The organism is Rhodanobacter spathiphylli B39 (assembly GCF_000264295.1).
Lineage (GTDB): Bacteria > Pseudomonadota > Gammaproteobacteria > Xanthomonadales > Rhodanobacteraceae > Rhodanobacter > Rhodanobacter spathiphylli.
Genome location: NZ_AJXT01000015.1, coordinates 1 through 57,671, shown reverse-complemented (window position 1 = coordinate 57,671; position 57,671 = coordinate 1). Strand labels below are relative to the sequence as shown.

52 protein-coding genes and 1 tRNA gene (1 of these 53 running past the window's edge) are annotated in these 57,671 nt (G+C 61.2%); 17 read left to right on the top strand and 36 right to left on the bottom strand.

All coding sequences use genetic code 11. From position 1 onward, the window contains the following. Both UU7_RS07705 and UU7_RS07700 read right to left on the bottom strand, forming a co-directional pair. Positions 1–688: the 5' portion of a COG4648 family protein gene (locus tag UU7_RS07705; RefSeq protein ID WP_007807034.1), read on the bottom strand. The gene continues 29 nt to the left of window position 1, outside the view; only the first 688 of its 717 coding nucleotides appear in the window; it begins with the start codon at positions 686–688; its stop codon lies off the left edge, out of view. Positions 689–797: 109 nt separating this feature from the next. Continuing rightward, positions 798–1,067 carry a phosphopantetheine-binding protein gene (locus UU7_RS07700; protein ID WP_007807032.1) on the bottom strand — a complete coding sequence of 90 codons (270 nt, stop codon included), beginning with the start codon at positions 1,065–1,067 and terminating at the stop codon, positions 798–800. Positions 1,068–1,159: 92 nt separating this feature from the next. Here UU7_RS07700 and UU7_RS07695 point away from each other — a divergent pair, with 92 nt between their 5' ends. Beyond that, positions 1,160–2,152 (top strand): chorismate transformation FkbO/Hyg5 family protein, encoded by a 993-nt coding sequence (locus UU7_RS07695; protein ID WP_007807031.1) that lies wholly within the window; start codon positions 1,160–1,162, stop codon positions 2,150–2,152. Between the two features lie 39 nt (positions 2,153–2,191). Here the strand turns inward: UU7_RS07695 and glmU are convergent, their stop codons facing one another. The 13 genes from glmU to queD all read right to left on the bottom strand — a co-directional run bounded on the left by glmU (position 2,192) and on the right by queD (position 13,070). Next, a complete protein-coding gene (gene glmU / locus UU7_RS07690; RefSeq protein WP_007807029.1) occupies positions 2,192–3,559 on the bottom strand; it encodes a bifunctional UDP-N-acetylglucosamine diphosphorylase/glucosamine-1-phosphate N-acetyltransferase GlmU in 1,368 nt (455 codons plus the stop codon). A gap of 71 nt (positions 3,560–3,630) precedes the next feature. Continuing rightward, a complete protein-coding gene (locus UU7_RS07685) occupies positions 3,631–4,167 on the bottom strand; it encodes an energy transducer TonB (protein WP_007807028.1) in 537 nt (178 codons plus the stop codon). Positions 4,168–4,339: 172 nt separating this feature from the next. Beyond that, the gene (locus tag UU7_RS07680; protein ID WP_007807027.1) at positions 4,340–4,765 is read right to left on the bottom strand and encodes a F0F1 ATP synthase subunit epsilon; all 426 of its coding nucleotides are present in this window, start codon (positions 4,763–4,765) and stop codon (positions 4,340–4,342) included. A gap of 124 nt (positions 4,766–4,889) precedes the next feature. Continuing rightward, positions 4,890–6,302, bottom strand: coding sequence for a F0F1 ATP synthase subunit beta (gene atpD, locus UU7_RS07675; protein ID WP_007807026.1), 1,413 nt, complete (start codon positions 6,300–6,302; stop codon positions 4,890–4,892). Positions 6,303–6,385: 83 nt separating this feature from the next. Further along, on the bottom strand, positions 6,386–7,303 hold the full coding sequence (atpG, locus tag UU7_RS07670; protein WP_007807025.1) for a F0F1 ATP synthase subunit gamma: 918 nt from the start codon (positions 7,301–7,303) through the stop codon (positions 6,386–6,388). A gap of 134 nt (positions 7,304–7,437) precedes the next feature. Further along, positions 7,438–8,988: a F0F1 ATP synthase subunit alpha gene (atpA, locus tag UU7_RS07665; protein ID WP_007807021.1), complete on the bottom strand. Its 1,551-nt coding sequence runs from the start codon at positions 8,986–8,988 to the stop codon at positions 7,438–7,440. 149 nt (positions 8,989–9,137) lie between these two features. Further along, positions 9,138–9,671: a F0F1 ATP synthase subunit delta gene (locus UU7_RS07660; RefSeq protein WP_007807020.1), complete on the bottom strand. Its 534-nt coding sequence runs from the start codon at positions 9,669–9,671 to the stop codon at positions 9,138–9,140. 3 nt (positions 9,672–9,674) lie between these two features. Continuing rightward, a complete protein-coding gene (locus tag UU7_RS07655) occupies positions 9,675–10,145 on the bottom strand; it encodes a F0F1 ATP synthase subunit B (RefSeq protein WP_007807018.1) in 471 nt (156 codons plus the stop codon). A 104-nt stretch (positions 10,146–10,249) separates the two neighbouring features. Continuing rightward, positions 10,250–10,543, bottom strand: a complete 294-nt coding sequence (gene atpE / locus UU7_RS07650; RefSeq protein WP_007807016.1) for a F0F1 ATP synthase subunit C — start codon at positions 10,541–10,543, stop codon at positions 10,250–10,252. A gap of 68 nt (positions 10,544–10,611) precedes the next feature. Further along, positions 10,612–11,430, bottom strand: coding sequence for a F0F1 ATP synthase subunit A (gene atpB / locus UU7_RS07645; RefSeq protein WP_007807013.1), 819 nt, complete (start codon positions 11,428–11,430; stop codon positions 10,612–10,614). A 3-nt stretch (positions 11,431–11,433) separates the two neighbouring features. Further along, entirely contained in the window at positions 11,434–11,799 is a 366-nt protein-coding gene (locus tag UU7_RS07640) for an ATP synthase subunit I (protein ID WP_007807012.1), read from the bottom strand. Positions 11,800–12,059: 260 nt separating this feature from the next. Beyond that, positions 12,060–12,446: a phasin family protein gene (locus UU7_RS07635; RefSeq protein ID WP_007807009.1), complete on the bottom strand. Its 387-nt coding sequence runs from the start codon at positions 12,444–12,446 to the stop codon at positions 12,060–12,062. 267 nt (positions 12,447–12,713) lie between these two features. Beyond that, the gene (gene queD / locus UU7_RS07630) at positions 12,714–13,070 is read right to left on the bottom strand and encodes a 6-carboxytetrahydropterin synthase QueD (protein ID WP_007807007.1); all 357 of its coding nucleotides are present in this window, start codon (positions 13,068–13,070) and stop codon (positions 12,714–12,716) included. Positions 13,071–13,887: 817 nt separating this feature from the next. Between queD and UU7_RS07625 the strand changes: the two genes are divergently transcribed. The 5 genes from UU7_RS07625 to UU7_RS07605 all read left to right on the top strand — a co-directional run bounded on the left by UU7_RS07625 (position 13,888) and on the right by UU7_RS07605 (position 18,301). Next, entirely contained in the window at positions 13,888–14,187 is a 300-nt protein-coding gene (locus UU7_RS07625; protein WP_007807005.1) for a hypothetical protein, read from the top strand. A 5-nt stretch (positions 14,188–14,192) separates the two neighbouring features. Further along, positions 14,193–14,606 (top strand): hypothetical protein, encoded by a 414-nt coding sequence (locus UU7_RS18295; protein ID WP_157582015.1) that lies wholly within the window; start codon positions 14,193–14,195, stop codon positions 14,604–14,606. After that, positions 14,599–14,922: a hypothetical protein gene (locus UU7_RS07615; protein ID WP_007807002.1), complete on the top strand. Its 324-nt coding sequence runs from the start codon at positions 14,599–14,601 to the stop codon at positions 14,920–14,922. Before UU7_RS18295 ends, UU7_RS07615 begins: the two co-directional genes overlap by 8 nt. Then, positions 14,919–16,427, top strand: a complete 1,509-nt coding sequence (locus UU7_RS07610; RefSeq protein WP_007807001.1) for a DUF3987 domain-containing protein — start codon at positions 14,919–14,921, stop codon at positions 16,425–16,427. Before UU7_RS07615 ends, UU7_RS07610 begins: the two co-directional genes overlap by 4 nt. Before the next feature lie 506 nt (positions 16,428–16,933). Then, complete coding sequence (locus UU7_RS07605; protein ID WP_007806999.1) at positions 16,934–18,301, top strand: YagK/YfjJ domain-containing protein; 1,368 nt, start codon at positions 16,934–16,936, stop codon at positions 18,299–18,301. Here the strand turns inward: UU7_RS07605 and UU7_RS19155 are convergent. From UU7_RS19155 to UU7_RS07565, 9 genes are all read right to left on the bottom strand, one after another. Beyond that, positions 18,280–18,333, bottom strand: coding sequence for a DUF4113 domain-containing protein (locus UU7_RS19155; RefSeq protein WP_083845961.1), 54 nt, complete (start codon positions 18,331–18,333; stop codon positions 18,280–18,282). The genes UU7_RS07605 and UU7_RS19155 overlap by 22 nt on opposite strands. Positions 18,334–18,865: 532 nt before the next feature. Then, positions 18,866–19,765, bottom strand: a complete 900-nt coding sequence (locus UU7_RS07600) for a recombination directionality factor (RefSeq protein WP_007806994.1) — start codon at positions 19,763–19,765, stop codon at positions 18,866–18,868. Next, on the bottom strand, positions 19,759–20,754 hold the full coding sequence (locus UU7_RS07595; RefSeq protein WP_007806992.1) for a YqaJ viral recombinase family nuclease: 996 nt from the start codon (positions 20,752–20,754) through the stop codon (positions 19,759–19,761). The genes UU7_RS07600 and UU7_RS07595 overlap by 7 nt, the downstream gene beginning before the upstream one ends. Before the next feature lie 86 nt (positions 20,755–20,840). Continuing rightward, positions 20,841–21,293, bottom strand: a complete 453-nt coding sequence (locus UU7_RS07590; RefSeq protein ID WP_157582012.1) for a hypothetical protein — start codon at positions 21,291–21,293, stop codon at positions 20,841–20,843. A 12-nt stretch (positions 21,294–21,305) separates the two neighbouring features. Then, positions 21,306–22,262 carry a DUF932 domain-containing protein gene (locus UU7_RS07585; protein ID WP_007806988.1) on the bottom strand — a complete coding sequence of 319 codons (957 nt, stop codon included), beginning with the start codon at positions 22,260–22,262 and terminating at the stop codon, positions 21,306–21,308. Between the two features lie 344 nt (positions 22,263–22,606). Beyond that, entirely contained in the window at positions 22,607–23,092 is a 486-nt protein-coding gene (locus tag UU7_RS07580; protein WP_007806986.1) for a JAB domain-containing protein, read from the bottom strand. A gap of 376 nt (positions 23,093–23,468) precedes the next feature. After that, positions 23,469–25,178, bottom strand: a complete 1,710-nt coding sequence (locus tag UU7_RS17645) for a nuclease-related domain-containing DEAD/DEAH box helicase (RefSeq protein WP_040673059.1) — start codon at positions 25,176–25,178, stop codon at positions 23,469–23,471. Next, the gene (locus UU7_RS07570) at positions 25,175–29,947 is read right to left on the bottom strand and encodes a protein NO VEIN domain-containing protein (RefSeq protein ID WP_007806980.1); all 4,773 of its coding nucleotides are present in this window, start codon (positions 29,945–29,947) and stop codon (positions 25,175–25,177) included. Before UU7_RS07570 ends, UU7_RS17645 begins: the two co-directional genes overlap by 4 nt. A gap of 290 nt (positions 29,948–30,237) precedes the next feature. Next, entirely contained in the window at positions 30,238–32,415 is a 2,178-nt protein-coding gene (locus tag UU7_RS07565; RefSeq protein WP_040673072.1) for a UvrD-helicase domain-containing protein, read from the bottom strand. Between the two features lie 133 nt (positions 32,416–32,548). Between UU7_RS07565 and UU7_RS07560 the strand changes: the two genes are divergently transcribed. Together UU7_RS07560 and UU7_RS07555 are read left to right on the top strand one after the other, a co-directional pair. Continuing rightward, positions 32,549–33,232: a MerR family transcriptional regulator gene (locus UU7_RS07560; protein WP_007806977.1), complete on the top strand. Its 684-nt coding sequence runs from the start codon at positions 32,549–32,551 to the stop codon at positions 33,230–33,232. Beyond that, a complete protein-coding gene (locus tag UU7_RS07555; protein WP_007806975.1) occupies positions 33,229–33,642 on the top strand; it encodes a DUF5615 family PIN-like protein in 414 nt (137 codons plus the stop codon). The genes UU7_RS07560 and UU7_RS07555 overlap by 4 nt, the downstream gene beginning before the upstream one ends. A gap of 53 nt (positions 33,643–33,695) precedes the next feature. On the opposite strand, the gene UU7_RS07550 is transcribed toward UU7_RS07555, so the two are convergent. The 10 genes from UU7_RS07550 to UU7_RS07510 form a co-directional block, all read right to left on the bottom strand. Continuing rightward, positions 33,696–35,462 carry an ATP-binding protein gene (locus tag UU7_RS07550; RefSeq protein WP_007806973.1) on the bottom strand — a complete coding sequence of 589 codons (1,767 nt, stop codon included), beginning with the start codon at positions 35,460–35,462 and terminating at the stop codon, positions 33,696–33,698. Then, complete coding sequence (locus UU7_RS17640) at positions 35,459–36,502, bottom strand: SIR2 family protein (protein ID WP_083845958.1); 1,044 nt, start codon at positions 36,500–36,502, stop codon at positions 35,459–35,461. Before UU7_RS17640 ends, UU7_RS07550 begins: the two co-directional genes overlap by 4 nt. A 74-nt stretch (positions 36,503–36,576) precedes the next feature. After that, positions 36,577–37,158: a GIY-YIG nuclease family protein gene (locus UU7_RS18290; RefSeq protein WP_157582006.1), complete on the bottom strand. Its 582-nt coding sequence runs from the start codon at positions 37,156–37,158 to the stop codon at positions 36,577–36,579. A 12-nt stretch (positions 37,159–37,170) separates the two neighbouring features. Beyond that, positions 37,171–40,017 (bottom strand): site-specific DNA-methyltransferase, encoded by a 2,847-nt coding sequence (locus tag UU7_RS07540; RefSeq protein ID WP_007806969.1) that lies wholly within the window; start codon positions 40,015–40,017, stop codon positions 37,171–37,173. Beyond that, on the bottom strand, positions 40,017–41,879 hold the full coding sequence (locus UU7_RS07535) for a GmrSD restriction endonuclease domain-containing protein (RefSeq protein WP_007806967.1): 1,863 nt from the start codon (positions 41,877–41,879) through the stop codon (positions 40,017–40,019). The genes UU7_RS07540 and UU7_RS07535 overlap by 1 nt, the downstream gene beginning before the upstream one ends. Then, positions 41,872–44,973, bottom strand: a complete 3,102-nt coding sequence (locus UU7_RS07530) for a BPTD_3080 family restriction endonuclease (protein ID WP_007806965.1) — start codon at positions 44,971–44,973, stop codon at positions 41,872–41,874. Before UU7_RS07530 ends, UU7_RS07535 begins: the two co-directional genes overlap by 8 nt. A 199-nt stretch (positions 44,974–45,172) precedes the next feature. After that, the gene (locus UU7_RS07525) at positions 45,173–45,472 is read right to left on the bottom strand and encodes a type II toxin-antitoxin system RelE/ParE family toxin (protein ID WP_007806962.1); all 300 of its coding nucleotides are present in this window, start codon (positions 45,470–45,472) and stop codon (positions 45,173–45,175) included. Further along, positions 45,469–45,744 (bottom strand): YlcI/YnfO family protein, encoded by a 276-nt coding sequence (locus UU7_RS07520; protein WP_040673057.1) that lies wholly within the window; start codon positions 45,742–45,744, stop codon positions 45,469–45,471. The genes UU7_RS07525 and UU7_RS07520 overlap by 4 nt, the downstream gene beginning before the upstream one ends. Positions 45,745–45,814: 70 nt before the next feature. Beyond that, entirely contained in the window at positions 45,815–47,038 is a 1,224-nt protein-coding gene (locus UU7_RS07515; RefSeq protein WP_040673055.1) for a tyrosine-type recombinase/integrase, read from the bottom strand. A 173-nt stretch (positions 47,039–47,211) separates the two neighbouring features. Next, positions 47,212–47,288, bottom strand: a tRNA-Met gene (locus UU7_RS07510). Between the two features lie 179 nt (positions 47,289–47,467). Here UU7_RS07510 and UU7_RS07505 point away from each other — a divergent pair. From UU7_RS07505 to UU7_RS07465, 9 genes are all read left to right on the top strand, one after another. Next, the gene (locus UU7_RS07505; RefSeq protein WP_007806954.1) at positions 47,468–48,025 is read left to right on the top strand and encodes an RNA pyrophosphohydrolase; all 558 of its coding nucleotides are present in this window, start codon (positions 47,468–47,470) and stop codon (positions 48,023–48,025) included. A 101-nt stretch (positions 48,026–48,126) separates the two neighbouring features. Then, a complete protein-coding gene (locus tag UU7_RS07500; protein ID WP_007806952.1) occupies positions 48,127–48,312 on the top strand; it encodes a (2Fe-2S)-binding protein in 186 nt (61 codons plus the stop codon). Between the two features lie 132 nt (positions 48,313–48,444). Continuing rightward, positions 48,445–48,915: a bacterioferritin gene (gene bfr, locus UU7_RS07495; RefSeq protein WP_007806950.1), complete on the top strand. Its 471-nt coding sequence runs from the start codon at positions 48,445–48,447 to the stop codon at positions 48,913–48,915. Between the two features lie 101 nt (positions 48,916–49,016). Then, on the top strand, positions 49,017–49,772 hold the full coding sequence (locus UU7_RS07490) for a DUF6776 family protein (protein WP_007806948.1): 756 nt from the start codon (positions 49,017–49,019) through the stop codon (positions 49,770–49,772). Next, a complete protein-coding gene (locus UU7_RS07485; RefSeq protein WP_007806946.1) occupies positions 49,759–50,196 on the top strand; it encodes a bactofilin family protein in 438 nt (145 codons plus the stop codon). Before UU7_RS07490 ends, UU7_RS07485 begins: the two co-directional genes overlap by 14 nt. Before the next feature lie 46 nt (positions 50,197–50,242). Next, entirely contained in the window at positions 50,243–50,611 is a 369-nt protein-coding gene (gene erpA, locus UU7_RS07480; protein ID WP_007806944.1) for an iron-sulfur cluster insertion protein ErpA, read from the top strand. Between the two features lie 10 nt (positions 50,612–50,621). Next, positions 50,622–51,596: an NAD(+) diphosphatase gene (gene nudC / locus UU7_RS07475; RefSeq protein WP_007806942.1), complete on the top strand. Its 975-nt coding sequence runs from the start codon at positions 50,622–50,624 to the stop codon at positions 51,594–51,596. 66 nt (positions 51,597–51,662) lie between these two features. Beyond that, positions 51,663–52,355 carry a hypothetical protein gene (locus UU7_RS17635; RefSeq protein WP_083845957.1) on the top strand — a complete coding sequence of 231 codons (693 nt, stop codon included), beginning with the start codon at positions 51,663–51,665 and terminating at the stop codon, positions 52,353–52,355. Between the two features lie 72 nt (positions 52,356–52,427). Further along, positions 52,428–53,297: a regulatory signaling modulator protein AmpE gene (locus UU7_RS07465; protein WP_007806938.1), complete on the top strand. Its 870-nt coding sequence runs from the start codon at positions 52,428–52,430 to the stop codon at positions 53,295–53,297. 9 nt (positions 53,298–53,306) lie between these two features. On the opposite strand, the gene UU7_RS07460 is transcribed toward UU7_RS07465, so the two are convergent. Then, positions 53,307–55,181 (bottom strand): MFS transporter, encoded by a 1,875-nt coding sequence (locus UU7_RS07460; protein ID WP_007806936.1) that lies wholly within the window; start codon positions 55,179–55,181, stop codon positions 53,307–53,309. Between the two features lie 193 nt (positions 55,182–55,374). After that, a partial coding sequence (locus UU7_RS07455) for a TonB-dependent receptor (protein ID WP_007806935.1) occupies positions 55,375–57,671 on the bottom strand: 2,297 nt, incomplete at its 5' end.

Genomic DNA, 57,671 nt, shown 5'->3' with positions numbered 1-57,671 from the left:
CCAGCTGCGGCCAGTGCAGCGCCAGTTGCAACAGCATGTCGTGCAGGCCCGGATGGCTGAGATGGCGCAGGCGCCAGCGTCGATACCCATATTCCAGCAGGAAGGCCAAAGCCAGCAACGCGTAGCAGCCCAGATGCAACCATGCAGCCGCCCAGCGCTCGGGGACTTGCAGCGGGGAGGCCACGCCGAAACGCTGCAGCAGGCCGCTGTGATCGGCGCACAACAGCAGCACGGTCAGCAGCAGCGCCTGCGCGCCAAGCAACACGGTCCAGAACCAGGTGAGCTGCCGCGCATAGGCGGCGACGCCCGGCTGCTGCAGACGCTCGGCCCCTTCGATGGCGATGATGAAGCGTTCCACCAGCGGCTCGGCGGTGGCCAGGGTGCGGCCGAACCAGATCGCCAGCAGTGCATTGATCAGCACCGGTACCGCCTCCAGCAGCAGCCCGGCGAATCCGCCCATCCACACCAGCAGCAGGCCGGCCAGCACCGCGCACCACAACAGCCACGCCGCGCCGCGCCGCGCCAGCATGGGCGGCAGCAGCAGGACGGTCAGCAGCAGGGCGAGCGCCAGCAGGGCGAAAATCTGTCGATGGCTCAGCGCACCGGCGATCGCCAGCAGTGGATACACCGGCAACAGGCACAGCGCAAAACGCCGCGCATGGTCGGGCGATGGAGAGGATGCCGTCATGCAAGATTCCGCGCGGGCCCCATCCGGGAGCTTACCCTGCCATTCCCGCGGGAAGACGGCGTGACGACGCGACAGCGGGCACCGGTGCGAACACGGAGGGTTGCCGACTTCAGCTGGCGCGATGCTGTTCGATGTGATCGGACAAGGTACGCAGGCTGGTGAAGATCTGCCGGTTGTCCGGATTGTCCGAACGCAACTGAAAGCCGTAGTGCTTGGACACTGCCAGGGCGATTTCCAGCGCGTCGATCGAATCCAGGCCCAGCTCGCCGCCGAACAAGGGTGCATCCGGTTCGATCTGATCCGCTGCGACCGACTCGAGGTTCAGGCATTCCACCACCAGGGTGGCCAATTCGTGCTGCGCTGCGGTCTGCTCTGCCATGCTCGATTCCGTACGTTGTTTTCATTGCCTCCCCCCGGTGGCAGTGGGCGCGGAGTGTAACATAGCGCCCTTGTCGTCCCCGGTTGTCGAGAATGGTTCAGGGAAGTGAAAATCCGCAGGTCGACTCGCTGGCGCGCCCCGCGCCGCGGGTTTCCTATCGCATGGCCGAACCCGCCGCAGCGCTGGCCGAGTCCGGCACGCTGGCGGCGTTCGGCTTCGGCAAGCACGCCCCGCGCAGCGGCGACCCGCGTCATCTGCAGGTGCCGCTGGAAGCGTTCGAGGGTCCGGCACCGCTGGAACTGTGGCAGGTCGATGCGCCGGTCAGCAGCGGCAGCGACGGTGCGATGCACTGGGCGGCCGGCGGCGGCTGGCTGTTTGCCTCGATCGAGCTGGACGAACGCGAACACGGCGGCGCCACGGCCACCGCGGAGCTGGCCTATCGTCAGTTGCACCAGCTGGTATCCGCGCGGGCGGAGCATCACGTGCAGCGCGTGTGGAACTACCTCGGCGCCATCAACCACGGTGATGGCGATGCCGAGCACTACAAGCACTTCTGCGATGGTCGTGCCAGCGGCATGGGCGATTTCTTCAGCGAAGGTTTCCCGGCCGCCACCGCGATCGGCCACCACGGCGACGCGCATCACTTGCAGGTCTACCTGCTGGCCTGCGACCGTCCCGGCCGGAAAGTCGAGAACCCGCGCCAGATCAGCGCCTGGCGCTACCCTCGCCAGTACGGCCGGACCCCGCCCAGTTTCGCCCGCGCGATGATCCTGCCGGCTGGCGACGTGCTGGCCATTTCCGGCACCGCCGCCGTGGTCGGCCATGCTTCGGCGCACCAGCACGACCTGGACGCCCAGCTCGCCGAAACCATGGTCAACCTCGACGCCTTGCTGGCCAACGCCGGCATGGCCAGCGGGTTCGACAGCCACTCGCCGCTGAAGGCGTACGTGCGCCATCGTGGCGACGCTGCCCGCGTGCGCGAGTTTCTCGGCCGCCGGCTGCCCGGCGTGCCGGTGCTGCTGTTGCACGGCGACATCTGCCGCAGCGAACTGCTGTTCGAGATCGACGGCTGGCGGTACGTCTGAGGAACGGGGGAACGGTTAGAGCATCCCCGTTCCGACCGACTACCGCTTCACCGGCCGCTTCCAGCCCTCGTAAGTCTGCTGCTTGCCGCGCGCCACGGTCAGCTCGCCATCGGGTGCGTCGCGGGTGATCACCGAGCCGGCGCCGATGGTGGCCTGGGCGCCGATCGACACCGGCGCGACCAGCGAGCTGTTCGAGCCGATGAAGGCGCCGTCGCCGATCCGCGTGAGATGCTTGTTCACGCCGTCGTAGTTGCAGGTGATGGTGCCGGCGCCGATGTTGACGCCACGGCCCACCTCGGTGTCGCCGAGATAGGTGAGGTGGTTGGCCTTGCTGCCTTCGCCCAGACGGGCCTTCTTGGTCTCGACGAAATTGCCCACATGCACGCCGGCATCCAGTTCAGTGCCTGGACGCAGCCGCGCAAACGGGCCGATCGTGCAGGGGCCATGGGTGACCACCCCGTCGAGGTCGCAGTGCGATTGCACCACGGTGCCGGCCGCCAGCTGCACATTGCGCAAGCGGGTGAAGGCACCGATGCGCACGTCATCGCCCAGCACCACGGAGCCTTCCAGGATCACGTCGATGTCCAGCTCCACGTCGCGCCCGGCGGTGACCGCGCCACGCACATCGATGCGCAGCGGATCGGCCAGGCGCACGCCGTCGGCAAGCAGGGCGTGCGCGGCGCGCCAGCGGAAGGCAGCCTCCAGTTCGGTCAGCTGCAGCGGATTGTTGGCGCCGGCGGCCTCGACCGGATCGGCGCACTCCACGCTCAACGCGGGATGGTTTTCCTCGGCCGCCATGCGGAAGATGTCGGTAAGGTAATACTCGCCCTGCGCGTTGTTGCGGTCGAGCCGCCCGATCCAGCCACGCAGGACTCCGGCACCGGCGATCAGGATGCCGGTGTTGACCAGGTTCACCGCACGCTGCACGTCGTCGGCGTCCTTTTCCTCGACCACGGCCCGCACGTGGGCATTGCCGTCGCACAGCACCCGGCCGTAGCCGCGCGGCTCCGCCAGTCGCATGGTCAGCAGGCTGAAGCCGCCCTCGGCTTCCACCAGTTGCCGCAGCGTCTCGACGCGGGTCATCGGCACGTCGCCATACAGCACCAGCACGCGCGCGTCGTCCGGCACCTCGCCCAGCGCCTGCTCCACCGCGTGGCCAGTGCCCAGGCGCTCGGCCTGCAGCGCCCAGCGCAGGTCGGCCTGGTCGGTGAACGCCGCCTGCACCTGCTCGCCGCAATGACCGTAGACGATGTGCAGCGCCGCCGGCTGCAACGCCCGCGCGGCGTCGATCACGTGCGCCAGCAACGGCCGGCCCGCCAGCGGCATCAGCACCTTGGGGCGGCTGGACTTCATCCGCGTGCCGGCGCCGGCCGCGAGGATGATGACGTGGAGTGGTGCGTGGTTCATGGTGTCGGCCCTGACGTGTTTCGATCGAAAAGCATAGCAGCCGTTTCGGCGCCGTTGCCGGCAAAGCTGACTCAGCCCTGCGCTGCCGCGGCCGAAACCGAGGGCTTGCCCAAGTGGCATTCGAAGCGGAAGACATAGGTGAGGCTGAATGGCCGCGTGCCGCTGTCGACCACGTGGCTGTTGCCGTCGGCGTCGGCAGCCCAGCGACTGATGAGCAGGGGCTGGAACCGCCACTGCCTGGCGGCGGCGCGCACCGCATCGATGAAGGCGTGCCGGCTCGCGTCGGCCTGCTGCTCGCCGGCCACCCGCACCTCGGCTACCGCGCCCTGGTCATCGACGATGACCAGCGCCGGCACCTCCTGCGGTGACGGGCAAGCGTCCAGCAGGCCCGGCGGATACACCGGCTTCACCCGCCGGAATGGTGTCGCGCCGCTGGATACCTCACCCATCGCCAGCTGGTAACTCACCGTGCCCGGCGGCATCTCGATCCGCCATGAGGCGTCGCCGGTGGCGTTCGGCTTGTTCGGTGCCGGTGACGTGACGCAGCCACCCAGCAACAGGAACAGCAGGCTTGCCGCCGCATGTCCCAGGTTCGTCCGCTTTCCCATGTCCCGCCCTTTCCGGTCATCCGAGGCCGGATCGTGCCGACATGAAAACGCCGGCACAAGGCCGGCGTTCGCAGTTCGCAATGTCCATCGAAGCAACCGCTTCATCCGCGGGTGCGACCGCGGATGGCCGCTTCCTGATCTTGGCTCTGCGCTCATGAACGAGCGCACAAACTCAGTGCTTCAGATTCTTGCGCAGACGCTCCAGCGCCTGCAGCTGGGTCATCGCTTCGGCCAGCTTGGCCTGCGCCTCGGCAATCTCCATCGCGTCGGTGCGGTTGGCCAGGGCAGTTTCGGCCTCCTGCTTGGCGCGCTGCGCCGAGGCCTCGTCCAGGTCGGCGGCGCGGGCCGCGCTGTCGGCCAGTACCGTGACCACCTGCGGCTGCACTTCCAGAATGCCGCCGGATACCCAGAACTGCTGGCGCTCGCCGCCGTCCAGCAGCACGTCGACATGGCCGGGCTTGAGGCGGGTGATCAGCGGTGCGTGGCGCGGCGTGATGCCGAGCTCACCGAGCTCGCCGGTGGCAACGACCATCGTCGCGTCGCCGGAGAAGATCTCGGCTTCGGCACTGACGATGTCGACGCGAATGGTTTGGGTCATGGCTTTTCTCGCTACGCTCGAAGGGAATGGGGGATCGGGAATGGGGAATGGTCAGGGGCGGAAGGAACCGGCGCTCTTGCTTTGCCGATTCCCCATTCTCTGTTCCCGATTCCCGAAAGCCGCCTCAGGCGGCTTTCTTGGCGCCCATGTCCTCGGCCTTCTTGATCGCCTCGTCGATGCCGCCGACCATGTAGAACGCCTGCTCCGGCAGGTGGTCGACGTCGCCGTCGACGATCATCTTGAAGCCACGGATGGTTTCCTTCAGCGACACGTACTTGCCCGGCGAGCCGGTGAACACTTCGGCCACGTGGAACGGCTGCGAGAAGAAGCGCTCGCACTTGCGGGCGCGCGACACGGCCTGCTTGTCCTCTTCGCTCAGCTCGTCCATGCCGAGAATCGCGATGATGTCCTTCAGTTCCTTGTAGCGCTGCAGCGTACCCTGCACGCGGCGGGCGACGTTGTAATGCTCTTCACCGATCACCAGCGGGTCGAGCTGGCGGCTGGTCGAGGCCAGCGGGTCAACCGCCGGGTAGATGCCCAGGCTGGCGATGTCACGCGACAGCGCCACGGTGGAGTCCAGATGCACGAAGGTGGTGGCCGGCGACGGATCGGTGTAGTCATCGGCGGGCACGTAGACGGCCTGGATCGAGGTGATCGAGCCGGTCTTGGTCGAGGTGATGCGCTCCTGCAGCACGCCCATTTCCTCGGCCAGGGTCGGCTGGTAACCCACGGCGGACGGCATGCGGCCCAGCAGCGCCGACACTTCGGTACCGGCCAGCGTGTAGCGGTAGATGTTGTCGACGAACAGCAGCACGTCCTTGCCCTTGCCCGACGCGTCCTTCTCGTCGCGGAAGTATTCGGCCATGGTCAGACCGGTCAGCGCGACGCGCAGGCGGTTGCCCGGCGGCTCGTTCATCTGGCCGTATACCATCGCGACCTTGTCCAGGACGTTGGAGTCCTTCATCTCGTGGTAGAAGTCGTTGCCCTCGCGGGTACGCTCGCCCACGCCGGCGAACACGGACAGACCCGAGTGCGCCTTGGCGATGTTGTTGATCAGCTCCATCATGTTCACGGTCTTGCCGACGCCGGCGCCGCCGAACAGGCCGACCTTGCCGCCCTTGGCGAACGGGCAGACCAGGTCGATGACCTTGATGCCGGTTTCCAGCAGGTCGGTCGCGGCCGCCTGCTCGTCATAGCTGGGCGCTTCGCGGTGGATGACCCACTGGTCCTGCTCGCCGATCGGGCCGGCTTCGTCGATCGGGTTGCCGAGCACGTCCATGATGCGGCCCAGCGTCGCCTTGCCGACCGGCACCTTGATGCCTTCGCCGGTGTTGCGCGCCTGCAGGCCGCGCTTCAGGCCTTCAGTGGAACCGAGCGCGATCGTGCGCACGACGCCGTCGCCGAGCTGCTGCTGGACTTCCAGCGTGATCTCGGTGCCGTCGATCTTCAGTGCGTCATACACCTGCGGCACCTGATCGCGGGGGAATTCCACGTCGACGACCGCGCCGATGATCTGAACAACTTTGCCCTGGCTCATGCTGATAGCTCCGGATGAATCTCTTTAGGTCTATTGCGGCGCCGCTTCGCGTCGCCATGAATTTTTTTCAAGAGCTGCCGCGGTTACACCGCAGCCGCTCCTCCCACGATTTCGGAAATTTCCTGGGTGATCGCGGCCTGGCGGGCCTTGTTGTAGACCAGCGTCAATTCGCCGATCACCTTGTTCGCGTTGTCCGACGCGCTCTTCATCGCGACCATGCGCGCGGCGTGCTCGCTGGCCAGGTTCTCCAGGGCCGCCTGGTACACCACGGACTCGATGTAGCGACCCAGCACGTGCTCCAGCACGGTCTGCGCGTCGGGCTCGTAGATGTAGTCCCAGTCGTGGCTCGCTTCCAGCTTCACGCCGGCGTAAGCCGACTCGCCGGCCGCCTGGTGGGCTTCCATTTCCGTGGCCACCAGCGGTAACGGCAGCAGCGCGTCGATGGTCGGCTTCTGCGTCATGGTGTTGACGAAGTCGTTGTAGGCGAGGAACACGCGATCCAGACCGTTGGACGTATAGGCGTCCATCATCACCTTGATCACGCCGACCAGCTGCTCCAGCCTGGGCTTCTCGCCCAGATGGGTGACGCTGCCGATCAGGTTGACGCCCTTGAGCCGACGGAAGAACGCCACCGCCTTCTGGCCCACCGCGACCACGTCGACCTGCACGCCCTGCTTCTGCCACTCGACGATGGCCGGCAGCAGGCGACGGAACAGGTTGGAGTTGAGGCCACCGCACAGGCCGCGGTCGGTCGACACCACGATGAAACCGACCCGCGCCACGTTGTCGCGCTGGGTCAGGAACGGATGGCTGAAATCCGTGCTGGCCTGGGCCACGTGCGCGATCACCTTGCGCATCGAGCGGGCGTACGGACGCGAAGCCTTCATCAGGTCCTGCGCACGACGGATCTTCGCGGCAGAGACCATTTCGAGCGCGCGCGTCACCTTGCGCATGTTCTGCGTGCTCTTGATCTTGGTTTTGATTTCGCGTCCGCTGGCCATGCTTTACTCGCTCGCTTTGCTCACTCGGGGGAATCGGGAATGGGGAATGGGGAATGGTTCAAAGCGGAGCGCGATGCGCCGTGGCTCTTCCTATTCCCGATTCCCGATTCTCTATTCCCTGTTCCCGGCTCCTCTTACCAGCTACCGGTCTTCTTGTACTCGTCCAGCGAGGCCTTGAAGGTCGCTTCGATGTCGCCATTCCAGTCACCGGTGGCCACGATCTTCTTCATCAGCTCTTCGTGGTTCTGGTGCATGAAGGCGTGCAGGCCCTTCTCGAACGCCAGCACCTTGTTCACCGGCAGATCGTCGAGGTAGCCCTTCTCGGCCGCGTACACCGACAGCGCCAGCTCGGCGATGGAAAGCGGCGCGTACTGCGCCTGCTTCATCAGCTCGGTCACGCGCTGACCACGGTCCAGCTGGGCGCGGGTGGCCGGGTCCAGATCCGAGGCGAACTGCGCAAACGCGGCCAGCTCGCGGAACTGCGCCAGCGCCAGCTTCACGCCGCCGGACAGCTTCTTGACGATCTTGGTCTGCGCGGCGCCGCCGACGCGGGACACCGAGATACCGGCGTTCACGGCCGGACGGATGCCGGCGTTGAACAGGTCGGTTTCCAGGAAGATCTGGCCGTCGGTGATCGAGATCACGTTGGTCGGCACGAACGCCGAAACGTCGCCGCCCTGCGTCTCGATGATCGGCAGCGCGGTCAGCGAACCGGTCTTGCCCTTCACTTCGCCATTGGTGAACTTCTCGACGTATTCCTCGGACACGCGCGATGCGCGCTCGAGCAGACGGGAGTGGAGATAGAACACGTCGCCCGGATACGCTTCGCGGCCCGGCGGACGCTTCAGCAGCAGCGAGATCTGGCGATACGCCACGGCCTGCTTGGAAAGATCGTCGTACACGATCAGTGCGTCTTCGCCGCGATCGCGGAAGTATTCACCCATCGCGCAACCCGAATACGGCGCCACGTACTGCAGCGCAGCCGACTCGGAGGCCGAGGCGACCACCACGATGGTGTGCGCCAGCGCGCCGTGCGCTTCCAGCTTGCGCACCACGTTGGCCACCGACGAGCGCTTCTGGCCGATCGCCACGTAGATGCACTTAATGCCCGAACCCTTCTGCGCGATGATCGCGTCGATCGCCAGCGCGGTCTTGCCGGTCTGGCGGTCGCCGATGATCAGCTCGCGCTGGCCACGACCGACCGGGATCATCGCGTCGACCGACTTGTAGCCGGTCTGCAGCGGCTGATCGACCGACTTGCGCCAGATCACGCCCGGCGCGACCTTCTCGACTTCGGCGTTGAGCTTGGCGTTGATCGGACCCTTGCCGTCGATCGGGTTGCCCAGCGCGTCGACGACGCGGCCGAGCAGTTCCGGGCCAACCGGCACTTCGAGGATGCGGCCGGTGGTCTTGGCAGTGTCGCCTTCGCGCAGGTGCTGGTATTCACCCAGCACCACCGCGCCGACCGAGTCGCGCTCGAGGTTCAGCGCCAGCGCAAACGCGTTGCCCGGCAGTTCGATCATTTCGCCCTGCATCACGTCGGCCAGGCCGTGGATGCGCACGATGCCGTCGGACACGCTGATGATCGTGCCCTCGTTGCGCGCTTCCGCGCCGAGCTTGAACTGCTCGATGCGGCTCTTGATCAGTTCGCTGATCTCGGACGGATTCAGTGTGCTGCTGGACATGGTTGTTATCCCAAAATCGAAAGCTTTGTTGAAGAGTCCGGCCATGGATGGCCGGTTTTGCCCTTCGCGAAATGGACTTCGCGTTTAATCAATTTGTCCGGCCATGGATGGCCGGTTTTGCTTTTCGCGAAACGGACTTCGCGTGAAACTTATTGGCTCAACGCACCGGCCAGCTGCGCGAGACGTCCGCGCGCCGAACCGTCGATCACTTCCGTGCCGGTATCGATCACCACGCCGGCCAGCAGCGAGGCATCGACCGAGGTCTCCAGTTCGATCTCGCGCTTGAAACGGCGCTTCAGCGAAGCCTTGAGCTGTTCGGACTGCGCTGCGTCCAGGCTCATCGCGCTGGTCACCTTGACCAGCAGCTGCGACTCGGACTCACGCTTGAGCGTCTCGAACAACTCGGCCACTTCGGGCAGCAACACCAGCCGACGCTGTTCGGCCATCTCGCTCAGGAACTGACCGAACGGCGCATCGACCGCCATGCCGGCTGGCAGATGCAGCGCCACCAGCTGAGCCGGCAGCACCCGCGGATCGTTGCCGAGGCCGGCCACCAGCGGGTCGCCGGCCACCGCCGCCGCAAACGCCAGCGACTGCGACCACGAAGCCAGCGTGCCGGACGCGTGCGCCACTTCAAACGCGGCGCGGGCGTACGGACGGGCGAGAGTGATTGCCTGAGCCATCGATCAGATCTCGGCCGCAAGCTGGTCGAGCAGGGCCTTGTGCGTCGAGGCGTCCACCTCGCGCTGCACGATCTTGCTGGCACCCTGCACCGCGAGCGCACCGACCTGCTCACGCAGCTGGTCGCGCGCACGCTGCGCCATAGACGCGATGTCGTCCTGCGCCGCGGCCTTCAGACGGTTGATCTCGCTGATCGCTTCGCCACGGGCCTTTTCGATGATCTGATTGGCCTGCTGCTGGGCCTTGTCGATGATCTCCGACGCCTGCAGGCGCGCCTGCTTGATCTCGCCAGCCACCTTCACGTCCGCGCTCTTCAGCTCGGCGTGGGCGCGCTCGGCGGCATTCAGGCCTTCGGCGATCTTGACCTGGCGATCTTCGATGGCCTTGTTGATGTGCGGCCAGATGAAGTGGACGCTGAACCAGATCAGGATGGCGAACGAAATCATTTCGCCAATCAAGGTCGCGTTGAAATCCATCGCTGCGTTACCTGTAAATACGGAACAAGACAAACGCGGGAATCAGGGAAACCCGCGCCAGATACGCGATGACGCCTCGACGGGCGCCATCGCGAGCGTGCTTCTTACTGACCCGCGCCAGCGGCGGACAGCACCTTGCCCAGCAGCGGGTTGGCCACGGCGAAGTACATCGCCAGCGCCACGCCGATCAGGAACGCGGCGTCGATCAGACCAGCCAGCAGGAACATGCGGCCCTGCAGCAGCGGCACCAGCTCCGGCTGACGCGCGGCGGCTTCAAGGAACTTCGAACCCATGATGCCGATACCGATACAGGCGCCGAGCGCACCAAAACCGATGATCAGGCCGAGCGCGATGGCGGTGAAGCCCTGGATTTGTGCAAACTGGACGAGATGTTCCACGGTAGTCTCCTGAGAAATTCAAACTGGAATAGACAAAGCGGTTGCAGCAGATGATTCGAAGATGCCGATCAGTGGTGATCGTGCGCCATCGAGATGTACACGATCGTCAGCACCATGAAGATGAACGCCTGGATCGAGATGATCAGGATGTGGAAGATGCCCCACACCGTGTAGCCGATGATGCCCGCACCATACAGCGCCCAGCCCGCCAGGCCGGCACCGGCGCTGAACAGGCCGGCGATCAGCATGAACACCAGCTCGCCTGCATACATGTTGCCGAACAGTCGCATCGCCAGGCTCACCGGCTTGGAGGCAAGCTCGACCAGGTTCAGCGCGAAATTGGGGATCCACAGCAGCGGATGCTTGCCGAACGGCGCGGTGAACAGCTCGCTCATGTAGCCGCCGGCGCCCTTGGCCTTGAAGCTGTAGAAGATGATCAGCACGAACACCGTCAGTGACATCGCGAACGTCATGTTGATGTCGGCGGTGGGCACGGCGCGGAAATGACCCACGCCGAACTTCTCGGTGATCCACGGCAGCAGGTCGACCGGCAGCAGGTCCATCGCATTCATCAGGAACACCCAGACGAACACGGTCAGCGCCAGCGGCCCCAGCACGCGGCGATCACCGTGGAACACGTCCTTGACCTGGCCATCGACGAACTCGAGGATGATCTCGACGAACGCCTGACCCTTGCCCGGCACGCCGGCCGTGGCCTTGCGCGCCTTCAGCCAGAACCACAGGCAGAACAGCACGCCCAGCACCAGCGACACGGTGACCGAGTCGACGTGCACCGCCCAGAACCCGCCCTCGCTGGCATGCGGAGTCAGGTGCTTGAGATGGTGCTGGATGTATTCGGTAAGACCGCCAGTCGGCTCGCTTGCCATGGATCAACCCTTGAATCTGAACGCCAGCAGATAAACCGCGTAAGCCGCCGCCAACCCCGTGATGGCGGCCAGCGGTGGCAACTTGAGTTGGAACAGGATCACGATCAGCCCTCCGACGATCACGATCCATTTCAGGAGCACGCCCGTCAGCAAACGGCCCAACGCCTGACCCGCGCCCGTCACGCCGCTGAAGAATCGCGCCGACATCAGCGCGGTACCCAGCGCCACCATCGTCGCGCCCGCAGCAGCCGAAACCGCTTCACGCGGTCCCGATGCGAGAAACACGAGGCCGACCAGCAACGCCACCAGCAACTGCAGCAGGACAATGCGCAGCGCGATGCGTCGACCGGAGGCAAGACTGTTGAGCAACGTAGCTTCTCCGCGCGGCCTGCAGCAGGCGGCACCGATACAGCTGCGGGCCACTATCCAATCCGTAAAAGTATAGCAGTTGAAAAGTTGCCGGGACAAGCCGTGAAAGCTGCGACATTGTCTCCCGCGGCACGCTTAACGCATTGAATTGTGAACCCCGCGGAGCCCTGCCACAGGATCTTTCGAGGCCACACGCAAACAGGGCCGGAACGAAGTCCGGCCCTGTTCGGGTCACGCAGAGCGCAACTGATCCCGCCTGATTACTTGGCGGAAGCCTTCTTGGCGGCCACCGGCGCGGCGACCGCGTCATTGGCAGCCTGACGCTGCTCCTGCACGAGGGCATTCAGCGACTCGGCGGTCTTCTGGGTCACGGCGATCACTTCCTGCGAAACGGCCACGGCGCGCTCCGCATTCTCGCGGCTCAGGCTGCTGCCCTTTTCCCACAGGCTGCGCAGGCCGTCCATGTCGCGGGTTTCCATCGCCTCGGCGACGAACTGGGCGGAGACCCTGGACTGCTCCTCGAGCGCCTTGAGCTGCAGCTCGGCGACCGTCTCCAGGCCCTTCAAGGCCAGCGACTGCGCCTTGAAAGCGCTGTCGGTGAACTGCTTGGTGAAAGCGAAAAGCTGGTTGTTGAACTGCTGCGTCATGGCTTGGTCCTCGTTGAGGATGGGGTAGTGGCAGCCATTCTAGCGAAAGATTTTGTGCAGTGCAATATATATTTCCGGGCGACAACCAGACCATCGGGGAAATATTCAGGAAAAACGATCTGTTGGAGTCGCCATGGGCCACATCGCGCCGCGTCAAAGCGCTCATCCCGAAACCAGTCAACCCCGCCCTCGACCGAAGACTGCAGAGCCGGGCACGGTCAGGTGGGTTGGCCAGGAAAGGGGCCCGGCGAAAGTCAGGCGTCCGGGTCACATGCCCCGGTATCGACATCCCGACGTGCAGGTTTCATGCACCACCACTTCGGAAAGCAGCGGCAGCGCGGGCTTCAGCCGATCCCAGATCCACACCGCCAACCGCTCGCTGGTCGGATTCTCCAATCCCTGGATGTCATTGAGATAGTGATGATCGAGCTGTTCGTAGAGCGGCTGAAACACCGCTTTGACATCGCCGAAATCCATCACCCAGCCCGACTCCGCGCCCACATCGCCAGTCAAATGCAACTCGACCCGGAACGAATGCCCATGCAGCCGCGCGCATTTGTGGCCCTCCGGCACGTTGGGCAGGCGGTGGGCTGCTTCGAGAGTGAATACTTTGAAGATGTTCATCGGTCGATTGTACAGCCCGCCGGAAAGCCGCTCGGCATCGGTAGAAAGAGGACACTCCCAGCCAGCCTGCGCCGCAATGACCTCACGAACAGAGGCCAGCTTCCACCTGAGGACGTGGCTGACGGAACACAGGAAGAAATCGCAGGCGCCAAGAAAGTCGGGCACCTTGGTTATGCAAGGCCTGCGATCGACTTCCGCGATTTGCAAAGAGGCGTTTGGTGGTATGGGTGGACTCGAAAAATATCAGTAAATTAGCAATTTCACTAGCCTTTTCCCGAAGACGAAACAGCACCTGCCCCCAAAACTGCCCCCAGTCGTTATCGCCAATGAAACAACAATCACATGTGGCCCCATAGGTCGACGAGCTGGACGTCCGGCTGACTTATCACACCGTACCAAACCGTCTATATCTGTCCAAGCCAAATCTACACGGGGCATCTGGAGCTGCTATCCAGTGATGGATGATGACGAGGAAATAGCTGCACCGCCACCTTGCGCAGGCGCAAGAATTCTGCTCAAAATACGGCGTGGGCGAGATCGCTGGAACTTCTCGCATCCATAGCCCGCGCATCGCAACGGGCCAGCCGCATCAAACCCCTTAGGGACCTGACAAGCGGCTTCTACAACGCCAGACGGCGGAAAGGTAACCCGCGAAATTAATCCTCGGCGCGCAATGACGACGCTCAGGTCGATGCGAGGCGTCGCATCGGGCTCCGGCCATATCCCCTGCATAGCGACACCATCCTGTTTCGCGCGAGTGAACAGGCTCAGTGGATTCACGCCGGTCGTTCATTAGCCCTTTCGCGGAGTACAAGACATGCCCATTACGCGCGTGCCTTCTGCGGGCCAAGCAGGCCCCTTCAACTCGTTGCACGCGGCGTTCAACGCCGCTGGGATCAATGATCCCCATGCCGACATCAGCTTCAAGGACGGCTGTATTCGCATGCGCTTCTTCCACCGCCTGAACTACAAGATCGCACTCAAACGCCAGCAGGACATGGATGCCTTCGAGGTCGTTGTGGGCCCCCGCCTTCCGGAGGCGTACTGGAAAGACGGCCGCCAGTGGTTCAACGTGGGTGAAGTCGACGCCTACGCGGCAGCTTCGCAGAGCGAGTAGCCGCCATGACGAAGCACCTCCTAAGCACTTTCGGCAACGAAGGTGGCGGCAGCGTTCGTCCAAGCCGTGCGCGTCGAAGCACACCTCAAGAAGTTGAGGATTTCCCGGTATCAGGAAATGTCGGGCTCCACCAATGCCTGACGTTCGCAGGCCTTTCCAATTCGAAGGCTTATCAGGATGGCCTCGTCCCGATGTACGACGACAAGCGCAACCGCATTGATCCCGGCAAGGAGGCACCATTCCCGTGGCTACCCATGCCGGACTCGATCGTCCGTGAACCTGGCCAACGGAAGCTCTTCCTCGCCGAAGAGATCCGGGCCTGGCGGGATGCCATTACCCATCGCTCGCGTCAGATCGACGGCATCACCCTCAACAGCCCCAACGCGCTGTACGCGCGCGGAGACAACCATCATGGGTAACAACACCATCACGAAGGAAGTCGTCTCCATTGACGATGACCTTATCGACCAAGCCATCGTGGCCATCGAGTCAACGGAGCCGACGCCTGAGGAGCACGAAGCCGAGCAGCTCGCCAGGCTGATTCCTTCGATCCGCGCGGCGATGGACCGCGGCGAATCCCACGACAAGATCCGCAAGAAGGTGAAGTCCGCTATTCCGGCTCTTCACTACACGAAAGTGAATGCACTCCTCGCGACTGCAGCAAAGCTTGGTTGCGACCAGCCCGAACATGCTGATCCGGGCGACCGGATGCCCGACAAGGAGGGCGCACCATGAGCTTCGGATTTAATGGGGGATGGCATCACAAGGCCGCCCTCCCTGACTTCACGCCCATCCTTCGCAGCTTTCCGATTGAGGCGCTGCCTCCCGCTTTGCGGGAGGCAGCGCTGTATGTCGCCAAAAGCAAGCGCATCAACACCATCATCGCGGGCATGACCGCCAATGGCGTGCTGGGTCTGCTAACGCAGAACCTCGCTCGCTTTAAGATGCCCGGTGAAAAGGCTGAGACGCGACCTGCATCGGTCTATTCCCACGTGATCGCTCCCTCTACGGCAGGAAAGACCAGGGCTCTGAAGGCGTTCATCCCGGTGGTTGAGGCCTACGACCAAGCGATGATTGCGTTGCACGAGCACGCCGTGCACCAGTTCAATCTGGCGCATGGCGATTGGGTGGACGACCGTAAGGGACTTCAAAGGGAGAAGAGGAAGCTCCGGGCCAATAACAAGCCTTGGCAACACCTTCAGGCCGCACTCGACGAGCTGGGCGGGAAGGAGCCCGTTGCCCCGGTCGAAGCGCGACTGCTAGTTAGCGACATCACGACCCGCCGCTTCATCGACCAGCTCAAGGGATCGGGTCGCTCGATCGCTTTGGTGAGCGACGAAGCGGACATCGTTTACGAAAACCTCCCCCGCCTGTGTCGTCATCTCAACCGCGGCTTTGACGGCAGCCACATCACGCTCGATCGTGCAGGCGGCGAAAGCGTCATCGGCCATGATCCACGCGTCAGCGTGTTCCTGATGGTTCAAAACGAAATCATTGATGACTTCGAACGTACCCATGGCATGAAGATGCGCTCGATCGGCTTTTGGGGACGGAACCTATTCGGCACGGCTGGCAAAGTCGTGGACGATCGTTATCTCGCCGACGTCCTCGTTTCCTCGCAGGCGCTGGATGCGTATCACGATACTCTTCGCCGTATGGCCGTTGAGATTGATCGTCGCAGGTCCCAGGGCATCACCGCCCTTGACGAGATTGAGCTCGATGACGAAGCGCTCAAGTATTGGCTCGACTTCGAGCAGGAAATCTTTCGCCGCGCGAATAGCGAAGGAGACATCCGCGAGGCCGGCGATCTGGCGGATGTCAGTGACTTCGCGTTTCGTGCGGCTGAGCATGCGGGCCGCCTGGCCACTATCTGGACGGTCGCTCTCGGGGAGAAGAGGATTTCCTTGGAGACGATCCAAGGTGCCATCGAGGTCATTCGATTCCACCTCGCGGAGTTCCAGGACCGCTATTCGCTCTTCAATATGGTACCTACGGTTGTCTTGCAAGCGTATGACCTCGACAAGTACCTTCGACGCCTTTGGAGCAGGGGCCACCGATCCGTACCGAAGGGCTTCATCGAACGGAACGCCAAGGATGATCTTCGTGACATACCCAATCTCGACGCCGCCCTGGAGCTGCTGCGACTGATGTCGCGAGTCCAGCTTCTTCCAGGGCAAGGTAGGGGGCAGCGGATCGTTCACGTACCACAGCCCGGAATACCGTTCCGGTTTAGTCGATAACCACCTGCCGGCCAGCCTTCGAGCTGGCCGGTTTTTTTTGCACGGCCGCCGCTCGTTCTTTCACGAAATTTGATGGTACCCCTCAAAACCGTGCGACTTATGCGACTACCGCATGATCGCTCGCATTCATAGGGACACCCCGCCTGCCCTATATGGCCCCACCAGGGGACGCGCGGCGCCCTGCTATGCCGCCCCTGACGCCAACGCGAGCATCTCGCGTTGGCGCGGCCACTCAGGCGCAGGTGCTTCTCGTCCACCTGCCTAGACCACTCGCAGCACATTGAACCTCACGAGCAATAGCCGCTACTCGCTGCCCGGACGCCGGCCATACGGACGTATGTGGCGCATACCCTCAGGTCACTAAGTCAACAATGGTATGGGAACCATGAATTGCCGGCATTCGCCCGACTTCGAATCACCATGCCCGGGGCATGGCGCCATTATTGACTCGCCACCATTCCGGTTCTCTATCTAATGGGAATGGGATTGAAGACGGGATAGAAACAATGGATGAGTTGGGTATGGAAATGTCAGGCAATCAGTCATGGACTGCACAAATCCAACCCTACGAGATGATGACGATGGACATTCAATGCGACAGCTACCAAGCCATGGACACAACGTTCGACGCACTCGATGAGGAGTTGGAAAGGCAAGCCATCGAAAGCGAGATGACCTATCAGGCCATGTCGAAGCACCTCATCTACAACAGCGACGGTACAACGGCCATCTCCGATGAACCCGAATGCTTGTACTGGATACGCAAAGCCGACCGTCTGGCCAGGCGTATCAGCAGCAACAACCACCGCCTGGTCACGGCCGATCGCGATCAGCGGTGGAGGCTAAAACTTCCCGGCCAGCAGTACCGCCTTACATCCCTTGGTGAGGCCGTTTGGAATCTGTGTCGCTCGGGTATACCCATGATCGAGCGAGCCTGCCCCAGCAGCCGTTACAGAGGGCGCTACGCATGGCCAACTCTACCCCGGAACAAGCCAGAGGCATTGGCTCAGACCGAAAGCATGACCACACGTTTCAACCCATTCATCACCGTCATGATCCGCGCATGTCAAGTCGCCATGCCCGCCATCAGGCATGCCGATGGATTCGGCAAGGATCTGAGCAACGCGAAGCTTCGCAGTCGTATTGAATGGATCACACGCTTCGTGCGTCGATGCTGTCGTTCTTCGCGCTTTCGACGCATCGAGGCAAATCGCGTCAAGCTGGAGAAGAAAGACTTACGTTCCTGCTGTCAGTATATGGTCGAAGGCTTCCAGCAACATTCGAAGCTGCTCGTGCTGCGTGTTGATCTGTACATCAAACCGACGCACAAAACACATGAAGATGTCCGCATCGCCGAGAAGTGCATGAAGCACTACCTGCGCGCGCTCTCTGAAGACCGCATTGTCCCTGACGTGCAGCGATGGATTTGGAAGAGAGAGTGCGGCTTCGACCGCGGCATCCACTACCACCTCCTGGTCGCTCTTGATGGCCACAAGCACCAAAACGCCTGTGATCTATCAATCATGCTCGGCGAAGCGTGGCTGAAGCGGTGCGGCCATCTGCGGGCCAGCTATTTCAATTGCTGGGTGCGACGCCTCGAATACGAGTACAACGCGATCGGTTCAGTCCATATCAGCGACCGGTCGATGCTGATGGGTATCCGGGAAGCCATCCGCTACATCGTCAAAGGCGACGGCTTCGTGATGACTGGTCACAAGAGGAACCTTCGGCGCGGCAACATGAAAGCACGTGGTGGACTGCTCAAGCGTGGTGCGCCACGTAAGGATGGACATGACATGTCTCCGGTCTATGAAATCCTGGGCGACCCGAGCAACATGAAGAGGGCCGAACATCAGTGGACTTCACGCAACTGATGCCAGTCGGTCGTGTAGCACGGGCTCAGCATGCCCCGTTGCACCGTCCAGGCTCACCGTGACCACGCGCAGGAACAGTTCCAGCGGGTAGCGGGGTTGTGCATGGTTTCGGTGGCCCAGTCGGCATACGTCCAGACCTGGCTCTAGAGATCGCGGTAGGTGGCCTCGCTTCGCAAGTAGGCGAGCGTGAGTTCCTCGAAGTAGTTGCCCTTTTTCCGCTCGGTGACGGCGGCCTGACGGTAGGTGTTCAGCAAGGCACTCATTGGTTCTCCTTGTGCGCATCGCGGGCGCAAGCGGGGAGTCTATCGCAGGCACGGGCGCCGCTCAGGCTGGAGGCGCAACGTGAAGGCCTATTCGCCCACGCCAAGCGGCAAAGCAGGCAAAAGAAAGATGGCTCACCCAAAGTACGGGAGGGGGCGCAAGCCCCCTCCCGTCTATGCCGCCGACTGGCCTACGCATCGGGGCCGCCGTTCCTGTCTTGCAGGAACCGCGCCAGCCCGTACAAGGCAAAGCCGTACACCACCACACCACCCACGATTGCGAACATTGCCGTTTCCCCCGTGGCTATCCACCGTGGCCGGCTGCCGCCACACGCGCTTCGAGGCGACCTTTCAGGCCGGAGCCCGTGGACACGCGTGCTTCCGCGCGCTGCTCGCCACCACCATCAGGGTAGAACTCCTCCACCACCGCGGGCACGTCCTCTTCCAGCTCCTCGAACGCCCCATTGGCGAAGCCCCTGCGCGCAGACTCGTCCAGTGCCGCCTGGTCAAATCCGCAGACTCGCCGCTGCTCATCCCGCTCCCGTGCCTGGGCGATGGCCTCTTCCAGCGTCAACGCGTCGCGCACCACCAGATCCACGTAGTAGATCGGCGCACGGTGGCTTTGCGTGGTGGACTTGCCGCGCAGCTTCAGTTCCAGCGGCAGGCAGGCCAGCAGCCCGCCCGACACCGCGCTGAAATACTCCAGCCGTGCCGCCAGCGTACGGATAGTGTTGAAGGACGTGGTGCGCAGCACGAACGAACCCAATGCATCCCCTTCGCCATCGCCCACGAGCACATTCAGACGCGCGTAGGCCTTGCACTCGCCATTGGCGAAGCCGCACTGGTCTGGCCCCACACAGGGAAGGGCATCGACGCCGCCCTTACCCGCGCGACGACAGGTCTCGCCATTGCCCACACACACTGGCCGGCCCGAGGTGCGATCGAACAGCGAGTAGTCGGCCCGCAGGTTGAGCGCCGGGTCGTTGAACAGCATTCGTACCGGGATGGATCGCAGCTTGCCGCCAGCTTCTTTGCGCAAGGCTTCGTCCAGCGGATGCAAGATCCAACCATCGCGACTCTGCACTTGGGTAGTCAGGGTGAACTGGTCGTCCTTCTCCGGTAGGCGCTTGCCGTTGCGTTCGACCACACGCCCGATGGAAATCCGCCCGATCACGGGCGGGGTGATAGCCAGGCCTTTCAACATGGGGAAACTCCTTCGGTGGCATCGGGTGAGAGAGACAGCACGAACCGGCGCGAACCGGGGCGAGGTACGGTGTACTGCGCAGCCAGCGCGGGGTAATCGGCTGCTAGCCGTTTGGTGTCGATGCTGGCGCCATCTTTGGATCGCTTGTAGGTCACCTCGCCGCGAGCAAACAACGCCTTGCTGGCGTCGCCCATCGCTTGCTGGATCGCCTGCTTGAGCTGCTCGGCGACGTGCGCCTTCTCATCCAGCTCGGTCTTCAGCGCCGACAGCGAGGTGAAGGTCTGGCAAAGGGCCTCGTCGTCCGTGAAATCGAGCGACGTATCGTTACCGGGGTAGAGCTGGCGCAGGGCTCGCGCGGATGACTCGCTGCCATCGGAAGGTGGATCGATGTCGTGCTGCACGTACTCCCAAAACTTCGTCTCCAGCACGATCAGACGGGCGATCACCTCGTCGTCCCGTTTGATGCGATGGATCTCCAACTGTTGCCCACACAGCAGCACTGCGACATCCGCCGCCTGCTGGCCAGTCACGGCGAGCTGGTGCTGCACCTGCAACTGCACGTACTCCGGCACGCCGTCCTTCCACAGCCGCGCGCCGAACTCGCCAGCCGTCTTGCATTCCAGAATTTGCACGTCCGGGCAGCCCACGACCTCCCGGTCGATGTTGGCCAGCATGAAGTTGAAGGTAGGGTGTTGGAGCACGGCGTTGACACGCCTAACCTTGCGCCCGGTCTTCTCTTGGTAGGCCGTAGCCACGAAAGGTTCGAGCAGCGTGCCCCAGTAGCGGGGATCCTCCATGCCTGGACTTTCCGCGTGCGCGACGACACGCCCGGTTTTCTCCGCCCACAGCTCCAGCGGGCTCTTGTAAGGGTTCAAGCCGACCGCGGTGGCGGCATCGGAGCTGCCGATACCGCCCTGGCGCACTTCCAGCCATTGGCCCCGGTCGAGTGTGCGTGTATCGACCAACCGCAAGGCAGATCGCTTTTTCATCGTGGTTCTCCCAAAAGAAAAAACCCGGCCAGAGGGCCGGGCGCTATGTCGCTTGCATCAAGATCAATCCCCCGCGTGTGCTGACCTCACCAGCTGGCGCGGTAGGTGATGTCCCAGCCTTGCTCCTGTAATCGCTTGGCGTGATGAAGGACTTTCAGTGTGTAGTCGACATCGCTTTCCTCCAGCGTTTCATCCTCATCGGCGGTGAAATACTCACTGGCACTCGCCGGATCATCGCCAACCTGTTCGAGCTGTGCCTCCAACTCCATCAAGGCGTCTACCGAAACGAAGGCGGGACAGTCGTCATCGTGTCCTCCCTGAACGTTGCCCACGAACCATTGATGCAAGGCCGTGAACTTGCGCCAGTAGCCGACGCGCACCGTGACGCCACAGACCTCCAGCAAAGAGGCGTCGTTTCCCGGCTTGTCCTTCGGTGGCACATAGTCGATGGCCGCGCCAATCGCACGGCGCATCGGTTCTGTCTGCGAGTCGCAGGGGGCTACGTGCCGCTTGGCTTCCAGATACATATCCAGTCCCACGGCATCCCTCCTTCAGGCCACGAGCTTCATGGCTTCGTCCCAGGCTCGCTGCTTGATCTGCGCCCCTTGGCCGAACCAGGCCGCGTCGCGACGGTGATCGTCGCTGCGCGCCCGACGGTGGTGATCGACGAACTCGGTCACGCTGTTGAGTAAGCCCCATGCCGTACCCCGACTGGAGGTCATCAGTGCGCCGCGGCCACCGCCCTCGTACAGCGAGCGCACCGTGGCCAAGGCCTGTTCGTTGACCACCGGTGACTTGCCGTCCGGTGCTGCGTAGGTCAGCACCCGGCGTAGCAGGCCTTCGACCGAATCGGGATCGACCGGACGATCGACGAGTGCCTTCATTCGGACCACGAAGCCATCCCACGACGACACGGTGATCCCCAACTGGCGCTTGACTGCTTCCGCATCGAACTGGCTGCGGTGTGGCACCTTGATCGCGCTGCTGGCATTCCCCAATGCAATCTGCAGGGTGTTGTTGCAGACCACCCTCACCGAAGTGAACTGCGCCGTGGTAGCCAGCGTGCCGTCGCAGGCCGTGGCCAACAACAGATAGCCATCCACCCGGTCGCGGCCTTTGAGCGTCGTGCTCTGGCCCGTCTTCGCCAACGCCCAGAACTTGCGGCCCTCGCGCAGCACGCCGGCCGTTTCCAACTCGAAACCGTTGCAGGCGGTCAGGTCACGATAGAACTCCAGGATCTCGCCCGGCTGCACCACGTAAAAGCGCTTGGACACAACGGCCAACGGAGCCTTGGTATCGGAGCGATAGAGCACCTTCTGTTCCGGGAAGGCATTGATGACCCCGACGTTGTTGCTGCCGGAGATGTAGCGAACTTCGGACTGCTCGATCTGCCAGTCCATTCCGGCGTTCTTCTTCCAGACCTCGATGGGTTGCTGCGGGGCAAGCTTGTTGCCCAGGCCGTGCCAGGGCTTTTCACCGGCATAGGCCATGGTTTCAACCAGGTGCATTGTTGTTTCCTCGTAAGTGGGTGGCATAAAAGCGCACAAGGCCCGGACATACCGGGCCTTGTGCGCTGTGCTTGTGACGCGTTGAATCAGGGAGCTTTGAAATCGCTACAGCGGGTACAGCGGACGATGCCGACGAGTACCGCAGTAGCGACGACCAGGACGCAGTAGATCGTTTCGAGTTTGCCTGTCATGAGTCAGGTATGCCTTGCGAACGCTGCGACGCGGAGCGTCCAAACGCGAAGCCGGCGACTTCCGGCTTCACGTGAGTGATGTGTGGGTGAGATTTTTTTGGATCGACTTCTCATAGAACCCGGCAAAGGGCGGAGCCGCTATGAGCATCGTCATCAGATCAGCCCCCTGTCGGCCATGCTGACGCACTCTTTGCCCACCACGATGTGGTCAAGGACACGTACCCCGATCAGCCGCAGTGCTTCGCGAAGCTCGTGGGTGAGCATCCGATCGGCCGCACTGGGCTCGGCCATGCCACTGGGGTGGTTGTGCGCCAGGATCGCCGCGCTGGCGTTGATGGCCAGCGCCGCGCGCACCACTTCCCTTGGATGGACGCTTGCCCCATCGACAGTGCCGGTGAAAAGCTTCTGGCAATCGAGGATCCGGTGGCGGTTGTCCAACCACAGGACGTGGAACTCTTCGTGCAGGAGCGCGCCCAAGCGCATGCGCAGAAAGTCACTGGCGTCCATCGGCGTGCCAATGCTTCCTTGGCGTTCCAGCCGGCACTTCAGGATAGCTTCGGCTGCGGCGAGTACGTCCTGCTCGGTGGTCTCGCCCGTGAGCTTGTAGCGGGTGTGAGTCAAAGATTGCGCGAGTTGCATGACGAACTCCTTGATGGCGGCATAAACGCATAGAGCCCGGCGGTGAGGCCGGGCTCTATGCGTCGTCGTGGCGACGTGGGGGGAATGAAACGATCGAAGCCGCGCGGGCGGCTCGACGTAGCCAGTGGGGCCGCGTCAAGTCAGGGCTGAATCTGCGCGAGTGACATCGAGAACGTGTCCGTAGGCTTGGTGCCAAAATTTGACGGCCGGCATCGAGCCAATCGATGGCCGCTTGCCGGACCAGGCTCTCAAGTCAAAGGCCACTGAAATCGGGAGAGGCTGGCAGCAACCCGCTGTTCTCAAATGTCGTGATATAGGTTTGAAATTATTTGCGATCAGATGCCCTGTCGAAAACGTCTCTAGCGAATTTTGAACTTCACTGCGCGCGCGACCGAAGCGCTTTCACAACCTTCATTGTCCCAACAATATTCAACAGGGACTTCGCACGCGTCGCTCCCACATAAGCCACCTCCCACTGCGCTTCATCGATCACCTCGTCCCCGAGCCACAAGACGGCTGCCTGCACTTCTAAGCCTTTGAAGCGGGAAACTGTGTCAATCAGGACACACTTGCCCTTCCCATGACATTCGATCACACACTCCACACCAAGCGCAGCCATGCGCAGCACTAATAATTCGTACGCGAGGCTCTTTGGGCGAATTGCTACTAGCACCGCCACGTCTTCCGACTTCAGTCCTTCATCGTGCACCCACTGGTACACCCTGTTTGCCACGGCATCAGCTTGATCCTCGATCGAGTCGACCCCCGTCCAAATGACGCTCTGGCCAGGAATCTCAGGTGAGTCAATGGGTGAACCCTCGTAGAATCTGTAACCAACCTCATGGATGGGAGCTGTGTTGCGGCAATTATTGGTCAGGTAAAAAGGCTCGTCCTCAACTGGCAGATTGGCAGTTCGAGGATATAGCGTTTGATTTTCATCGATGAAGATGTACAGAAAACCATTATCCTGGTCGCGCAGAAGCAGCTCTACGCCGAGCCAGTACTCGTCGCTGAAGTCTTGGGCTTCATCGACTACAACGGCGTCGAAGCGTTCTTCGAGAACATCGGCAGACAATGCCAGCGCGTACGGCATCTGCACGTCAAAGCGATGTTGGTCGCTTGTGCCTGGATAAGCCTCCACGGCCTCCTTGAAGATGTCGCTCCGCTTCTGTTGCGCCTGTCGGATTCGACGATCGCAAAGCTGATGGTAGCTCTGGGCCTGAATCAATGGATCACCTTGCAATCCAACCGCGAGCGAGTCAGCGAGTGGGCGGTTGTAGCAAAGCAGCAAAACGCTTAACCCCGCCGAGGCCAATGCTTTTGCCTTTTCGATTGCGAGTACCGTTTTACCGGTGCCTGCGCCACCCGACACCACCGCGCGCCGTCGGCCACCGATGATCCGTAAGATCTTCGCCTGGTTAGCGGTCAATCGAATTCGTCGCTGTTCAGCATCGTCTACTAATGCACGTAGAACTGGCCGAACTTCAATTGACTTGCAGAGTATGTCCTCGATGAGCCGCACACCTTTGGCCCCCAGTGGCTGATCGTTGGGCTGGTGCCAGAACCGCGCGACTCGGTCGTACCACTGCGTAACGTTTTGAACGTCTCCGTTAACACCTACGATCTCGCGCTTTCTATCGGGGCCGATGAGGGCGGTCGAATCGACGATGTCCGGAAACAAGACAGCATGTCCGATCGTAAGACGTCCACCCGTCCACTGCCGCCATGAAGAGTGCCCGGTAATTTGGTCCAGCAACGCATGTCGCTCTTTTGATGCTTGCCTGAACGGGTCTTTGATCGTGTGCTGTTCGCCGCTCCTATCAACGGAGTGCCACGTGCCGGTCGTAGCGTCAAATGAAACACCTCCCCCTTTGACTTCCACGGCTATCACGCCGCCCTGTGGAGAGAGAATAGTGAAGTCAGCCTCGCCTTCGTTCAGTCGTCCCCGCACATCGCGGTATATCCAGGTCGCGCTGTAGATGACCACAAGGGTTTCCGGTAGGCGATCTCTGCAGGCTTCGTAGAACCTCGCCTCGGCACGCGATGGAAATGCACTGAGCTGTTCCGCGCTCAGCTCCGGGATCATCCTTGCCACACCAGCTCCTTCGAGAGAGTCATCTTCGCCGGATTGTAGAGTTTATTGACCTGGCGACCGTCGTCGAGGATCACGTGCAGGTTGAAAAACTGGCCTTTACGTCGAACACTCATGATTCGTCCCCGTCCTTCTGACGACATGTCGATGTACAAGTCCTTCTCCGGCTTCAGCAGCGCTGCGGCATCGGTCTCCGCAGCAGATTTCCAGCCCACATCGAACCTGAATTGTTGAATCAGGCTGTATAAGTTGCGCACAAGGTGCAGTTGACGACGCTTATCGTCATGCGCGTACTCAACCACGCATAACCAGTAACTATTTCCTTTTTGACTGGCAGCCATGAGCTCGTTGGGAGTGAGGGCAACGCCCTCTTCCGTCCAGGCGCCACTCTGCCCCTTTATTTCGATAAATTCATCCTGCCCGTCATCGGTAAGAGCCTTGACGTCGAAGCCTGGATTATTCGGCGGCATCTCGGTCAGCGACTTCCATCGCCCGGCTTGGGTTGTCATGAAGTAATCGACCGCGGCCCGTTCAGTTGCTTTCCGGGCTGCGATCTTGACTGGATCATCTTCCGGGTTCGGCTTGTCGGCATCTCCAGGCCCAGCCACATAGCTCAGCAAGCGCCCGCCCCTGGTCCTAGGCGGCGTCGATTCGCCACGTTTTGGTTTACCCGCCAAACTCTTTTTTGGGGGAGGATAGGTCGTTCCTGCACCCCGCTTGCTTTCGTCTCCGTTGCCTTGGCTCGGAGGACGCCGACCAGTACCTGCAGAGGTCATCAATCCCGCGCTTGAGTCAGTATCCAAGGAAGTCGGGTCGGCAGACGACCGCGCTGCGATGCCAGCTGAACGAGGCGGCATAGCACCCAATGCGGCATCAGAAGGTATGCGCGAGCCGCCCGAGTCCGCGGGTGGGAGAGTTGAGTACTGAGTAGAAGTAGCTGCATTCGATGCTTGGCTCCCCGCCAAGGCGTTGCTGGAGGGCACATTCGGTCCGGGATCTAAATCGGCAGCTGGCTGTTCTCCACCAGAAGTGACCTCAATTCCTGCATTCGCATCCGCATCATTCGGAGGCGACCCTTCCTCATTCTCAAACTCATCTTCCTCGACAGCTTGGCCAGGTGCGGTGAAAAGCACCTTGCGCAGGTCCGACGGAAGAGCCCCAATGTGTCTGACCTCGAGAAAGTCTTCAATGACGTCGACACTGCCCCCCATCAGAATACGCGCCAAGGTGTCGGCCAGGTCGGCAGACGAAACCAGAAAGCGGCTCAACTCCTCCGCCACCTTGTCCTCTACCGACCTTGTGCCCGTGCGGTAGAGAATGCGATTTTGGCTTCGGGCAATGTCTGTCGTCGTCTCACGTTCACGATCTCCCAGCGACACCACAAGCTCGACTTGCGGAACCTCTGCCACCTCAAATTCTTTCAGATCTGCAAACCGTCCGTCATTGAGCGCCTGATCGAAGGCGGCAGTAGCTTTTGAGTAAAGAACTCGCGCAAAGAAGTGAACTGAGCTACGGATACGTAAGGTCAGCTCCTCGTCGACGACACCCAAATCACCGTTGCCAACCTTGATCGAGACGGATTCAGACAGTTTGGACACTCCCGCCATGTCAAACAGACGGCTAAGGCGCGGCACTTCCTCACTTGGAATCCCGATAAACGACAACTCATCGTCTTCACTGAAGAGCGCTGCCAGGAACGGATCGTCATTCGCAAACAGAAACTCGTCGTTCGCGACCATCTCGCCTCGATGATTGATGTAAACATCCTGATCTTCGAACATCTCAAGCCATTCGGGCGCCTTTACCTCCTGTCCGAACCTCTGCCTCAATGCCCCGTTGGCACGCTGATAAATGGCGAGTGCTTCAGCCTTGCGTTCGCCAGCATCTGCCACTTCACTCAATCGTTCCAACGCCCCTACCCGCGTCGCCACCGGGAGCTCTTTGGGGACCCCCAGCTTCTCCGTAAAAAACTTGCTGAAGTCGCGATATCGACCATGGACTGGCGGGTACAGCGAGTCCAGGAAGGCGCTGCTCTGGCGCCACGAAATTTCATCAATGCCAAACCACTCTTCGCCGAGACCTTTGACTTGGATCAGCCGATCTATTTCGAAGGAATTCTTGATGAATGCAGCGTCGGAATGCCAGAACCTGTCGTCCAAAGCACGGTAGATTGCCTGAACCCGCTTGGGCGATACCGCGGATTCCTCCTTCATTTGCGTAAGGCGCTTCACCAACGCTTTCGCGTCAACCTGACGCGTCACGTGGCAATCGTCTAGCATGGCTTCGGACATCCGTGCATCAACATACGGAATCGCATCTCCCAGAAGCGAGCTGAGCTCCGGCGTTGGGTAATACGATTCCGAAAGAGCAACGGTCGTGCGCTTCTTGGTTGGTGCTCGCGTGGCGCGCAGGCTTTCGGCGAACCTCGTAGGTGCTTGATGCACTGCGCGCCGAATCACAAATTGGAAACTCATGCGCTTGGCGTAGCTTTCCCAAGCCGAGTCCATGCACTCGAGTGTGACTTTCCGGATTGCCGAGTTTGATGAGTCAAGGAGGAGCTGCAATTCCGCGCTGCACTTCCAACCCGCCCCATCTGACTCGACTGCGGGCGTAAGCCGCACGCCGAGAGCAGTGAAAAACTGTCGCCAGGAATCAGCCTCTTGGATTGGATCCTTGGGCTTGTCTGTCAGGTAGGATGGCGAGACAAGCTTTTCCGCGGCGATCTGATCGCCAAGAAATGACTCAATGGAAAAATCAGGCCTGTATTCCTTACTCAAATAGAGCTCGCCAACACGGCGGAAGATCCACAATCCCTCAGCTTCCTGCTGCTTTGTCCCCACTCGGATCCCGTCTCGTAACGCCTGATAAGCCTGTTGCTCCGACTTGCCTGCGACTAACGCGCCGTCCAAGTAGTCCTTCAGCTTGTCTTTTACGTATCGGAGATGGCCGACGATTGCCTTATCTTCAGACTCCGTCCAAGCGTCGCTCGCATGCGTGGGGAGAATGTGAGAACTGATGAGGTCGTACGGCACGTCAGACCTGACTTTCATCGCGGAGAACAACTCGACCACATGCTTGGAATGCTTTGCTGCCTCTTCGTATAACTCGTTGTCAACAAACACCAACTCGCTCTCAAACCCGTACTTCTTCCGCCTGCTTAAGGGGAAAAACACCTCTAATTGAGAGGGGACCACGCAAGACCCGTCGGAGATTGGCAGGCATGGGGCTTGAAGAAGCCCGACAGCGGTGAGCGATTCCCGATTGTCTGCGACATACGCGTAGAACTTTGCGCGCCAGGCGAGAGGCTGCGCTTGAAACCAAGCTTTTTCGCGCAAGACGTCAACCACCAATTTCGGTCCGACGTCGGTTACGCCGAGCGCCCTAAGCAGTTCCACGCTACCCAGGATTTTGGCGTCCACATAGTCAAAATCAGTCAGTTCTATTACAAGCTTCGACGGGAACAGTGCCCGGAAAGTCTTCTCAGCACGCAGCAGCTCGCCTGGTCGCTTCCACACCCCAGACGCCGACCGTAGACACTCAACGCCCGAGAGCTTTGCAATGATAGATTTGCGGACTGTACGAAAGAACGGGTCGACCACCTCATGCTCATCAGGGACATATTTCAGGTAGCTAAGTGCTAACCCTTCGCTCTTCTTGAACACCTCGACGGCGCTGGAAAAAACCGTGGCAATCTGATCGCGCAAAAACCGATTCCAAGGCCGATCCGTTAGGATCTCTTCTCGGCTAGCGCTGAGGATGAAATCGCCTTGAATTGAAAATTTGAAACCCATTTGGCGGATGGGCAGGAAGGCAAACACGTTGGAAGAAGGCTCCGGCTTCGCCGCGCCGCCCGCGTCAATAGGGAAAGCCAGAACGACGGTCGACTGTCCAATCCCTGCCCGCTTTTCCTGGTCGGCGTGAGCCTCGTCCATCGCGAACCTCGATGACACACGCACGTAGCGCATTTCTTCGGAAGCAAGTTCGCCGCTGGTCTTTTCCCGTTCAGCCGTGAGGCGCGACACCTCTTCACTATCCACCCTGCGATAGGTAACACGGTCATTGTCGTAATCCAGCGTAAGCTGACGCAGAGTGTTGAGAAACAGCAGTAGTCGCGCATCAAGCGCTGCCAGCGTATCAGCACCAAAGCTGTAGTTCTTAGATGCGGGAAGGATGATGGTCGTGCAATTAGGCCTAACCTCTTCTGGCGGCTCGCACCATTGCGGGACGATGTACCCGAGAAGATTGCCTTCGACCGTTCTGTCGAACTTTATGTGAAACCCGTTCGAATGAATCTCCGGCGCATCGGATACGGTAAAAACCGACTTGAAGCCGATGCCTTTTTCGCCGATGTAACCAGATTTTTCCTTTGGCTTTGAGCTGGCTCCGACCTTACAGATGGCCTCGATATTTTCATCGCGGAACCCTATTTCGTTGTTTACCACCACCAAGCGATTTGAGGTCACTTCAAAGGTCAATTGCGGCGTGGTGCCAAGTTCGTAACGGTTGTCGTCGGCGTTTTGGATTAGCTCAAGGACGAAGTGAGACTTCTTTGAGTACAGCTCAACCGAAAGAAGACGCAATGCTTCGTTGTACTGCGTCTGCAGATTGAGCGCTCCCTCCTTCACGTAGTCCGACTCGGACTCGACATCGAGCAAGAACAAGCTGCGGATTTTTGCGACGACCTCACGCGGTGACCTTTTGCCTGCGACGTTTGTCATGATGATCCGATTCTTCATTTCAAAATTGATGTCTCCAAGCATCATGCTCGGGGGCTCGCCAGCATCATTTGTTGGTCATCGTGCACACCATGTCGTGTTGGAACCGGATGGAAATTGACCATGGCAAGGAGGCCGGGGGAACGCCTCTTGGCTCCGGATAAGTATAGGTTGCTGGGTGCTCAGACGGAGTTGATGGCTTCGAGTACTTCGCTGCTGCCGTGGCAGACCTTCCGTGCATATTCGCTTTGTCGGCGGTGCTACTTGGGCGGGAGCAGTAGTACGCATTGCTGGTTCTCACGATATGACAGGGGCCCCCTAACGTCATGTAATGACGACTAAGTACTTGCAAGGTCATCCAGAAACTCTGACGCCGGATCGACCCCCGAAACCCAAAGATGATCGCGTGCGCGAGTGCAGGCGACATACAGCAGGTGGCGCTCGGTGTTGTAGACCTCCTCCAAGTCGGCATCGTCGGCCACAGATTCGAGGCGTTCTTGTGACGGGATGATTTCGTCATCGCAGGCCATGACGGCAACGACACGAAACTCAAGGCCCTTGGCCAGGTGCATGGTGGCGATCGAAATCTGTCCTTGAGTGGTCTGTGAGTTTCCATCGAGCAGACGGAACGGCTGCCCGGCATGCGCCGCGGCCGCGCGTGCGCGATCGAGCTCGCCAGATGAGCGTACGAAAATGCCGATCTCCTGAGCTTGCACGCCCTCGTCGATCCTCTGCTCCAACCAATGACCCACTTCCATCGCTTCGACATCTTGCGATGGCCACCTTGTGATGTTTGGCTCGGTGCCATTGAACACGGAAACCGTGCCGCTGCGATCCTCGACATTACCGTCAACGTCCGCGACCTCTGGTGCCAACAACCGGTCGGCCTGCATGCGGATCTGGTGCGAGGTGCGGTAGTTGATATGCAACGTTCGGGCGCGCCCGCGAATATCCACGCCCAGCGACTTCCATGAGAACGGCTGCTGGAAGATGCGCTGACCCAGATCGCCGGCAAAGAACAGAGCGTTCGGTGCTTTCGCGCCGAATGCTGCAAGGAATCGCAGCTGGGCCACACTGATGTCCTGCGCCTCGTCGATCACCGCAAACTCGAACGGCGGGTGCTTGCGCTGAAGGAGCGCGTCGGTGAGACGCTGGTACATACCCGCACGCGTCACCAACCCCTGCTCCTGCAGCTTGGATCTCACTTGCTCGAATACCGGCCATAGCTGAGCACGTTGTGACTCGGACAACCGCGTCCGTCGACCCAGTCGGCGGACGTCCCGATACTCCTCCCACGTGCTTAGCTGCCACGCATCCACCACGTCCCGCCATTCCGACAGCAGAAACGGCAAGCCGAACCGCTGATCGGCCAGCATGCCGGCGCTAGCGGTCAGCGTAGAACGGACAGCTTCCGAATCAGCCAGCTGCAACCGACCAAAATGCGCCTCGTACAGCCGCTCGGCGAGCGCATCCATAGAACACACCTCCAGCCGTTCGCCAAGGCTGGGCTGGTTGTTGATCAGCCGGCGGAGTTTGTCATGCAGCGCGTTGGCCAGCGCGTCGGAAAAGGTCGCCAACAACACGCGCGCATCGGGGTTGGCGCGCGCCAGATGCACCGCGCGATGCAAGGCGACGATGGTTTTGCCGGTGCCGGCTGAGCCGGAAACACGGGCTGGACCGCTGTAGTCGCGCTCCACCCATTCGCGCTGGGCCGGATGCAGGAAGATTGTCCACTTGTCCCACGGATAGGCAAAGGCACGCTCCAACTCATCCACGTCACTGATTGTGCGGAAACGGCGACGCGCATCGGGATGGTCAAAGGCGTCTGAATCGACGGATTCATCAGCTTTTGAGGGGATGGAGAAAGACAAGTCATAGTAGAGATTGGGATCAAACGACATAGCAGCCGACTTGATGCCGCGGCGAGGCTTGCGTGAGGTAGTTGGCACACCACCCGTCGCCAGTTCCAGCAATGCTTCCGACGCCTCCGCAGGAAGATGATCCGCCAGTTCCAGCAGGCTATCCTCGTTCGCTGCACGCACATCGGCCAACCATTCCCTTGGCACGCCATAGCCAAGCAACTCGTCGTCCGTGATGGTGGTAAACAGCGTCGGCTTGATCCAGTCCGACTGGCTCGGCACCGGCTGTTCCACCATCAGGTACTTCGGAACCGGGATTTCCTCGACCCGCTCGCGAATCTCCACAAACTGTGCCGCACCCGTGGTCGGATGCACTTCCAGTTTGCGGCGCTCAGCCCAGTGATAGGCCTTGTCATGGTGATCCACATAGCAGAGCAGCAGGCTCGATGCCGTCTTGTGCACGATCAAGCGAATGTCACTGCTCACCCGAACCGACCAGAAGTTCTTGTCCTTTGCCGTGTCCAACTTGTGCAGACTCATGCCAGGGTTGACCGGGTTCAGCTGCAGGTCGAAGGCGGTGGTCTTCACGGCCTTCTGCTCGTCACCCGTGAGACGCGCAAGGCTGTCGGTGAAGGTATCGGCGATGCGGAAATCCATCATGCTGCCCCTGTTTTCAGGCCCGCAGCACGCGCGGGCCATTGGGCGCCCCCGTCTTGGGCAACGCCTGTCGATCCTGACATAATAGAGGGGCGGTTTCTCCACGCCATTATTCCCGACGGAGACCTGTCCAATGCAACTCACCGGCCTTGGCCTCTACACCATCCCCGAAGCTGCCCGGCTTGCCGGTGTGCAGCCCGTGGAGTTGCGCCGGTGGCTGCGGGGATACAACAGCGGCAAGGGTGAAGCATTGCGGCATCATCCGCCGCTGTGGTCGTCCGAGATATCCGGTGCGGATGTCGACGGATTAAGCTTCCACGACCTGCTGGAGATCCGTTTCGTCAAGGCGTTTCGTGAGCTCGGCATAAGTCTCCAGACGATTCGCATCGCCGCCATCAATGCCCGTGAAATCCTCGAAAGCACGTATCCATTCACCTGCAAAAGCTTCCAAACCGACGGTAAGACCATCTTTGCCGAGGCCATGCGCGAAAGCGGCGAACTCGATCTGCTCGATCTGCGTCGTCGGCAGTACGTCTTCACCAAGGTTGTCCAACCGTCCCTGTACGCCGGCATCGAGTTTGGTGCCGACAAACGTGCCGCACGCTGGTATCCCATGGAGCGCAGCAAGGCGGTGGTGCTCGACCCGAACCTGGCGTTCGGCAAGCCAGTGGTCACCGATACCGCGTTGCGCACCGACATTCTCTACGACGCATGGCTGGCGGAAGACAAGGACAAGCAGCGCGTTGCACGCTTGTACGAAGTCCCGGTCAAGGCGATTGAAACCGCCATCCGCTTCGAGCAGCGGCAGGCTGCGTGAAGCTGCTGCTCGACAACAACCTTCCACCAGCGCTTGCTCGCGCGCTACACGAACTGACCATCAGGGAATGGGAAAACCTCCACCAGGTTACCCATCTCCGCGATCGTTTCCCTGCGAACACCTCCGATACGGAGTGGATCGCCACGCTTGCGCTGGAAGATGGGTGGGTCGTGATCACGCATGACCGCCTGAACAAGGGCCTGGAGCGTGAAGCCCTGAAACGTGCTGGCCTGAAAGTGTTTTTCCTTGACCGCGGCTGGAAGGATCACAACTTCTGGGAGAAGGCAGTGCAGCTTGCCCGGTGGTGGCCACGCATCATCGAGCAAGCTGAAGGTATAAGCGGTGGTGCGGCCTTCCAGGTGCCATGGAACTTCAGGGGAAAGGGGCAGTTCGGGCAGATCACGTTGTGACAGATCCGCGTCCAACACCGCCGCTGACCATCCAATCACCGCACTTCATGCATTCAACTCGGCTTGCCGCGAGTCTGGCTACGTAACGACTCCACTGCAAGACTGATCGCGTCGACGTCAGGGGCATGCGTTCCCCACTCCTTCCAGAAGTCGCGCGTTGCGCTGTCAGGCACGATAGCCGGAACATCAAGCCTGATACGAGACGGGAGAAGGACAGCATCCCCCAACATCAGCGCCTCACCAGTGTCGAGTAAAGGCAGAATGCTAGTAAGTCCAGCCAATGAGTCAGGCATAAGACGCTTGATCACATTTTGGTCAGTGTCATTCGTGAGCCGCAACGACAAAAAGTTGTTGCATTGACTCAAAATCGTTTTGCTCACGTCAGACGGCCTCTGGCTGACCACAAGCAAAGAGAAGCCGTACTTGCGCCCCTCCTTTGCAATTCTCTCGAAGGCACCAAGCGCCTGACGCTGTACAGCATCGGCGTCATCATGCACAGGCAGATAGAGGTGCGCCTCGTCACAAAGTAGGGTCACCGGCGTCCGCTTCTCCGCTGCCATCCAGAACTGCACGTCGTAGAGCAACCGCGCGAGCGTACCGGTGACTACCGGCAAAACATCCGAAGGAACCTCGGAGAAGTCGATGATCTTGATGCCTTTGCCACCGTTCGATCCAAGCAGTTTGGCAATCTGTTCGGCGAGCCAGTCGTAGGTATTCGCAGTGCCCGGAGGCGCAAACATGAAGCCATAGCGCCGATCATCGAGCTTGGACTCCATTCTAGAAATGAACCGGGTTAGCTTCCCCTCCCATTCACCAGCCTTCTCTCCCTTACCATCGGCCCGGAGAGCCTTATCCGTGTTGTCCTTGCAAAGAAGTTGCTGCAAGTTCTCCATCGAGTACGGAATCGGCGAATCGACAGTGAAGGTTTTGGCGACGTCTTCCTTACCTTCGGCTTCGAGCGTCTTATGCTTCAGCGCCCGCACATGGGACGTGAACCGCGACGCTTGATTCGGCGCGTTCTGATCACTGCGGTCGAGAATCATCGACAGCATCTCGTCGCGATTCAATAGCCAATAGGGCAAGAACAGCACATCGTCAGACGGAGCTGCCAAGTCGCCAGAGCCCGCGATGCGAAGCCGAGTTGCAAAACCGCCCTTGGCCTCATCAGCCAACGGTGCATATTCCCCGTGCATGTCGAACACCAGGATGTTCGGGTACTTGAGTTGTGCGGCACGCTCAAGAATCAATGCTACCGCATAGCTTTTTCCGGACCCTGTGCTACCCAGAATTGCAGCATGTCTTTGGAAGAATTTGTCACCGCTCGCAATGGCTTCAGCGGTCCGGTCTGCGACGAACACCCCCAGCTTCAATCGTTCATTGGGTGAGTAGTCAGCGCCGAGGATACCCATGAATCGCTGCAGGTTCGCGCCCTCCACGACGTAACACTCCCGATCAATCTGAGGGAAGCTGTCCGCGCCACGCTTGAACGTGTTTTTCTTCTCGCCATCGATGGTCCGGAAGGTGCCGATCAGAGCACCTCGTACCATGTCTGTCGGTACAGCAATCAACGGTAAGTCATCGCCATCGGCCGGCAACTCATCTGATATCGCATCGCCCAAACTACGCGTAACGCGTTCGGTGAAGGCGATCAGAAACTCGCGCTCAGTGCTTCCCTTGATGGCGATCAGGTTACCGATGCCAAGTCGCGTCAGTAGAACGGAGTTGGAAACATCGACAGTCACGCGGCTCGTATCAACGGAGGAAACACGGCCAAGCAGATCGGCCTCAGCGAATTGCAGTGCTGCAGATGTAGCAGTCATGGCTCAAGAACCTCCGTAACGAACGAACCTACGTCCCACATTCCGGTGCACGGAAAGAAGAACTCTTTTTGATCGATGATGACCGTTGTCCCAACAACGCCACCCACCTCGGCATATTCAAGAGCAATGACATTGGCATGCATGAGCGCCAGCTGCCGAGCCACCGTGGACAGGGATCGCGTCAGCATCAACGTGGGCTTGCCTCCCCTGATACACGGAGACAGGTGCGTCTCCAAGTGGCCATCATTGAATCCATAGCCAAGCACCAAGAATCGACTGGCACGATCAATCGCTTCGTTGGCCCGCGAACGATGAAGATCGAATGGGCTCTCATACCCGTTGCGAAATTTGTTACCGCCTGGCGTGATGATCAGTCGAGTCACGTCCAGTAGTTCGCCTGCGTAGAAAACGGGCCGACCATTTCGTGCATACCAATCCAAGCTCCCATGCGGCTTGAAAACGATAGCCCGATGCCTGAACTGTAGCGATGCTACCCGGCGAGGCTTCATTGCAACGCCACGACAAAAACTCATTCGGCTTTCACTCTCGTTGAGCTGCCCAGCAAAGCGCCCAACAAACATCGTATCTACGCCGATACCAGCCTCCTCTGCTGCAATCTCCACCAGTCGGTCATAATTCGTCGTAACGATGGCCAAACCTGTGGAGGGCTTTACCAGATGCGGAAGCAGCCGAGTCAGGCGAAGTTCTCGCGTACCTGCAAAAACCTCGGACACAACCGTGCGCTCGCGTTCCGCAATCAACTTGCCGGCGGCGACCACGATTGCCGACTCGACAGCGGGTGTGGGTTGTGCCGCAAGGAGCGCTCCCTCAAGCCCTTTTGTCGCGATTAGAGCCGAGGCCGACGCCCACGCCATGGCATCACCACCAGTCAATCCGCCCCCGACCCCTGCTTGCAAATAGGTTGCAAGTTCACTCATGCCCGGCAGTCCCTCGGCACAGGAGAGGCCGGATCCGACAATAGTGACCAAGCCGTCACTCAGGTGTTCTTGAAGGCGTACTTTGACGGTGTGCAGATCCATCCGCTTGCCTCAGACTTTGAAGATATTCATGATCTCGTCCCGATGAGATGAATGTCCATGTTTTGCACTCAGCCTCATTTCGCCGAGCGATCGCGCCCGGGTTTGACCAGCATCCACGGATAGACCAATTCCCTCGGCATCGTTCCTGAAAATCGAAACCCCAGGTTCCGGACATGCCAGGGCTTAGTCGGATGGGCTCCCATTCCGGGGAGCGTGTAGGCCTTTCGATCATTCTCATCGGGCCAAAGCGCCCAGATCAGAAGATGCTCTAATTGCTCCAGTGCCTGCCGCGTGCCCCCATCACGCCAGTAGCTGCCAAAATCTACGCTACCCAAGCTCAATGAAGTCTGGCCACGCATGCTCGTCAACCTCTTCGCCACGTGATGATTGACAAAGCGCTTTTTGGCGTCTTTGGTGATACCAACATAAGTGATTCTCGTCTTGGCATTGGCCCGGTGGTGATCTCGCACCAGGCAATAGAGGCAGTTCGTGACGTCTGACTCTGCATCGATAGGCGCAGCTTCCCCGGCGACCCAAATTCTAGGCTTGGTCCAAGTCACCTCGACTTCTTTGAACACAGAGTGATCTTGGCTGGTCCTGATCCCGCGGATCTCACCACCCCAATCGGCACATTTGAATTGTCGCGGGATCGCCACGCTCTTCTTCCTCTAATTAACGCGGAATACCTTCATGACCTCGTCACCGAGGTGGTTGATGACCTTCACTGCGATGCGGCCTGAGGTGGGCTTGGGGAAGGGGCGGGAGGTGTCGCTGTTCAAGGTGGACCAGGCGTCTTCGTTGATTTCGGCTTTCAGCGTCGTCTTCAGCGCCTTGTACGGGTCGTTGGCGCCGAGGAAGTAGGCTTGGCGGACGAAGAAGGATTCTTCGTTGTAGTCGGTGTCGATGAACCAGCAGGCGATGCCGTCGGGGCCGTCGCTGCGGACTTCGCCGGTGTTGGGATGGAAGACGTCGACGCCGTTGACCTTGACCTGGATCTGGTTGTCTTCGACGGCGAGGATGTCGATGTCGGGTTCGCCGAAGATGACGAACAGGTTGCCCTTGCCGGTGTTCTTGAGGTCGTCGGCCATGTGCAGGTCGGCGTTCATGCGGGCCTTGAGCACGGGGATGCGGCCGAGCTTGTCGAAGTCGGAGGAGCGGGCGTCGTAGTTGAAGGCGCAGGTGATCAGCACGTCGAAGTCGGCGTCGCCGGCTTCGCGGGCGGCCTGCACCAGGTCGGGACGCGAGACGGTGCCGAACTCCGGGCCGATGAAAATGGCGGCGCGCTTCTCCGTGCCTGTGTCCGTATCGCCTTCCATGTAGCGGCCTTCGGCGCAGACCAGGTCACCCGGCCAGGGCACCAGGGAGGTGAAGTTGATCTTGTCGTCCTTGTGCGCCTGCTGCACACCGGCGGTCTTCAGGTTTTCCAGGATCATCTGCACGAAGTCGCGCTCTTCGCCGTAGCCGTCGTTGCCTTCGCCGATGCCGTCAATCAGCTCGTCGTTCTCGTCCACGCCCAGCACGCGGTGCGGCGACAGGCTTTCGACGGTGAACGGGCCGGCCACGCGGACTTTCTTCTTGTCCTCGTAGGGTTTGTCGTAGAGGTATTCGTTGTCGGCTTTGGCGGCGATGGAGGCGTCGATCTCGCGCTGGCGGGCGATGCGCTGTTGCCACCAGTTGGCGTGCAGCTTTTTCGCGGCATCCGACCATTTGGTATCGGCCTCGCGCGGGATTTCCCACTCCTGCCAGTGCTTGCTGAGCGTCTTGTTCAATGCTTCGCGCAGCGGTTCCAGCGTCTGCTGGAACTCTTCCCAAATCACGTCAATTTGGGTGTTGTTGGCGATGGATTTCAGCGTGATGTGCGGCACGCGCTCGTAGACGAAACCGTGCGCGATGTTGCCTCGGGTTGCCGTGCTGGACGGCGCGCTGCGGGTGAGCTCCGCTTCCTTGAGCTGGCCCTCTCGCGAGTCGACCAGCAGATAGAACGGATAGCGTGCGCCCATGATGCGGGCGCGAGCCAATGCCAACGCCACGCGCGAGGTGTCGATGGTGATCCAGCGACGGCCCCATTGTTCGGCGACGTAGGCGGTGGTGCCAGAACCACAAGTAGGATCGAGGACGAGGTCACCTGGATCGGTAGCCATCAGGAGACAACGCTGAATGACCTTGGATGTTGTTTGAACGACGTACGTCTTGTTCTGTTCAGCAGTACCCATTGTGTCGCTCCACAAATTCGGGATGGCGACAGCTGCAAAATCGTCAAAGAAGATCTTGTAGTTAACGAACTCCTTTGTCTTCAACAATCGGTCCGACTTCGACAAGCGTTGCATGCCTGTCGCGCTTGTCTTCCAGCCCCCCTTACGTGGTCGCAGCTGGTGGCCATTTAGGTCAAATTCGAAAAGTGTGGAAGCACTAGCTGTTTCCGAAGTCAGCGGTCCGGCTAGAAAAACACGTTCGTCCGTCGCTAGCGGAAGCTCACCGTTGGCCTCCTTGGCTTTCAAGGGACGAATCTGTCCAGAAATGGATTGCACTGACCGATATCTTGCACCCGCTCCTTCACGGAGATCCTTCTCGTAGAAAGCTGGGCGGTACTTCGTCTTTGAGATGTCATGCCCGAACCAAAGGATGTAGTCGGATATGTTGTCGACGAACTCCTGCCCCATCCCGCCACTTTTCTTTGTGGTGATGAGACTAATAAAATTCTTGTCCCCAAATACCTCATCCATCACCGCCCTTACCCGGTGCACATTCTCATCCCCGATCTGCACAAAGATTGACCCGGACTCGGTCAGCAGATCGCGCGCCACCATCAGGCGATCGCGCAGATACGTCAGATACGAATGGATGCCGTCGCGCCACGTATCGCGAAACGCCTTGACCTGTTCCGGCTCGCGCGTAATGTGGTCGGTGTTGCCGTCCTTGACGTCCCGGCTGGTGGTGGACCACTGGAAGTTGGAGTTGAATTTGATGCCGTAGGGCGGATCGAAGTAGATGCACTGCACCTTGCCGCGCAAGCCCTCGCGCTCGGCCAGTGACGCCATCACCTGCAGACTGTCGCCCAGGATCATGCGGTTGGCCCAGTGCGCGTCGTGCTGGTAGAACTCGGTCTTGGCGTTGTCGCTGGGCAGACCATTGAAGTCGGCGAACAGGTCGGCCATGTTGCCGGCCTGCGTCTGCGCCGCCGCTTCTTCCCTGCGCTCGGTTTCGCGGCGCAGGTCGTCGATCAGCACCTTGGGGTGCACCTTCTCCTGGATGTACAACGGCGGCGCGTTGACCACAAGATCGGACCAGTCCTGCTGGTCCTTGCCACGCCAGACCAGCTGCGGATCCAGGTCGCGGTTGCGCTGTGCCTTCTCCTCGTCCAGTCCGTTGCCGCCGCGTGGATAGGACACGCGTACCGGCGCGCTGTCCTCCTTCTGCATGAGCGACTGATATTCGGCAGTGGGGATGTTCTTGCGCGTTGCTTCGTCGTGCTTGAGCGCTTCGACGGTGAGCGGAGTTTTGGATTTCTTGGCCATCAGGCGGCTTCCAGCTCTTCGTCGGCTTCCATCGAGTCATCTTCTTGCTCGACTTCATTGGTGCCGGCTTCCACCACCACGGGCTTCTGCATTGCACCCGCTACCAGTTCAGCCAAAGCGTTGCTGCGGGCTTCGTAGAACGCCTTAAAGTCGTCCGCGCGCAGGTGCGCCGGCTCGATGAGATGCGTACGCAAAATGGCATCAAGGTCGTCGGAAGAAATGCCCTGCTTGTCTTCGATGCGCTTAAGGTAGACGGAGGGCGCATCGCCGCTCACCGAAATATTGGAAAGCTTAGACAGCGGCGTCTTGTTGATGATGGCGTCGAACACGCCTTTCTCGATGCCTTGCTTCTTGCACCATGCTTGTGGAAACACGTGATGGATGTCGATATCGTCGTTGAAGAAGGTCATCAGGTCAGTCGGGCGCCCGGTAATGAAGTCGCGACAGCCCCCTTTCATCAGCAGGGCATGCAGACCCTTGTAGGCTGCGGATTGCCGTGAACGGAGCGAGCGCAGCCTGACCGCCTGGAAGACTGCCTCATCGAGGGTGCGTGGGCGGGATACCGGATTTTTTATCCAGTCGACCACTTCGGGAACGTCACGGGCCAACCGGGATTCCGTGCTGGACCCAAACAGTTCGCCCAGCGTGACAGACCAGAACCATTGGGCAAGCTGCTGCTTGGCTTTGGCTGTCTGCGCGTCTTTGCCGAGGATCGCAAAGATCGCTGCTAGCCCGACGACCAGTGGCGGATAGGAGATGTCTTTGTGCCAGATGATCTTCAGCTCATTGAGGAACCCGCCTGCCTCGATGAAGCCCGACTCCACCGCATCGGCATGCTTCTGGTAGGCGTGCAGCGGTAGCCCCAGTAGCGCGTCGCGCTTGCAGGAGATCTGCGGGAGATCACCATCCTTGGCACCTTCGGCTGCCTTTTGGAGTCGCAGGTCGCGCGTATGCAAGAGCGTGCAGGCCTGCAGAAAGTCTGTATTGGCTATCTGGGTGAGCACATCTCGCGGGTTCGGTGCACCGATCATGCGGGAATGGCGACCAGCTTTTGCGGGCTTTTTTGTGCCGTTCCAGTCCTCTCGGAGGTCGAACTTTTCGGCCGCGTAGATGGCGGTGACCAGTTCGAACGCGTCCAGCTTCTTGCCGCCTACGTTGACCTTTTCGAACACGACGCAGATTGCTTCCCGCTTGTTGTTGCGATCGAGGCGGATGATCGGCATTTTGTAGCGTTCGATGGAATCGACGATGGTGCGCACGAAGTCACGATCGAGCTCGGTGATGTCGCGGCCTTTGGCCCGCCAGAAGTCTCGCCAGTCGTAGAACCAGTCACGACTGTCAAAGACCTGATTTAGCGGAAAGAGATCGAGTTCGAATTCGCGATCCCGAGTAGAGACGTCCAGATCAATGGTTTTGCCGAAATTCGTGCGGACGATCCTGTCGGCAGGCACGCCTATGATGGCATCCTCCAGACTGCCCTTGCTGGCAGCCGCCTTTTTGATATCGATGTAGTACAGGCGCTCCACCAGCTTCTTGTGCACGTTCCGGGTGCGAACTGGCGCTTTGGCGAACGCTGCCTGGAAAAGAGACGTCATGCGCTGCTGGCCGTCGAGCAGTAGCTCGGTTGGGCGTACATCCCTGACCTCCACGCCTTCAAGGACGCGAGGTTTGAATTCGACCTCACCGCCGGTCTCAAGCGTCAATAGCGCTCCCACGGGAAATCCCTTGGCAATTGACGCGATCAGACTGCGCACGTCTTCATCACCCCAGACGTAGTCCCGCTGGAAATCGGGAAGCTGCAGTTTCCCTTCATTGACCTTGCGCAGGATGTCTTTCAAGTCTTCCTTGGTGGTGTCAAACATTTGCTGGCGCCTCTTGTACTGCGCCGGATGCGACGCTGTTGATCATTTTTTTGAATTCCGCCTCGACTTTCTTGGCGAAGTCGTCCTGGATCTGGAACACGTCAGTGAACTCGGCAAACGCCCAGCGGCCATACGCGCCCAAGTTGTTCACGCCAGGCACCCAGTAGGTGTCCATGGTGGACTTCTTTTCCTTGGCGTCTTCGCCGCGGTAACCCTTGATCTCGACGACTAGATGTAGCGGGTTGTCGGGACCATGACCATCATCGACGTGGATGATGAAATCGGGACGATAGATCCGGGTTTCGGAGGCGTAGCGGTATGGCACATCGAAGCCGAGGTTGTGGTTCTTGACGTAAGCCAGCACCTTGGGATGCGCCTCGGCAACGCGGCAGAATTCGCTTTCCCAATCGCTGTCGAGGATGACCCAGTTGAGCTGACACTTCGGCGGCGGCCCGACGGTCTCCCAGCGATCTGTCTTCGATGTGTTGAAGTTGACGTGGACGGTGGAGCCGGCGGGGTTGTATGGGTCGAGGATGGCCTTGACCGCGCGCCCCTTCTTGATTTCGTCGGCTGTGATGGCCTTAGTAATTCGTTCGCACGCGATGTCGGCCAGCGCCTGGTACATCAGCAGGCCGGGATAAGTGTCGCCCTTGCATACAAGGCAGGTATCGAGCCAATCCTTGGTGATGCGCTTGAGCTGACCGAACAGGTGCAACTTGGGCTGCTCGCCCGAGTCACGCCACTTGGTGGTGAGCAGACGTTGGGTAATGTTGAACAGCAAGGTGGATCGACGCATGTCGCGGATGTGATCCAGGCTCAGATCCACAGTCTCGCCGATGATGCCTGCGTTCTTGGTTTTGGACGGCCCGACGATGGCTGGCGTGAGTTCAAAGACCGAATCTTCGTTGAAGTTGGCGGTTAGACGCTCTTCCGGCAGCTCAACGCGGTAACCGGCCACGCGCGGGAAACGTATCTCCAGCGCGTCGCGCTCGGGTCGCACGGCTTTGACGTGGATGGTTTCACGAGGTGGCTGTGGCGGCGCAACGACCGGCTTGGCAGTGAAATCAAACGGGATGCCGAGCACGTCTGCGTACTCGACGTTGAACAAACCTTCTTCATTGAGATCGTAGGACTGTCGGCGCAGCGCACGGCCGATGACCTGTTCACATAGCAGCTGAGTTCCGAATGCGCGTACACCGAGCACATGGGTGACGGTGTTCGCATCCCACCCTTCGGTAAGCATGGACACGGAGACTACACAGCGAATCGACTCGCCCAGCGAGCCTGGCTTGCCGACTGTGTTCATGACCTCGCGCAGGAGCGTGGCGTCGTCGATGTCTTTGCCCGCACGTAGATCGTTGGCCAAGGCGCCGCCACGTTCGAGCGCCTCGCGCTTGAACAGCTCGATCTCGGGACCGGCCATTTCGCGGAAACCCTTGTCGAGCGCATCGCCGGATTCGAGCTGCTCGCTGTCGATCAGCAAGGTGTTGGGCCGCGGCAGCGGATTGTCGTGCTCGTCGAAGTTGCGGAACAGCTCCAGGCGACCGTTGACGACGTTGGACGTGCCATCCTCGTTATCGCGGACGAAGCCCGAGATGTAGTCGTAGACCAGCTTGGACGTGGCGGTGTTGTTGCACACCACGATAAAGCACGGCGGCACCTTGATGCCGGAGGCCTTCCAGAGCACGTAGGTTTTCTCGTAATGCCCGTACAGTGCCTGCAGTGCAGTCTGCAGCTCCACTGGAATGCTGAGTGGGTCGAGCGTAGCGTTCTTGCCGCGGCCCTTCTTGGGCATCTTCTTGCCGATGTGCTCCCACAACTTGCGGAACATCGGCATTTCGTCGCCGGGGATGTTCTCGGCCACGGGCACGCGCGGCAGTTTGACGATGCCGCATTCGATCGCGTCCATCAGCGAGAAGTCACTCATGGTCCACGGGAACAGCGTGCCCTCGGCGTAGCCGGAGCCGCTGAGGAAGAACGGCGTGGCGGAAAGATCCATCACTCGTGCCACGCCGAGTTTGCGGTTCACCGCCTCAAGGCCTGATATCCAAAGGCGAGCGGCCTCCGCGTTCTTCTCGGCTTCCTTCCGGTCATCGCCCTTCAGGTCTTCGTCTTCGTCGCTGCCTGGTTTCTCGCGATAGCAATGATGCGCTTCGTCATTGATGACGAGAATATTCTTCAAGCCCATCAGTTCGGGCATCACCCGCTGCAGCATCTGACCTTCGGTTTCGAGCGTCTCCAGCGGCGCGCCATTACGTCCCTGCAGCAGCAGCCGACCGCCCTTGGACAGTTCAATGCGTTCGCGCAACTTGAAGGCGTGGTAGTTGGTGATGACGATCTTGGCCTTGCCCAGATCTTCCAGCATGTCGCTGGGCACCAGCTCGCGGCTGGCGTAGTAGCTGTCCGGGTCGTTCGGCAGCAGCACGCGCAGGCGATCGCGGATGGTGATGCCGGGGGCGACCACCAGGAAGCCACGGCTGAAGCGCTTGCTGGTCGGACGGCGGACGGCATTGACGGTTTGCCATGCAATCAGCATAGCCATGACGGTGGTCTTGCCGGCGCCGGTCGCCAGCTTCAGTGCCAGCCGCATCAACTCCGGGTTGGCGTCGTTGTTGGCATTGGCGAGGTGTTCAAGGATGCCCTGGCCGGCCTTGCCGATGTGCGGGGCGACTTCACTCAGCCAGATGGCTGTTTCCACCGCCTCGACCTGGCAGAAGAACGGTCGTATGCCGCCGAACGGGTGATGACGCCAATGCTGCAACAGGCGAGCGGTTTCGGGAGTGACATGCCAATCGGCAGGATTCGGCAGCTGGCGCCAGCGATCTACTTGCTGACGCACCGTATTGATGACAGTGGTGTGGTCGTAGCGTTGGGCTTCGGTCGAAAGCCCCTTGCCCTCGTCGAATACCAGGTCGCCTTGCTCGGCCTTACCTTTACGCTTGCGGGGTTTCGGTATCGGGGTGAAGAACTCTGCCGTGCGGCGACTGGCCTGCACACGCTGCGTTGGCTGGCCGCTCTCGTCGAGCTCCCAATGCCGTGCTGGGTAGTCATACGGCGAGTTGAGAATCGGCTTCTCAAAGAACTGGCTTTCCATACTTCCCCTGTTTCCGCTTGCAATCTGGCGTTAGACCCGCACGCCTCGACTGTCCACTGTATGGCGATGCGTTCTGATGGGCAACGAATGATGCTCTCGGCAGGAGTTTGGGTGGAATGATCGCTAGCCCTTCGTCCTGCAAATTGGTCATGACGAAGTCGCACACTAAGCGACTGGCAAGCTTCGAAGGACTACTTGTTCAGTGATAGTCGTCTTCGCGCTGGTGACGAATGGCAAGGATGGTCACCGTTTGATCCCCCTCGATCTCGTACAGCGCCACGTAGCCGGAGGTGCCGAACGAAACCAGCAGTTCGCGCAGGAAGGGATTGTCAGGATCGGCCTTGCGGCACGTGAAGGGGAATGACTGAAGCAGCTCCAAGCTTTGCTCGATGACCTCCATCGCCCGCTGCGCCGCTTCTATGTCCTGCTCCAGCAGGAACCCGTAAAGCCGCAGCAGATCGTCGCGGGCCGCCCGCGTGTAACGGACGTGCCAGTTCAACGCTTGGCCTTGCCGCTCGATGACTTCGTCAGCATGCCGCGCAACTCGGCATGCACCGATGCGGCCTCGAAGTATTCACCTGTCCGTCGTGCCTCGTCGCGGGAAGCCAAGCCACGCGCCAAGAACTCGTGCTGCAGCTGGCGACGGGTCACCTGATCGCGCAGTGATTGCTCCATAAAGCTGGACAGGCTCTCGCCTTCGCGCAGGACGGCTTCGGCCGCCTGACGCAACTCTGGGTCGACTCGAAGCGAAGGAATGGAAGCGGATTTCACGGGCGCACCTCATGCGTTGCATTTGCAATGCAAGGTTAGCACGAAGCTCGCACAGTCCGCCCACCCCTGCCTATCGGGGATCGCCTCCCACCTTTAGCAAGTCCAGGTAATCCGCCCAAGCCTGCATGACCTTTCGACGCTCAGGCAGATGCTGGGCTTTGTTGTACACACCAACGATTCCGGGCTCCTTGTGGGACAGCTGACGTTCCAGGGCTTCAGGATTCCACCCCAACTCCCCCAACAACGTTCGCGCCATGTGGCGGAACCCGTGGCCCGTAATGATGCCCTTGTAACCAATACGAGCCAGCGCCGCGTTTACTGCGCCATCTGACATATGTCGCTTCGGATCGCGGGCCCCCGGAAACAGATAGCGCCCATGGCCCGTCAACTGGCGCAGTTCGCGAAGTATCTCCAGCGCCTGTCGACTCAAAGGCACGATATGCGGCGGCGTAGCGGGATTTTCCTTGGCCGCCTTCTTCAGCTTTCGATTCATAGGCGGCACCGTGTAAGACGGGTGCTCGCCATCCAGGTCAAAGTGCGTCCACTCCGCCATGCGTATCTCGCCAGGCCGACAGAACCACAAGGGTGCCAATCTCAGAGCGCACTGCACGGGGAGAGTGCCCGTGAAGCCATCGATGGCACGCATCAACTCTCCCACGCGTTTCGGGTCGGTGATCGTTGGATGGTTCTGAGGATTACGGCTGGGCAAGGTATCGCGCAGATCGGCGGCAGGGTCGCGACTGGCCCGTTCAGTGGCTACGGCAAATCGAAACACGCGACTTAGTTGATGCCGGAGGCGATGAGCCTGCTCGATATGCCCCTGCTTGACCAGGTAGGCGAACAACGGGCGAATCTCTGCCACTCCTATATCAGAGACCGGCAGGCCACCAATCCTGGGGAAGGCGTGATTTTCCAATCGGCCGCACTCCTTCAAGAACTGGCCGGCTGTCCATTCAGGTTTCTTCACCGCCAACCACTCGCGAGCGACCGCTTCGAAACTGTTGGCTGCGCGATCGGCACCGGCAGCCTTTTCGGCCTTGCGTTGGACGCCTGGATCTACGCCCTGCGCAAGCAGTTTGCGTGAGGCATCGCGCTTCTCGCGTGCATCGGCCAGTCCGGTGTCGGGATACGTGCCTAGCGACAGCCGCTTCTCCTTGCCCCCAAAGCGGTACTTAAGTCGCCACCACTTGCCCCCAGATGGAGCAACCTCCAGGTACAAGCCTCCACCGTCGAACAGCCGCTGGGGCTTATCGGTGGGCTTGGCCTTACGGATGTTGACATCGGAAAGCGCCATGGGGGCAACTCACTACAGGCAACGGTACCTGCCCCCAATGTTGCCCCTTGTTGCCCCCGGATTACAATAGACGTGATCGGACACGACTGGACGGTGTAAAGACGCCAAACCCTTGCTGCAGCTGGGTTGCCGAGGCGGTATTGGACGGGAATGGTCAGGAATGGACACTGATTTGGTGGCTATGGGTGGACTCGAACCACCGACCCCAGCATTATGAGTGCTGTGCTCTAACCAGCTGAGCTACATAGCCTTGAGGAATTCCGCCGGGCTGGATCTGAACGATCACGGGCGGGGCGCGGAAGTGTAGTGGGCCGGCGGCGAAGGTTCAAGCCTGCGGCTTGCCGCTGCTTTGCGGGCTGTGGTTGAATCGGCTTCAGGAACTCGGCGTGGCGTGCAGGAAGACTGCGTCGTTCGGCTCCAGGAGGCGACATGATTGATGTAGATGGCTACCGTCCGAATGTCGGCATCGTACTGTTGAATGCAGACGGGCAGTTGTTCTGGGCGCGCCGGGTCAATCGTGACGGCTGGCAGTTTCCCCAAGGCGGCATGCGCTCGGACGAGACGCCGCTGGAGGCGATGTACCGCGAACTCGAAGAGGAAACCGGGCTGGCGGCGCATCACGTGGAGGTGATCACCGCCACCCACGGCTGGCTGAAGTATCGCCTGCCGAGTCGCTACGTGCGGCACCACCAGCGGCCGACCTGCATCGGCCAGAAGCAGGTGTGGTTCCTTCTGAAGCTGGTCGGCGGCGAAGAAGCGTTGAAGCTGGATGCCTGCGAAAAGCCGGAGTTCGACATCTGGCGCTGGGTGGATTTCTGGTATCCCGCGGCGCACGTGGTGAACTTCAAGCGCGATGTGTACGCGCGAGCATTGCGGCATTTCGCGCCGCTGGTGGAGGACTTGTTCAGCGTGCAACTGGGCACCCTGCCCCCACGCGACGAGCCCGACGCGCCCTCCAGGCCGCAGGGCGGCCGCGCCGTGGCCTGAACCGCGTGACTGAACGCCCGGCTTGCTGCCAGGCAACCGGTGACCGCCACTTGTTGACAATCGTTCGCATTCGCGTTCTCATACGCGTCATGTATATCTGCATGTGCAACGCCGTCACCGATCACGATATCCGCCGCGAGGCGGCTGCCGGCGTACAAACGTTCGCCGAGTTGCAGGCGCGTACCGGCTGCTCGGACTGCTGCGGCTGCTGCGATGCCGAGGCACGTGCCACGTTCGACCAGGCGCGCTCGCAGGTGATCTGCCAGTTGCCGCTCGTCACGGCCTGATTCCCCTCCGTTTCATGCGCAACCCGGCCGGAGTTTGCTCCGCATGCCGGGCAAAGGCGTTCCATTCTCATTCCGTCGCCGCCGGCACGGAGTTTGTATAGTGGGGATTGATTTTCACGAGGAGGGGAAGCCATGAAAGGTGATGCAAAGGTCATCGAATTCCTCAACAAGGTGCTCTACAACGAGCTGACCGCGATCAACCAGTACTTCCTGCATTACCGCATGCTCAAGGACTGGGGTTACGGCGAGCTCGCTGCGCATGAATACAAGGAGTCGATCGAGGAGATGAAGCACGCCGATCACCTGATCGAGCGCATCCTGTTCCTCGATGGTCTGCCTAACCTGCAACACCTGGGCAAGCTGCGCATCGGCGAGAACGCGATCGAGTCGATGCAGGGCGACCTGGACCTGGAACTGGCGGCAGTGAAGGACTTGCGCGAGGCCATCGCCTACAGCGAAGGCATCGCCGACTACATCAGCCGCGACTTGTTCAAGGACATCCTGCACGACGAGGAAGAACACATCGACTGGCTGGAGACCCAATTCAGCCTGATCAGGGACATCGGCGCGGAACGCTATCTGCAGAACAAGATGGGCAGCTGAGGTTCGTCACGGCGAACGAGCCGCCGCCCGATTCGTGCAGCCGTTCCTTGACGCTTTCATCACGCCGGGGCTATACCTTCGGTTTTCCCCGGAACAGCCGCATGGGTTCACGACCGCCACCACGTTTCGTCGTGCGCCGCCACGACGATACCGGCCATCGCCGACGCTGGTGGTGGCTGGGTCTGGGCTGGTTGGCCAGCCTGTTGGTGGTCGGCCTTGTCGTTGCCGCATTCGGCCGGCACGCCAACGCACCGACTGTGGTGGACAACCGGCAACAACGTGCCCTGCTCGGCCAGATCGACGATCTGAAGCAGCAGTTGGCCAACCTGCAACGCTCGGCCCAGGTCAACGAAGTGGCCACGCGTTCGCTGCGGGGCACGCTGGCCCAGCGCGAAGAAGAACTCAACGGCCTGCGCGCCGACCTCGGCTTCTACTCGCGACTGGTCGGCGGCGATGCCCAGCGGCAGGGACTGAAGCTGCAGGAAGTGAAGCTGCAGCCGATCGTCGGTTCACGCGGCTGGAACCTCAGCCTCAGCCTGACCCAGAATGCCAAGCGCGGCGACGAGGTTTCCGGCAACGCCCTGGTCAGCGTGGAAGGCCTGCGTGGTGACAAGGTGACACGGCTGGACTGGAGCGCTCTGGGCGACGCCGCACAAAAGGACGGCATGCCGTTCCGCTTCACCTATTTTCAGCAATTGCACGGCACGATCGTGTTGCCGGCGGATTTCCGCCCGACACGACTGCGCATCAGCGTGAAGCCCGCCGACGGGGAAACGGTGAACCGCGCCGTCGCCTGGGGCGACGCGCTGAGTGGCAACATCACGACCGCACAAGGGGATCACGATGCTCAACCGTAGACGCAGCGACCGCAACGATCGCAACAGCAGCAACAACGAGACCAGCCTGATTGCGCGTGGCACGTCGATCCGCGGCGACGTGCGCTTCAGTGGCGCACTGCACCTGGACGGGCGCATCGAAGGCAGCGTGGTCGGCGATGGCGAGGACGCCATGTTCACCCTCAGCGAGCACGGCCAGGTGCATGGCGAAATCCACGTGCCGCAGGCGGTGATCAACGGCCACGTGACCGGGGACGTGAACGTCAGCGTGCGGCTGGAACTGGCGCCGCAGGCGCGTATCGATGGCGACCTGCGTTACCACACCCTGGAGATGGCCGCCGGCGCCCAGGTCAACGGACGCATCACGCGCCAGGCCGAGGAAGCCCAGCGCAACCTGCCCGCGCCGGCCCAGGATGCCGGCGTGGACGAGGCAGTGCCCGCCTGACGCGCTATGCTTGCGCAGACCCCGCCACGCCCCCACTTCGAAAGCCATGGAAACCATCGTCTCGATCCCCGACTACCAGAGCAGCGGCACGCCACTGATCTTCACCGCAGCGGCCGCACACAAGGTGCATGAACTGATTGCCGAAGAGGGCAATCCTGCGCTGAAGCTGCGCGTCTACATCTCCGGTGGCGGCTGCTCGGGTTTTCAGTACGGTTTCACCTTCGACGAAGCCCAGGCCGAAGACGATCTGGCGGTAGAGCGCGACGGTGTCACCCTGCTGTGCGATCCGCTGTCGCTGCAGTATCTGGGTGGCGCGCAGATCGACTACGCCGAGAACCTCAGCGGCGCGCAGTTCGTGATCAGCAATCCGAACGCGAAGACCACCTGCGGCTGCGGCTCCTCCTTCTCCGCCTGAGGAGTCACCCATGGATCGGGCCTGGCTTGCCCCCACCAACACCTTCGCCGGGCTCAGCCTGGTGCTCGACCGGGTCGCCGAGTCGCGCGACGAATCGGCGTGGATCGTCGAAAACGCCCGCTCGCCTTCGGCGCGTTACCTGCTGCTGGACGCCGCGGGCGAAGCCTTCCTGCGCCGCGATGGCGACCGCTTGCGCTGGCTCGATGCGGACGAACGCGAGCGGTGGCTGGCAGACACGCGGGCCAGCCTGCTCGGCATGGCGTATGAGCGCCCGCATTTCCTGCTGGTGGCGGACGATCCCGGGCGCATCGAAGAACTGGAGCACGCCCTGGACGCGCGTCGCGCAAGCCTGCGCAGCGCCGGCTTGCGGCTTGATGCCGACGAAGCGGGCCTGTTTGCCTACGCCAAGGGCCTGTCGCACTGGCAGCGCGAGACGCGATTCTGTACCTACTGCGGCGCGGCACTGCTGCTGGTGGCCGCCGGGCACCGTGCGCAATGCACCAATACCGAGTGTGCGCGCCTGCATTTTCCGCGCACCGATGCGGCCGTGATCATGCTGGTCGAGCACGAGGGTGCCTGCCTGCTCGGACGCCAGGCTGGCTGGCCGCCCGGTCGTTACTCCACGCTGGCTGGCTTCGTCGAACCGGGTGAGGCGCTGGAGGATGCGGTTCGCCGCGAAGTCGCCGAGGAAGCCGGCGTGATCGTCGACGAGGTGCGCTACCACTCCTCGCAACCGTGGCCGATGCCTGCCTCGTTGATGGTCGGCTTCATCGCCACGGCGCGTTCACGACACATTGCCCGGCGCGATCACGAACTGGAAGACGCCCGCTGGTTCACGCCGCAACAGATCGTCGACGGCATTTCCGACGGCAGCTTTGTCCCGTCCACGCGGCTGTCGGTGTCCTATCAGTTGCTGACGTACTGGCTGCAATGTCGTGCCGGCCTCGATCTGGCCGCGCTGGTGGAGGCGGCCGCGGCACCTTGAGCCCCCGCCGAGAACTTGGTGACGCGCAGGCGGTCTGATTCGTCGCAGCTCATCACGGAATCGGACATGGCGCATGGAAGCACCCCTCTGCAGGCGCGGAAGACGTCCGTTCTTCGACCTGGCTGGCGGGCGGCGTTCCGGCGCGGAGGCATTCTCGGCCTGGTGATCTCGCTGCATCTTGGCCTGCTGGCGTTGTTGTTCGGGCCGGTCGCGCCGCGCCCGCCCCGCTCACACGCGCAACCCGCAAGCCATGATGCGCTGCGAATCCGGCTGGTGACACGGATGCGCCGACCATCCTCCGCACGTCCGATGCCGGGACGCTCGCGCCAGGCGCGACCGGTCTCGCGACCGCTCGCGCTGGCCCCGACCAGCCCGGTTCGGGCGGCGGACCCGGCTCCAGCGGTTGTGCTGACCGAGCCGTCGCCGGTTGCGCAGGACTACCACTCGCCGATCCTGGAGGGCCATGCAGGCATGGGGTCAGCGCCAACCAGGGTGCGCCTTCCCGGAACGGACATCGCACGCATTCGCGGCCTTTCCCTCGACGACAAGCCAAGCCTGCAGCAGGTGGTGCACAGGATGGCCGGAGCCAGCCGCTGCAAGTACGTCCGCATGAAGATGGAGCACAGCGCCAATCAGTTCATCACCGGCCAGTTGATGGACCGCGCGCTGGAGGCTGATGGTTGTGGCCCGCAGGTTCCGCATGCGGCCGACGACCACACCGTCGAAGCGATCTCGCACCAGGCCATTTTCGGCGATTGAACGCACGACGAGGCACCGAGGCGCCCGGGCGGTCGCATACAATGGCCCCAGTCCCTGCGAAGTTGCTTCCCCATGGCCATTCGTCTGCTTGTCGTCCTGCTCGCCCTTGGCCTGCTGCACCTCGCGCCGCAACTGGCGCGCTGGCGTGGTGACGGCTGGTTTCGCCGCTGGGTAGCCCAGCTGGGTGATACCAGCGGCGCGGCCCGGGTGGCGGTGATCCTGCTGCTGCCCACGGCGCTGTGCGTGCTGGTCGTATGGATGCTGGGATGGTCGCCGCTGGGCGAACTGTTGCGCCTGCTGTTCGCGCTGGCAGCGCTGCTGTATTGCTTCGGTCCGCGCGAATTCGAGGCGGATCTGGAGGCGATCCTGCGCGCCCCGGACGACGCCAGCCGCGAGGCAGCGGCGCAGGCCCTGGCCGACGATGGCAACCCGGTCGCCTGGAACGCTCCCGCGCTCGGCGAGGCCGTGGCCTACGCCGCATTGCGTCGGCGTTTCGCGGTGCTGCTCTGGTTCTTCCTGCTCGGGCCCGTGGGCGCCCTGCTCTACCGGCTGGGGCAGACGCTGGGCCGCGACGACTCGCTGCACCTCGACCCGCCCACCCGGCGCATCGCCGGTCATGTCGCCAATGCGCTGGACTGGCTGCCGGCACAGCTGCTGACTTTCACCCTGGCCGTGGTCGGCCATTGGGATGCCGTGATCGACGCATGGCGCCGCTGGCACAGCCAGGCGGCGCCAACCAGCTGGTACAGCCGCGGCCCCGGCTTTCTGGGCGCTGCAGCCAGGGCCGACGTGGTCATCGACATTGAAGCGGGCGACGGCTATGCCGAGGAACACAGCGATCCGCTGGGCGAGCTGCGGCGGCTACAGGGCGCCCTGTTGCGGGCGTTGCTGGCGTGGTTGAGCGTGGTGGCGCTGGTGGTGATCGGCAGCTGGCTGGGCTGACCGACTCGATCAGGCCAGGTCGCCGCGCAACTCGCGAACCCGCGCCTCCAGTGCCGCGGCGCCGGCGTTCTCCGGCTGCCGTGGCGCATCAACCACCAGTTCCACCCGTGCGCGGAAACGGCGAGGCAGGCGGGAACGGCCCAGCATCGAGTCACTCCGGCTCCATACGCTGCCCCACAGGCCGCGCAGGGCCATCGGCACCACCGGCACGGGCCGCCTGGCGAGAATTTTCTCGACGCCCGCCCGGAACGGCGCTATCGCGCCATCACCGGTGAGTCCACCCTCGGGGAAGATGCAGACCACCTCGCCATTGGCCAGCGCGGCGTCGATCGCATCGTAGGCCTCTTGCAGCACGGCGGGGTCTTCCCGGTGACCGGCGATCGGGATCGCCTTGGCCGTACGGAACACGAAGCTGAGCACGGGGATCCGGAAGATCTTGTAATACATCACGAAACGCATGGGGCGGCGCAGATTGGCCATCAGCAGCAACGGATCCATGAAGCTGACGTGGTTGCACACCAGCAGGACGGGCCCCTCCTCGGGAATCCTTTCACTGCCGTCCACGCGCACCCGGTACAGGGTGTTCACCAGCACCCAGGTGATGAAGCGCATCACGAACTCGGGCACCAGGGTGAAGATGTACCAGGCCACCAGCACGTTGAGCAGCGAGGCCACCAGGAAGATCTGCGACGCCCCGAAGCCCAGCATGCCCAGGCCGAGCCCGAAGCCCGACGCCAGCACGATCAGCAACGCGTTGAGGATGTTGGTGCCGGCGATGATCCGCGACAGCTTCTCGCGCGGGGCGCGCGCCTGCACGTAGGCAAACAGCGGCACCACGTAGAACCCCGCGAACGCGCCGATCAGGGTGAGGTCCAGCGCGACCCGCCAGCTGCCGGCCGAATGCAGGAAGCCCAGCCAATCCAGGCCGCGCACCGTGGCCACGCCATGGCGCGCGAAGTACAGGTCCACACCAAACGCGGTCAGCCCGAACGCGCCCAGCGGAACCAGGCCGATTTCCACGCGGCGACCCGACATGCGCTCGCACAGCAGCGCGCCTGCGCCGGTGCCGATCGAGAACAGGGTCAGCACCAGCGTATTGACCGAGCCATCGCCACCCAGCGTCTCGCGCGTATAGATCGGCAACTGCGCGATCAGGACCGTGCCGAAAAACCAGAACCAGGAAATGCCCAGTATCGCGTTGAACACCGCGCGGTCGGCCCGGGTTATCGCCAGCACGCGGGCCGTTTCGCTGAACATGTTCCAGTTGAACCTCAGCTCCGGCGCGGTCGCCGGCGCCGGCGGAATCCTGCGGCAGACCAGATAGCCTGCCACAGCCACCGCGATGGTCGCGCCCGAGGCCAGCAACGGACCGATACCCGCCACCAGCATCAGCGAGTTGCCGGCGATCATGCCCACCAGCATCGCCATCTGGGTGCCCATCTCGACCAGGCCATTGCCACCGACCAGCTCGTCGCGCTTCAGCGCCTGGGGAAGGATCGCGTACTTGATTGGCCCGAACATGGTCGAGTGCATGCCCATCATGAACAGCACCACCAGCAGCAACGAAGTGTGGTGCGTATAGAAGCCATAGGCGGCCAGCACCATCGCGCCGATCTCGAACAGCTTCACGTAGCGGATGATCCGCGTCTTCTCGTACTTCTCGGCCAGCTGTCCGGCGGTGGCGGAGAACAGGAAGAACGGAATGATGAACAGCGCCGGCGCAAGATTCGTGTAGATCGACGCAGCATGGTCGCTCAGGCCCATCTGGTAGGCCACCAGCATCACCAGCGCGTTGCGAAACGCATTGTCGTTGAAGGCACCCAGCGCCTGGGTCCAGAAGAACGGCGCGAAACGGCGCTTGCCCAGCAATGCGAATTGGCTCATGCGGTTGTCCTAGATGTGTATCGCTTCGCCGCAACTGTCGGGCCACGACGCCTCTCCTGGGCATTATTGCCGCTGGCTGCGGCCAGCGCGACAGCAGCCGTCCATCGTTCGGCATACCTGCCGGACATGAAAAGGCCGCCGGAGTAACCCGGCGGCCTTCTTGCAACTACCACATGTGTATTACTTCAGATCATCAGAAGTCGTACGACGCACCGAAGCGGAAGTAACGACCCGTCTGCATGCTGTACGGACGACCGAAGCTTGCGCTGGTCGAGATCGGATAGGTCTGGGTGATCTTCTGGCTGTCGAACACGTTGTTGACCATCGCGTTGAACGCCAGCTTCTTGCCCGCCCACTCCGGCCGGTACTCCGCGCTCAGGCTGAGCGTGTAGGTCCACGGGTTGCGCGTATCACCCGGCGATGAAGGCACGCCGTTGCAGAAGTGGTAGTACGGACCGTAGCCGAGGCCCGGGTTGGTCTGGGCAGCGCCATAGCGGCCCAGGCAGGTCTTCGGCGAGCCGGACAGGATGGCCAGGTTACCCGACACCATCCACTCCGGTGCGATCTGGTACGAACCGTACGCCTTGATCTGGTGGCGACGATCGTTGGCCAGGGCGCCGTTGGCGTAGTCCATGGTCGCGGCGTAGTCCCAGTCCACCGTTGCCGACACGTCGTTCTGACCGATGTCCGTGCGCACCTGGCCCTCGCTGTTGCCGTAGCTGCGCGAGAACAGGTAGTCGACCTTGCCGTACCACTTGCCGTCGAACGGATGCTCCAAGTACAGATCCAGGCCGTAGTACTTGCGCTTCATCGTGGTGTTGAAGTGGAAGTCGTTCTTCCAGTCCATCTGCACGGTGTAGTAGCCGCCAGCCAGCTTCGGGATGTTGAAGTAGGAGGTGCTGCCCGGATTGATCAAGATGCTCGCCGGCACGCGGGTGGCGTCGTAGCTGTTCGGATCGATGCCCATCGCGTTCATCTTGGCGATGATCGAGATGTTGTCGCCGATGTCGTCAATCGCGTTGCGCAGGTTGCGGTAGGTCGCCTTGGCGCCATAGACCCACGAGTCACCCAGCTTCTTGTCGAAGCCGAAGATGTACTCGTCCTGATATTCCGACTTCAGGTTCGTCGACGCCGAGGTCTTCGGATCGCGGGCCTGGCCGTACTCGCCGTTGGCCGATACCGGGGCACCAGCGCCCAGATAGGTATCGATCGGGGTCAGGCCGGTCGGAATGCCGTTGGCGTCGATGCCGGTGTAGGTGTAGTACTGGCGGGTGTACAGCGAGGTACCGGCCGAGCGCAGCGCCACGCTGGTGGGCAACGCGAGGTAGTAGCGGCCGGCGTTGCCGTAGACCTTGAAGCTGGAATCACCGTTCACGTCCCAGCTAAAGCCCACGCGCGGCGCCCACTGCGGGCTGGTCAGGCGCAGATACGGTTCGCCCACGGCGTTGTAGTTGGTGAACTGGTCATTGCGCAGACCGAGCTTGACCAACCAGCGATCGTTCACCTGCCAGCTGTCCTCGACGTACTGCGCGCGCTGTGCCACGCGAACCGAAGCGTTGTCGTGGTACAGGTACTTGGCGACGTAATAGCCGTCTTCGCCACCTGCGTAGCCGCCTGCACCCGCCACCCACGGCGAGTTATGCCAGTCGGCACCCGGCTGAGCGGTGCCCGGACCGCCCACGATATAGGCATTCGGATCGGTGTCGTCCACCGGCGGGTTGTACTCCCAGGCGTAGCCGAGGCCGCCGTCGGGGAACTTGGTGCCGCCATCGACGTTCTTCTGATCCTGGTTGTCGATACCGGCGGTCAGCGTGTGGTCACCAAGCTTGTAGCTCAGGTCGATGCGCAGGTTCGTGTTGGTCGAGCGATGGCCAGGCAGGGCGATCGTCGATACCGTCTGGCTGTTGGTGATCGTATTGCCGCCGTTGTACAGTGGGTTCTGATCCTGAGCGCCGAACAGGTACGGATAGGTCGGATCGTAGTCGGCGACACTGCTGTACCAGGTGCCCTTCATCTTGCCGTACAGGGCTGTCACGGTCAGGTCATCGGTGATGTAGCTGGTGAACTTGGCCGAATAGACATCCGCACCGTTCTTGGTGTGGGTGTCGTTGCTGTTGAAACCGCCTTCCTTCAGGGTGTCGTAGTCGAAGTCGTTGAAGACGCCCTGGTAGGACGACTTGTTCGACGCACCGGTCAGCTCGAGGATGTTGCTGTCGGTGATGTTCCAGTCCAGCTTGCCGTACCACTTCGGGTTGTCATAGCGGTAGTGGTCGACGAACGGCGCCACGTTCGAACCGGTCGACTCGCCCTGCTGGCGCTCGGCTTCGACAGCCGCGAAGATGAACAACTTGTCCTTGATCAGCGGGCCGCCGACATAGGCGTCCACCGTGGTGGTCCAGGACTTGTTGTTCTTGCGGTACTGGCGCATGGCGCCCCGCGAGCCGTCCTTGTTGACGTAGTACCAGTTGTCCGGATCGGAACGCAGATCCT

Coding starts and splice junctions, on each gene's coding strand:
- UU7_RS07700 (WP_007807032.1), bottom strand. CDS start 1,067: ATGGCAGAGCAGACCGCAGCGCAGCACGAATTGGCCACCCTGGTGGTG.
- UU7_RS07695 (WP_007807031.1), top strand. CDS start 1,160: ATGGTTCAGGGAAGTGAAAATCCGCAGGTCGACTCGCTGGCGCGCCCC.
- glmU (WP_007807029.1), bottom strand. CDS start 3,559: ATGAACCACGCACCACTCCACGTCATCATCCTCGCGGCCGGCGCCGGC.
- UU7_RS07685 (WP_007807028.1), bottom strand. CDS start 4,167: ATGGGAAAGCGGACGAACCTGGGACATGCGGCGGCAAGCCTGCTGTTC.
- UU7_RS07680 (WP_007807027.1), bottom strand. CDS start 4,765: ATGACCCAAACCATTCGCGTCGACATCGTCAGTGCCGAAGCCGAGATC.
- atpD (WP_007807026.1), bottom strand. CDS start 6,302: ATGAGCCAGGGCAAAGTTGTTCAGATCATCGGCGCGGTCGTCGACGTG.
- atpG (WP_007807025.1), bottom strand. CDS start 7,303: ATGGCCAGCGGACGCGAAATCAAAACCAAGATCAAGAGCACGCAGAAC.
- atpA (WP_007807021.1), bottom strand. CDS start 8,988: ATGTCCAGCAGCACACTGAATCCGTCCGAGATCAGCGAACTGATCAAG.
- UU7_RS07660 (WP_007807020.1), bottom strand. CDS start 9,671: ATGGCTCAGGCAATCACTCTCGCCCGTCCGTACGCCCGCGCCGCGTTT.
- UU7_RS07655 (WP_007807018.1), bottom strand. CDS start 10,145: ATGGATTTCAACGCGACCTTGATTGGCGAAATGATTTCGTTCGCCATC.
- atpB (WP_007807013.1), bottom strand. CDS start 11,430: ATGGCAAGCGAGCCGACTGGCGGTCTTACCGAATACATCCAGCACCAT.
- UU7_RS07635 (WP_007807009.1), bottom strand. CDS start 12,446: ATGACGCAGCAGTTCAACAACCAGCTTTTCGCTTTCACCAAGCAGTTC.
- queD (WP_007807007.1), bottom strand. CDS start 13,070: ATGAACATCTTCAAAGTATTCACTCTCGAAGCAGCCCACCGCCTGCCC.
- UU7_RS07625 (WP_007807005.1), top strand. CDS start 13,888: ATGCCCATTACGCGCGTGCCTTCTGCGGGCCAAGCAGGCCCCTTCAAC.
- UU7_RS18295 (WP_157582015.1), top strand. CDS start 14,193: ATGACGAAGCACCTCCTAAGCACTTTCGGCAACGAAGGTGGCGGCAGC.
- UU7_RS07615 (WP_007807002.1), top strand. CDS start 14,599: ATGGGTAACAACACCATCACGAAGGAAGTCGTCTCCATTGACGATGAC.
- UU7_RS07610 (WP_007807001.1), top strand. CDS start 14,919: ATGAGCTTCGGATTTAATGGGGGATGGCATCACAAGGCCGCCCTCCCT.
- UU7_RS07605 (WP_007806999.1), top strand. CDS start 16,934: ATGGATGAGTTGGGTATGGAAATGTCAGGCAATCAGTCATGGACTGCA.
- UU7_RS07600 (WP_007806994.1), bottom strand. CDS start 19,765: ATGTTGAAAGGCCTGGCTATCACCCCGCCCGTGATCGGGCGGATTTCC.
- UU7_RS07595 (WP_007806992.1), bottom strand. CDS start 20,754: ATGAAAAAGCGATCTGCCTTGCGGTTGGTCGATACACGCACACTCGAC.
- UU7_RS07585 (WP_007806988.1), bottom strand. CDS start 22,262: ATGCACCTGGTTGAAACCATGGCCTATGCCGGTGAAAAGCCCTGGCAC.
- UU7_RS07580 (WP_007806986.1), bottom strand. CDS start 23,092: ATGCAACTCGCGCAATCTTTGACTCACACCCGCTACAAGCTCACGGGC.
- UU7_RS17645 (WP_040673059.1), bottom strand. CDS start 25,178: ATGATCCCGGAGCTGAGCGCGGAACAGCTCAGTGCATTTCCATCGCGT.
- UU7_RS07570 (WP_007806980.1), bottom strand. CDS start 29,947: ATGATGCTTGGAGACATCAATTTTGAAATGAAGAATCGGATCATCATG.
- UU7_RS07565 (WP_040673072.1), bottom strand. CDS start 32,415: ATGGATTTCCGCATCGCCGATACCTTCACCGACAGCCTTGCGCGTCTC.
- UU7_RS07560 (WP_007806977.1), top strand. CDS start 32,549: ATGCAACTCACCGGCCTTGGCCTCTACACCATCCCCGAAGCTGCCCGG.
- UU7_RS07550 (WP_007806973.1), bottom strand. CDS start 35,462: ATGACTGCTACATCTGCAGCACTGCAATTCGCTGAGGCCGATCTGCTT.
- UU7_RS17640 (WP_083845958.1), bottom strand. CDS start 36,502: ATGGATCTGCACACCGTCAAAGTACGCCTTCAAGAACACCTGAGTGAC.
- UU7_RS07540 (WP_007806969.1), bottom strand. CDS start 40,017: ATGGCCAAGAAATCCAAAACTCCGCTCACCGTCGAAGCGCTCAAGCAC.
- UU7_RS07535 (WP_007806967.1), bottom strand. CDS start 41,879: ATGTTTGACACCACCAAGGAAGACTTGAAAGACATCCTGCGCAAGGTC.
- UU7_RS07530 (WP_007806965.1), bottom strand. CDS start 44,973: ATGGAAAGCCAGTTCTTTGAGAAGCCGATTCTCAACTCGCCGTATGAC.
- UU7_RS07515 (WP_040673055.1), bottom strand. CDS start 47,038: ATGGCGCTTTCCGATGTCAACATCCGTAAGGCCAAGCCCACCGATAAG.
- UU7_RS07505 (WP_007806954.1), top strand. CDS start 47,468: ATGATTGATGTAGATGGCTACCGTCCGAATGTCGGCATCGTACTGTTG.
- UU7_RS07500 (WP_007806952.1), top strand. CDS start 48,127: ATGTGCAACGCCGTCACCGATCACGATATCCGCCGCGAGGCGGCTGCC.
- bfr (WP_007806950.1), top strand. CDS start 48,445: ATGAAAGGTGATGCAAAGGTCATCGAATTCCTCAACAAGGTGCTCTAC.
- UU7_RS07490 (WP_007806948.1), top strand. CDS start 49,017: ATGGGTTCACGACCGCCACCACGTTTCGTCGTGCGCCGCCACGACGAT.
- UU7_RS07485 (WP_007806946.1), top strand. CDS start 49,759: ATGCTCAACCGTAGACGCAGCGACCGCAACGATCGCAACAGCAGCAAC.
- erpA (WP_007806944.1), top strand. CDS start 50,243: ATGGAAACCATCGTCTCGATCCCCGACTACCAGAGCAGCGGCACGCCA.
- nudC (WP_007806942.1), top strand. CDS start 50,622: ATGGATCGGGCCTGGCTTGCCCCCACCAACACCTTCGCCGGGCTCAGC.
- UU7_RS17635 (WP_083845957.1), top strand. CDS start 51,663: ATGGCGCATGGAAGCACCCCTCTGCAGGCGCGGAAGACGTCCGTTCTT.
- UU7_RS07465 (WP_007806938.1), top strand. CDS start 52,428: ATGGCCATTCGTCTGCTTGTCGTCCTGCTCGCCCTTGGCCTGCTGCAC.
- UU7_RS07460 (WP_007806936.1), bottom strand. CDS start 55,181: ATGAGCCAATTCGCATTGCTGGGCAAGCGCCGTTTCGCGCCGTTCTTC.